We start from the raw sequence: 57,671 nt of genomic DNA, 5'->3' as shown, positions 1-57,671 counted from the left end.
TGACTACGATTTTGAAGAAATGGTGTTCAAAGGTGTATGTGCCACTAGACAGTTGGCAAAAAGACAGTTAACTTGGTTAAGAAACTGGCCTGGCATACAATGGTTAGATATGGAAGATACATCTAATCTTGCTAAGGTTATTTCTTGTGTAAGCAAACTTTAAACTTTGTTGTATAATTAGTTTGTTACTGATTATTAATTAGTTTTTACCTTAATTTTTCTAACAATAACAAAAGGGGCCAAAGAATGGCAAAGGGGCAGTCTTTACAAGACCCATTTTTGAATGCATTACGTCGTGATCGCATTCCTGTAGCAATTTATCTTGTCAATGGCATTAAATTACAAGGGCAGGTTGAATCGTTTGATCAATTTGTAATCTTATTAAAAAACACGGTCAGTCAAATGGTGTATAAGCATGCCATTTCAACTGTGGTACCTGCTCGTGCTGTAAACACTGCGCCGCAAGGACAACCCGACTTTAATCAGGACAGTTAATATACATGAACATAAACAGTATTGATCGGGGGCGCTCATTTGTTTGATCGTTATCAGGCAGGTGAGCAGGCAATACTTGTTCATGTAGATTTTCCAGACGAAAGCAGCAGAGAAGACTTACAAGAATTTAAAATGTTAGTTTCATCTGCTGGCGTTACCGCATTATCAGTGGTTACTGGTAAGCGTAATTCACCACATCCAAAATTTTTTGTAGGCAGCGGAAAAGCTGAAGAAATAGCAGATGCAGTTAAACTGTATGAAGCTAATGTTGTGCTTTTTAATCATGCGCTGTCACCGTCTCAAGAAAAAAATATTGAAGCGTTATGTCAATGCCGAGTTGTTGATCGCACAACCTTGATACTGGATATTTTCGCGCAACGCGCTCGAACGCACGAAGGTAAGTTACAGGTTGAGTTGGCGCAGTTACGTCATATTAGTACTCGATTGATTCGTGGCTGGACTCACCTTGAGCGCCAAAAAGGTGGTATTGGCTTACGTGGTCCAGGTGAAACTCAACTTGAAACGGACAGACGCTTGCTCCGTGAACGCATGAATAATATTCAAAAGCGTTTAGAAAAAGTAGAGAAACAACGCCAGCAAGGCCGACGCTCTAGGGTAAGAGCTGAAATTCCGACATTGTCACTTGTAGGTTACACCAATGCTGGTAAATCAACGTTATTTAATTTAATAACTCAAGCGGGGGTTTACGCTGCAGACCAATTGTTTGCCACGCTTGATCCTACGCTTCGTAAAATTGAAGTAGAGGATGTTGGTCGAGTAATTTTAGCTGACACTGTAGGCTTTATTCGGCATTTACCACATGACTTAGTAGCGGCTTTTAAGGCGACGTTAACCGAGACTCGTGAAGCGGAATTATTGCTGCACGTAATCGATATTGCTGATGAAAGGCGTAGTGAAAATATTGATCAAGTACAAAATGTGCTCGATGAAATTGATGCCGGTGAAGTGCCGCAGTTATTAGTTTGTAATAAAATTGATAAAATTCATGATTGTCAGCCACGTATTGATCGTGATGACAATGGCATGCCAATTAGAGTGTGGCTATCAGCGCAAGCTAATATTGGGCTTGATTTGCTGTTTGATGCCTTGACTGAGCGTATGGGTCGGCAAATTGTCAAACATCGTCTGAAGATTCCGCCAACAGCGGGTAAGTTTATAGGCGCTTTACATCAATTAAAATGTATCGCCAGTGAAGATTATGATGAGCAGGGGAACTTCTTGGTAAATATTAAATTACCGATTAGAGAATGGCATCGCCTGATCAAACAAGATAAAGCAAACGTAGAACGCTTTATTGAAAGTTAACGGGCTGATATATTATTGGCTTTTATATTGAATCTAAAATTGCAATGTAGCGGAGTGCGTCATGGCGTGGAATGAACCGGGGAATAATGATAAAGATCCCTGGAAAAATAAAGGTGGTAACAATCAAGGTCCACCAGATTTGGATGATTTATTTAAAGATTTAGGCAACAAGTTTAACGGCTTGTTTGGCGGTAAATCTGGCGGTTCATCAGGAGCAACAGGCTCGGGAGGCAGCTTTTCAGGCGTAGCAATCACTTTAGCTTTGGTTGTTGCCTTAGTTGCGTATTTATTTACGTGTGTTTACACCATCAAAGAAGCAGAGCGTGGCATTAAACTGCGTTTTGGTGAATATGTGGGTGTGGTCGAGCCAGGTTTAAGCTGGAAGTGGACATTTATTGAAACCATTATTCCGGTGGATGTACAAACCACGCGTGATTTACCAGCATCTGGGTTTATGTTGACTCAAGATGAAAACGTGGTTCGCGTTGAAATGCAAATTCAATATCGTGTGGTAAATCCGCGTGATTATGTCTTTAGTGTTACCAATGCAGATGACAGCCTAAGTCAATCTTTAGACAGTGCTTTACGCTATGTTGTTGGGCATTCTCGTATGGATGATGTACTAACCAGTGGTCGTGAACAAGTTCGCCAAGCGGTTTGGTCAGAGTTAGAAAAAATCATCGAACCATATAATTTAGGTTTGATTATTGTTGACGTTAACTTTAAAGATGCCCGTCCGCCTGAAGAAGTTAAAGATGCGTTTGATGATGCCATTGCTGCACAGGAAGATGAAGTACGTTTTATTCGTGAAGCTGAAGCTTATGCCCGTGGTATAGAGCCTCGTGCCCGCGGTCGTGTTAAGCGTATGGAGCAAGAAGCACTAGCGTATAAAGAACAAAAAGTGTTAGACGCCGAAGGTGAAGTTGCTCGTTTCAACAAGCTATTACCTGAATATAAAGCGCAACCTGAAGTAACCCGTCAACGCTTGTATATCGCGACAATGGAAAAAGTTTATAGCAACACCAGCAAAGTCATGGTGGATGTTGAAGGTGGTAATAATATTATGTACCTACCACTGGATAAAATTATGCAACAGCAAGCTCCTGCAACACGTGTAGTACCTCAATCAGTGCCAAGCGTATCAAGCTCAAATAATACGTCGATAAACAATGATTCTGGTCGTGCAGATCGTTTTAACGGTGGGAGAAATTAATCGATGAAAAATTTAATTATCACTGCTATTGCCCTGATCTTTATTATGGTCGTGTCATCTGTATTTGTTGTACCACAAGGTCAACGCGGTATCGTTTTCCAGTTTTCAAAAATTAAACGTGATAGTAATACGGGTGAAATGCGGATATACGAACCGGGCTTACATTTTAAAATTCCAATGATTGAAAATGTTCGCCGTATCGATGCTCGTATCCAAACACTTGATGAAGCGCCGGATCGTTTTGTTACCTCTGAGAAAAAAGATTTGATGGTCGATTCATATGCTAAATGGCGTATCGTTGACTTTTCAACTTATTACTTACGTACCACGGGCTCTATTGATAATGCTCGCGCGTTATTGAAGCAAAAAATTAATAATGGTTTACGAACTGAATTTGGTTCTCGTACCATTAAAGAAATTGTGTCAGGTGATCGCGATACCATTATGGTAAAAGCATTAGAAAGCGCGTCAAGTAGTAAAGAAGAACTCGGTATTGAAGTGATTGACGTTAGGGTTAAAGCGATTAACTTACCAACAGAAGTCAGTAATTCAATTTATGACCGTATGCGTGCTGAACGTACTGCAGTGGCTAAAGAGCATCGCTCAAAAGGTCAGGAGCAATCTGAGATCATCAAAGCAACCATTGATGCAAAAGTCACGGTAATGCTGGCCGATGCTCAGAAGAAAGCATTTGAAATTCGAGGTGAAGGTGAAGCACTAGCTGCGAAAATTTATTCTGATGCTTATAGCCAAGATCCAGAATTTTATAAGTTTTATCGCAGCCTAGAAGCTTACGAAAATAGCTTTAATGACAAGTCAGATATCATGGTAGTGAAACCTGACAGTGAGTTCTTTGATTACTTAAAGAACGGTTATAAAACCAAATAATTGCTCACTCAATAAAGGCCATTGCAAAATGGCCTTTTCTTTAGCTGGTGTACTTTTTTATCTGGTATAAAAGCAAATGACCTTAGATACATTACTAATAGCATTAGCCTTGGCATTTATTTTGGAAGGCATGATCCCTGCACTCTTCCCCAATAAATGGCGTGCCTATATTGAAAAATTATCCCAAGAATCGACTTCTAACATTCGTAATATCGGATTAACTATCATGGCTATTGGCGCTGTGATGTTATATCTATTAACTTAATAAATCTCGACACTGGTTGCTGCAAAAATCACCAATAGTACTTGGCCTTGTTTTTGAATTTTGGTAGAATCGCGGCCTAATTTTCTTACCAACATGTAATCATGGGCAAAAACGTTGTAGTTCTGGGCACCCAATGGGGTGACGAGGGTAAGGGTAAAGTTGTTGACTTACTCACAGACAAAGCAAAGTACGTAGTACGTTATCAAGGTGGCCACAATGCAGGTCACACACTCGTTATTAACGGTGAAAAAACCGTTCTTCATTTAATTCCATCTGGCGTTTTACGCGATAATGTAAAATGTTTAATTGGTAATGGTGTTGTGCTTTGTCCTAAAGCATTAATGACCGAAATAAAAATGTTAGAAGAACGTGGCGTACCAGTACGTGAACGCTTATTAATTAGTGACGCGTGTCCGTTAATTCTTCCTTATCATAATGCGTTAGATTTAGCGCGTGAAAAAGCACGTGGTAGTAAAGCGATTGGTACTACTGGTCGTGGTATTGGTCCAGCTTATGAAGATAAAGTAGCACGTCGTGGTTTACGTGTTGGCGATTTATTCTGTAAAGAGTCATTCGCAGCAAAATTAAAAGAAATTATCGAATATCACAACTTCTCATTAGTGAACTACTACAAAGCTGAGCCTGTAAACTTTGATGAAGTATTGGCTGATGCTATGGCGGTTGCTGATATCATTAAAGGCATGGTAGCTGATATTGCTGAATTACTCGATCAAGCGCGTAAGAATGGTGAGTCAATCATGTTTGAAGGTGCGCAAGGTACTTTGCTTGATATCGACCACGGTACATACCCTTATGTAACCTCGTCAAACACTACCGTTGGTGGTGTAGCAACTGGTTGTGGTTTTGGCCCTCGTTATTTAGATTACGTGTTAGGTATTACTAAAGCTTACACAACTCGTGTTGGCTCAGGCCCATTCCCAACGGAATTAAATGACGAAATCGGTAACCACTTAGGTACTGTTGGCCATGAATTTGGTGCGACTACGGGCCGTGAACGTCGTTGTGGCTGGTTTGACGCGGTTGCTATGCACCGTGCGGTACAAATTAACAGTATTAGCGGTTTCTGTTTAACTAAGTTAGACGTACTAGATGGCTTAAAAGAGCTAAAAATCTGTACTGGCTACAAAACAGAGTCAGGTGAAATTATTACTGTTCCACCAACGGCTGCTGAAGGTTACGAAAAAATTACGCCAGTATATGAAACTGTTCCAGGTTGGGATGAATCAACAGTTGGTGCCACTACTATTGATGAGTTACCAGCAAATGCAGTTGCTTATATTAAGCGTTTGGAAGAAGTTACTGGTGTACCAATTGATATTATTTCAACAGGACCAGATCGTAACGAAACCATGATTTTGGTTAACCCATTCGACGAATAACATTAGTTACGAATATCATAAAAAAAACCAGCCTATTGGCTGGTTTTTTATTGCTGCTAAATACTTGCTTTTTAACTTCAGTTTAAGCTATCGCAAAATTATTTCTACCCTCTGATTTAACTTGGTAAAGTGCTTGAACGGCCGCTTTAAATAATTGCTGAACGCTTGTAATTGAGTTGTGCTCATTGCTTGCAACACCAATAGATAGAAGCTCGCTTTTAGCGTGGTTAGCCACTTGTTTAACCAAGCGCTTGGCTATTGCCGCGCCATCTTCAATTTTTGTCCGTGGAAGTAACACAACAAACTCTTCGCCGCCATAGCGACAGCTTATTGCTGGAGCACGTACTTGCTTGCTTAAAATCTTTCTCTAAGTGCTCATCAAAATAATGTCGATTAAATAATTGCGTTAGGCTGTCGATGTCACCACGTTTGTTAATTGATTTAACACGCGTTCCTAATGCCATCGACAGCAACATCATTTCAATTAATGCGGCACCTTGAAACAAATTTTGAGTGATAGGGTTGTGCGGTAATCTCGTAGGTGACTATAAAACACATTAACGGGACGGGCAGTCTATTAAATGGCTAGTATTAGCAAATGCTAGTATTAATTATTCCAACTTTAGTGTTGATATTTAGCTAATAATTACGCATAAAAATTTAAAAAATAAATGGTCTAACCTCTTGTTTTTAATGCCTTGTAGCTATTTTTTATATAAAAATAGCCTTGTCAGGCTCAAGTGAGATCCAATACCATATAAATAATAACAATAATAAATATAACAATTGAGTGATTTACATTCGAAGTCACTTCCATAAAGCTAGATTAAGGGTCTTACCTTAGGAACAATAATGACAGATTTACGACAACAAGCACTGGATTATCACGCTTTTCCCACACCAGGCAAAATTAGTATCGAAATAACCACACCAGCTGAATCAAGTAAAGATTTAGCATTGGCATATAGCCCAGGCGTCGCTGAGCCTGTGCGCGAAATTGCCGACAACCCTGACAATGTTTACAAATATACTGCTAAGGGAAATACCGTTGCGGTAATTTCTAATGGTACAGCAATATTAGGTTTAGGTAATTTAGGCCCGTTAGCGTCGAAACCCGTGATGGAAGGTAAAGCGTTATTGTTTAAGCGTTTTGCGGGTATTGATTCATTTGATATTGAAGTTAAACACAGAACCGTTGAAGAATTTGTGACTACTGTCGCCAATATTGCCGACTCTTTTGGTGGTATTAACCTTGAAGATATCAAAGCGCCAGAATGTTTTGAGATTGAAAAAGCATTAATTGAGCGCTGCAAAGTGCCGGTATTTCATGATGACCAACATGGAACGGCGATAGTTACAGCTGCCGGCATGATTAACGCATTGGAAATTCAAGGTAAAGACATCAAGCAAGCCAATATTGTTTGTATGGGGGCAGGAGCTGCGGCAATCGCCTGTATGGAGCTATTAATTAAATGCGGTGCTCAGCGTGAAAAAATTTATATGCTTGATCGCAAAGGGGTAATTCATACTCGTCGTGATGATTTAAATGAATATAAAAAGCTATTTGCCAATAATACCGACAAACGTACGCTGGAAGATGTGATTGATGGCGCCGATGTGTTTGTCGGGGTTTCTGGCCCTAATTTGTTATCTGCGGACCAGCTTAAGTTAATGGCACCAAACCCTGTGGTGTTTGCCTGTTCAAACCCAGATCCTGAAATAAAACCAGAACTAGCGTTAGCAACAAGAGATGATCTTATTATTGCTACCGGTCGCTCTGACTACCCTAATCAAGTGAATAATGTGCTGTGTTTCCCGTTTATTTTTAGAGGTGCGTTAGATGTTCGTGCTCGTACAATCAATGACGAAATGAAAGTAGCTGCTGTTCATGCAATTCGTGCGTTAGCAAAAGAGCCAGTACCAGAGTCGGTATTAATTGCTTCAGGTGAAACAGCGCTCAGTTTTGGTCGAAATTACATAATTCCAAAGCCAATGGATACACGTTTGCGCACGCAAGTCGCGAAAGCGGTAGCTCAAGCAGCGATTGATTCAGGAGTGGCAGCATTAGAGTTGCCAGAAAATTACCAAGGTTAATTGGTTGCAAAAACAAAGGCGCTTAAAGCGCCTTTTTCTTAGATAATTTCTTTTGCATATGTAGCTTTAGTAACCAATTGCCATACCATCTTTTCGCATTTCACTAGCGCCGTAATAAACGCCTGTTTTTGGATCTCGCCAAATGGCTTGATAGCCACCAAATGGGCCGGTAGTGATATCGATTTTATGACCGCGCTGTTGAAGTTCTTTAACTACGGTCGCCGAAACACCACTCTCTAACTCAAGTACGCCACCATCTTGCATGCGACCTTGCCATGTTGGCTCTGTTGAGCCTCGGTGATGATATCGCGCGGCATCACCCGATTGCTGAACGCCCATGCCAAAGTCGATGATATTCGCCACCATTTGCACATGGCCTTGTGGTTGCATTGCTCCGCCCATCAAGCCGAAACTCATCAAGGGCTGGCCATTTTGCGTTAAAAATGCCGGGATAATCGTATGGAACGGTCGTTTGTTAGGTGCATAAACATTGGGGTGACCTTCCGTTAGTGAATATTGAGCGCCACGGTTTTGGAAAATAAACCCTAGGCCATCGGCAACTAAGCCAGAACCCATACCGCGATAATTACTTTGGATCAGCGACACCATCATGCCGTTTTTATCGGCAACGGTTAAATAAATGGTATCGCCATCAATCAGTTTCGGGTTACCGTGGTCAACATTATTTGCGGCTTTTTCCATATTGATAAGCTGGCGACGCTCATTGGCATAGTCTTTAGACAATAAGCCGGCCAATGGAATGTCGAAATAATCGGGATCGGCATAGAAGCGTGCACGGTCTTCAAATGCTAATTTTTTCGCTTCAGTCATGACATGCAAATAATCAGCACTGTTATGACCCATGGCTTTGAGATCATAACCTTCTAAAATGTTTAACATTTGCAGTGCGGCAATGCCTTGACCGTTCGGTGGTAATTCCCAAACATCATAACCGCGATAGTTGACTGAAACGGGCTCAATCCAGGTGCTGGTGTGATCGGCAAAGTCTTGCTTGGTTAAAGCGCCGCCAATACGCTTGAAGTAGGCATCAATAGTGTCGGCAATTTCGCCTTGATAAAATGCTTCACGACCGCCTTGGGCGATTTTACTTAAGGTATTGGCTAGATCTGGGTTTTTAAAAATTTGCCCTTCTTTAATGAATTCGCCACTTTCAAGATAAGTAGCTTGGTAATTGGCAATTTCTTCAATCTCACCAGCTTGGTATAAACGCTCATAGCGCTCTTGATAAATCCCCATATAGTAGGAAACCACTTCGGTAACGGGAAAGCCGTTATTCGCGTAATCTATCGCTGGTTGTAGGTTTTTGGCCATCGCTAACTGGCCAAATTTGCCGTGTAACTCGTACCAGGCGTCTACTGTGCCCGGCACAGTAACAGGTGCGCTGCCCCAGTTTGGAATTTCACTGACATCACCTATTTTTGCTTTTAATTGCGCCAGGGTTTGCCCTTTCGGAGAGCGTCCAGAGCCGTTTAATCCATAAAGCTTTTGGGTTTTCGGATCCCAGACAATAGCAAATAAATCACCACCAATGCCGTTACCTGTTGGCTCCATAAGCCCAATTGCAGCATTAGCGGCTATCGCTGCATCAACGGCACTGCCACCTTTTTTTAATATATCGATAGCGACTTGACTAGCAAGCGGGTGGGAAGTGGCCGCCATACCATTGGTACCTAACACCGCTGAACGTGTTGCCCATGGCGCGCTGGTTACCCTATCTCCTCGATTATCTTCTCTAAGCGTTACCGCACGGTTATCGTCGCCGACATAGACAACGCTTGAATTCGTTGGCTTATTATCTGTGCTTGTACATGCTGTGATTAACATGATGGTAGTTGCTGATAGCAGTAATGATGAAATTTTCATATAAGTATATAGCTTTAAGTGTTTAGTGAAACTTTTGCAAAAATTTTCTGGCAGGTAAAGCAGAACGAGGGGGAATTAGACGAGTAGATAAAAATATACGCTCAATGTCGAGTGTCAGTAGCGCGCGAGTAATAAAGCTAATAAAAAAGCCGCGTAAAGCGGCTTTAAAATAAGAAATGTCTGTTAATTAAACATTAATCTTCGTCGTCAGATTCAAACTGTGAAAAGTCGGTAATGCCTTTTTCTTCCAATGCTTTACGCACGCTGGCAGGTAATTTATGTTCATTATCTTTTGCTAAATCAACATCGTCTGGCAGTGGTTGCCCAGTAAAGGCATGCAAAAATGCTTCACAAAGCAATTCGCTATTGGTGGCGTGGCGTAAATTATTTACTTGGCGACGTGTACGTTCATCGGTTAATACTTTTAACACTCTTAACGGAATCGATACGGTAATTTTTTTTACTTGTTCACTCTTTTTTCCGTGCTCGGCATAAGGGTTGATGTATTCGCCATTCCAGTCAGCCATAGATTACCTCATTGCATTTTTATTCACTGGGCGATGCTCAACTAATCAAAGATTTTGGCAGGTTCATTAATTAGTAACACCCGTTTTTGATAGTGAATTGTACTAGTTGGCATTTTTCAGTCAACCTATATGTGTAGAAGTTTAGATGTCTAAAATAACTTGACCGTCAAAAGCAAAACGTTTAGATTTATAGACGTCTAAACATCTGAAATGAATTGGTGAGCAAAATGAGTGATAAAAAAGCGACAACCATCGCGGTAAGAGCGGGTATTAATAGTGATCAGCATCATGGTGCTGTCGTTGCACCTATTCATTTATCAAGCACATACTCATTAAAAGGCTTTAATCAAAAACGTGATTTTGATTATTCACGTACTGGCAATCCAACCAGAGCGTTATTTGGTCAAGCAATTGCTGATTTAGAAGGTGGCGCTACTGGTATCGTCACCAGTACTGGTATGGCGGCAGTTCATTTAATTTGCCAGTTATTATCAGCGGGCGATAAAGTGGTAATACCGCACGACTGCTATGGCGGCAGCTATCGTTTATTTGTGCATCTAGCCAAGCGTGGTCAGTTTGAATTAATCGTTATTGATCAATCAGATGAGCAAGCATTAGCCGATGCCTTAGCGCAATCTCCTAAATTAGTGTTAATTGAAACCCCTAGTAACCCATTATTGCGCATCGTTAATATTGCTGATATTGCCAAGCAAAGTAAGGCAGTCGGGGCGATAGTGGCCGTAGATAACACTTTTTTATCGCCAATTCTTCAGCAGCCGTTGGCACTAGGTGCAGATATCGTGTTCCACTCAACAACCAAATACATTAATGGTCATAGTGATGTAGTCGGTGGTGTGCTAGTAACTAAAACGGCTGAGCTTGGTGAAGAACTGGCGTGGTGGGCAAACTGTATCGGCATTACCGGCCCTGCATTCGACAGCTTTTTAGCGCTACGTGGATTAAAAACGCTGCCGCTGAGAATGAAAGCACACCAAGAAAATGCCAATGCTGTTGCCGAGTTTCTGAATAATCACCCGGCAGTTGAACAAGTATACTTCCCTGGTCTTAGTTCTCATCCGCAACACCAATTGGCAAAAACGCAGCAGAAAGACTTTGGCGCTATGTTAAGTTTTGAACTTAAAGGCGGTGTAGAAGCCGTTAAAGTGCTATTTGATAATCTATCTTTATTTACACTGGCGCAATCATTAGGTGGCGTAGAAAGCTTGATTAGTCATCCATCGACTATGACTCATGCTGGCATGGATATCGAAGCACAAATTGCTGCCGGAATTAGCCAGTCTCTCGTGCGCATTTCGGTAGGTATTGAAGATATTGACGATATTTTAACTGACTTAACTCAGGGGTTAGCAGCTAGTCAGCAAGCTGAAAAGGTAAGTTCAATTGATAATAAAAAGCAGCCGAAATTTCGTGTCAGTGCGGCACAGGCAGCAGTTTGGTAATAGGCAAAAACGTGGAAAACAATAAATTAGGTAAACATGCGGTTCAGGTACATAAGTTTGGTGGTAGCTCGCTAGCGTCAATTGAATGTATTGAACGGGTTATTGCAATTATTCAACGTCATTGCCAAATAAACGACGTAGTTGTTGTGTCGGCAAGTGGTGATACCACTGATGATTTAATTGAAATATATCAACACGCTAAACACAATAGTGATCAGTTACATCAGGCAATTTCAACGCTTAAAAACAAGCAACAGGCGTTAATTGAAGGGTTGCTATCAACAGAATCAGCCACAAGATTATTGCAAAGACTGGAACAAGATTTCCAATTGCTGGCGAAATGGTTACAAATTGATATTGCTGCCCATGAAAGTGAATTATTAGCGTTTGGTGAAGTTTGGTCGGCAAATTTGTTGTCAGCAGTGCTTGCTGAAAAAGTGTGTCCAAGTCATGCCATTGATGCTCGCGAATTTTTGGTGATTGATAACGAGCAGAGCTGCCAGGTCGATTTCCCACTAAGTGAAAGCAATCTTGCTAAGCAGCGCGTACCCAATAAATTAGCCATTGTAACTGGCTTTATTGCTAAAAATAGCGATGGTATTCCTTGTACATTAGGCCGCAATGGCAGTGATTATTCTGCCACTATTTTAGCAGCACTGACTCAAGCGCAAGATGTGACTTTATGGACAGACGTTGATGGTATCTATAGTGCCGATCCGCGCGTAGTACCATTGGCGAGAAAATTACACCGCGTGCCACGTACCGTAGCGAAAGAGCTTGGCCGTTTAGGTAACCCAGTATTACATGCAAAAACGTTACTACCGCTTGAAATTGTTGGTAGTCATTTACATGTTGCCAGTAGTTTTGACCCAAAAACCGCAGGTACTGAAGTGGGTGACTTTGGTCAAATTGCTCAGCAAGAATTGTCGGTTACTTATCAAAACGACCTATTATTAGCTGAATCGGAAAGTTTTATTGGCGAACCTGGTACTTTAGCTTATGAAAAATTTACAGCATTAAGTGGTGATTTAACCCGTGGCCAAATAGTTATTCGTCTTGATCAACAACGAGCCGTTAGCGAGTGGCTGGCCAGCGATACCAATGAAGTTAAATTTACGCCTATCTCTATTATGGCAGTAGTAGGTGACAATGTCGCCAAGCGTGGCAACGTAAAAGCACGTTTTAAGCGTGCGTTGAAACATCAAATTCCATTAGCAATTTTTGATCAGCTTCATATTAATAGCTTAGTTGCGGCGCTACCGAATGCTTGTACTGGTGAAACATTAAATAATATTCACCACGATGTGACTAAAGACAGTCGCCATATTGGCGTTGTGGTTGCTGGCTTAGGAAATATAGGTCAACGTTTTATTGAGATGTTACCAAAGCAATTAGCGCGAGTTTCTACGCTAGAGAATACTCATTTGGTGGGCTTGGTAACGTCGAAAAAAATGTTAATTCAATCCGACGGTATTGATGCAGAACATGCGCTGGCTGAATTTGAACATTCAGCAACAGCTTACGAAGAGCAAGAGTTATTAACTTGGTTGGCCAATCATCCGTATGATGAACTAGTCATGATAGATATCACGCCTAGCGAAGCCTTTAGCCAGTTATATGAAAGATTCTTTAGTAAAGGCATTCACGTCATCAGCGCTAATAAATGGGCGGCATCAGCGTCTTTAGCTGAATATCGACATAATATTGCACTGGCGAATAAGCATGAAGCGTTATGGTTAGGTAGCACAACAGTTGGTGCTGGTTTACAGATAAATTATGCAATTAAAGATTTACGCCAAAGTGGTGATACCATTACTGAAATTTCGGGTATTTTTTCGGGCACCTTGTCTTGGTTGTTCCAAAAGTACAATGGTGAGGTTCCATTTAGTGAGTTACTGCGCCAAGCGTTAGCAGATGGTTTGACTGAGCCAGATCCAAGAGAAGATTTATCCGGCCGCGATGTCCAGCGAAAATTATTGATTTTAGCGCGCACCGCAGGCTTTGAATTATCGCTGGAAGATGTTGAAGTTGAAAATTTGGTGCCAGCGGAATTAGCGCAATTATCGCTGCCTGAGTTCTTAGCTCAAGCTGAGCAACTAAACCAGCCGTTTCTTGAACGCTTAAATGCTGCCAGAGAACAGCAGGCCTGTATTCGTTATGTTGCGCGCTTTTCAGCGCAGGATGACAAAATTGTGGCAAAAGTCAGTTTAGAAACATTACCACTGACTGATGCATTTGCAGCGTTAACACCGTGCGATAATATTTTTAAGATTGTCAGTCATTGGTATTTAGAAAATCCATTAATTATCAGAGGGCCAGGTGCAGGGCGAGATGTTACTGCTGGAGGGTTACACTCTGATCTGGTTAATATTTGTCAGCAATTAATGCATAAACAACATCAAGTTAAATTAAAGGGGATCAATTAATGAGCTATAGTCATGCAAGGCAAGTAGAGTCGCTCAATCAAAGTCTAAGCGAAATTGCTAGTGGCATTAATGTTTCATTTGAATTCTTTCCGCCAAATTCCCCTGAAATGGAAACCACGCTATGGAATTCGATCGAGCGTTTGGCACCACTAAAACCAAGTTTTGTTTCGGTAACTTATGGTGCCGGCAGTGGTACTCGTGATCGCACTCATGATGTGATTAAGCGTATTCAGCAAGATACCGCGTTAGTTGCTGCGCCGCATTTAACTTGCATTGATGCTAGCCGTGAAGAGCTGGTTAAAATTGCTAAAGATTATTGGGACAGCGGCGTTCGTCATATTGTTGCGTTGCGTGGTGATTTACCGAATAGCAGTGAAAAGCCGTCAATGTACGCATCAGACTTAGTCGAGCTATTAAAGTCAGTGGCTGATTTTGATATTTCCGTCGCGGCTTACCCAGAAGGTCATCCGGAAGCGCCGAATCCACAGTTTGATTTGTTGAACTTAAAACGTAAAGTTGATGCTGGTGCTTCTCGCGCTATCAGCCAATTCTTTTTCGATATTGAGTCATTTTTACGTTTTCGCGATCGTTGTGTTTCTGTGGGTATTGATGTGGAAATTATTCCGGGTATTTTGCCTGTGACTAATTACAACACGTTAAAGCGTTTTGCTGGCCTAACTAATGTCCATGTGCCAACTTGGATGACCAAAATGTACGAAGGGCTAGATGATGATGAAACAACTCGCCGCTTGGTTGGTGCTAATATTGCCATGGAGCAAGTAAAAGTGCTTAATAAAGAAGGGGTTAAAGACTTTCATTTCTACACATTAAATCGTGCAGAACTCAGTTATGCGATTTGCCACACATTAGGCATTCGCCCTTAATTTACTGCTTTCAAAGTAATATTGGTACGTATATTAATGAGTGTTAGTGTACGTACCAAAAATGTTCAAAAAGATTAATGTTTTTATATCTTATTGTTAATTTGAGTTTTTACCGCTTTTCCTTTATGTTTACGATGGAATGACAAATAAATTTTTGTAACGGCTTACAACATTAAATGAGCAAAGACTCTCACCAATCTATGTTTACTAAACAAGTGACCAATTTATTGGAACGCATGTTTATTAACAGCCCAATTAAAGACACAATTATTGACGGTGCTTGTGACTTTTTTGCCAACCAACCGCAAGTTGAAAAAATTACTACTGAGCTTAATGAAAAGCTCAAATCTAAGCCGAAGAATCAAGCAGAGTTAGAAACAGAATTAGCGAATTTTCAGCAGCAACTTCGCTCTGAGCGCATGGAAAGGCATGAGCGTTTAACTAATATTTGTTATGAAATTATTGAATTGTCTGAAGGGGAAACTTTTAACGAAACTGTTAAAAAGTCTTCTCAATTATTAGGGACAATTCAATTGCTAAGCCCCACAGAAGGGAGCCAAGTAGCAAAAACCAATGAATATCATAAGCCACTATATAAAGCAGTTCTTGTCTTAAGGTTATTAGATCAGCTGATATTAGATAATGCTATTAATAATACGTATATTCAGGATTTTTTAGGGGATATTACTCCTGATAAATACAAAGAATTTAAAGCACTCGATGAAGCTGGCTATCAGGTATTTGTTGATGAAGTTAAGGTCGCTTTAGTTAAAGCTGCATTAATTCAAGATATTGGTAATTTTCATCCTGATGCCCAATTGATTTTAGTGGGCGCTAATCAAAGCAAAGATCCATTTCGGACATTAGACGTTGATGAGCGTAAAGAGTTACTGCAAATTAATTATCGTGAAACCATTAAATACTTAGCTGATGGTATTGGGGCTGGTGATTATTTAGGTAATTCGAAAAAAGACCGCGACCTATTTAAAAAACAAGAGCTTAGAAAGCTTAAGTTTATTCGTGAGTTACTAAAAGGCGCAATTAATCCTAAACAAAGTTTGGCAAATGTGATTAAAGTGCCGCAGATATACTGCTCAATTGTCTTGTCTACCAAACCAAATTATAAATACAAGTTAATTCCTAAAGTTTATCAGGCGCTTAATCAAAATGCCGAGCGTGGCGCTTGTAGCCAGGATGTTGTTAACTGCTTGTATAAAGTCACCGGCATGTTCCCACAAGGGTTTGGTGTAACTTACCTCGCTTTAGATGCGGCTGGAAATTCATTACAGCGCTATGAATATGCCATCGTGAATCAGTTATATCCGAATAATCCTGAAGAGCCACACTGCCGCATTGCCACCAGACAACTAAGCTTTATTGGCTATGGCAGCGATATGATTGTTAAAAAAACCGAAAACCTGTACTTTGCTGAGTCAGCAAAACGCCTTGCCAGCATGAGTAAAAAGCGTTTACAGGAAATTCTAGAAAAGCTGGTATCTAATTACCAAGAGCGTGCCGAGCTAGATCTGATCCCACGCTGTTGGCATCCCAAAGATTTCTTTTCTTTAAAAGAAAATCAAAAGCTTTGGAACAGATCTTAACTTGCTAACAACAAGAGAATATTTCAATTACTTGAATTAATTATCGTCTGTTAAGCAGTAGCGAACGATTAATTTTGTCAGTACATCTAGTGTTTTATTTATCTGGTCAAAACCGAGAAACTCATTGGGCTGATGTGCCTGATTAATTGAGCCTGGGCCTAATACAATGGTTTGACAGCCTAGCGATTGAATATAAGGCGCTTCGGTACAGTAATTGACGGCACAGCATTTATGACCTGATATTTCCTCTGCAACCGTTAAAAATTCATGCTGATGTTCTTGGCCAAAGCTTGGGCAATGTGGGTGTAGCTCCTGCATGGTGATGCGACCTGGATACTTTTCGGCAATCGGTTTTAACGCTTCACTTAGCCAATGCACTAATTCCTCATCTTTAATCCCTGGCAGTGCTCGTAAATCAATATCTAAATCACAATGGCCGCAAATACGGTTGGCATTATCACCACCAGAAATAGCGCCTAAGTTAAGTGTTGGCATCGGCACATCAAAGGCATCATTGTGATATTGACTAGCTAATGTTTGCTTAAGAGTTAGTAATTGGCTAATGACCTGGTACATGATTTCAATAGCATTTACGCCCAGCTCAGGCTTACTGGAGTGGCCTGATTGTCCTAAGATTGAAATGCGGTGTGACATGTGGCCTTTATGCATAATTACCGGTACTAATTCGGTAGGCTCACCTATGACTGCAACATCGGGTTTAACTAATTGTTGCTGAGCAAAAAATCGGGCACCAGCCATGGTCGTTTCTTCATCGGCAGTGGCTAGAATATATAGCGGCTTTTTTAGTTGGCTTGGCTTTATGTCTTTCACCACTTGCAAAATAAATGCGAAGAAGCCTTTCATATCACAGGTGCCTAAGCCAAAAAATCTATCGTCTTTGTTAATAACTTTAAGCGGATCACTTTGCCAGCGATTTTCATCAAACGGCACGGTATCGCTGTGGCCTGCCAGCAATAACCCACCTTCACCGGTTCCAAGTTTTGCCAGTAAGTTAAATTTATTGTTGGTATCAGGTACAGGCATGATGCTAACGGTGAAGCCAAGTGTCTCAAACCAGCTAGCGAGTAAGTTAATGATATCGCGATTACCTTGATCCCATGAACTTAATGTCGAGCTAATCGATGGGCTGGCAATAAGTTGAGATAAAGCAGTTTCAAAGTTAGGTAATAAATTTTTCATAAAATATTTATGTTATTTTGTTGCATAAAAATTCATGCAATGTTATTTTTCACTCATCAGTGTAAATAACCTTGTTCAAGAACGCTACGGAAAAGTAAGCATGTATTCAAATATGAGACGACGATAGATTTAGATATTTTTTTTATCGGTTACTAAAATTAACTATTAGTAACTAAGTAGCACATAAATTGTTCATATTTTTATGTTATCAATTGAATACAATTGCAAAGTGGTGTTTTTATGAAAGTCGCGGTTATTGGCGCTAGTGGATACGTTGGCGCAGAGTTAGTTGGTTTATTGCTTCAACATGACAAAGTTTCGATCACGCATTTAGTTGTGTCGGAAAACAGTACTACTTCTGGATCATTATTCTCCGAGTTACATGCTCGCTGGCAGGGGATCTGTGATGTACCCCTACAGTCTTTTTCTCAAGAATGGTTCGATAGTGCTGTTGACGCACTAGATGCGGTTTTCTTCGCTACGCCCCACGAGTACAGTGCTCAGTGGGCGAGTGCCTTCTTAGCCAAAGGCGTTAAAGTTTTCGACCTATCTGGTGGCTTTCGTTTAAAGCAGCCGCAAGATTACCCAACTTATTATGGTTTTGAACACCAATCATTGGATGCGTTAGCGCAAGCCAAATACGGTTTGGCCGAATGGCTTGATGACGATTTCAATTCGACTAATTTAGTTGCTGTTCCTGGCTGTTACCCTACCGCAAGTTTATTGTCCCTTAAGCCGATAACCGTTAACGGTTTGCAACAAGATGGCTTGATTGTCATTAACGGCATAAGCGGTGTCAGCGGTGCAGGTAGAAAAGCATCACTGGCAACTAGCTTTAATGAAGTAAGCCTTAGACCATACAATATTTTACAGCATCGCCATCAGCCTGAGATTAGCCAAGAAGCTGATGCCGCGGTAATTTTTAATCCTCATTTAGCGCCTTATAAACGTGGTTTATTAGCTACGGTGACGCTGACATTAAAACCAAATGTAACAACAGCAGATGTCGCTCAAGCGTTTATCAGTGCTTATCAGCACCAGCCATTAGTCAGAATAAAAAATACTTGGCCACAAATTGATGATGTTGCTCATACACCATTTGCTGATATTCATTGGCAATATGATGAACAAAAACAAGTATTAGTGGTTTGTACCGCTATCGACAATTTACTCAAAGGCGCCGCCTCTCAGGCCGTGCAATGTTTAAATCAAGTACTTGGTTTGCCAACAGCTTATAGCTTGTTACCCCAAGTCAAAGGGGGAATGTTATGAAGCCGTTAGTGATAAAAATTGGTGGTGCCATTTTAGAAAAACCAGAAGCGCTTTCTGCTTTGCTTAAGGTGATTGCCACACTTGAAAACCAAGCGGTAGTGATTGTTCATGGTGGCGGCTGTGTTGTTGATGAAATGTTAGCGCAAGCCGGCTTTGTCACTGAAAAGCGCAATGGCTTAAGAGTTACACCGCCTGAGCAAATGCCTATTATTAGCGGTGCTTTAGCGGGTAATGTTAATAAGTCGATTGTAGCTTACGCTAATGAGTTAAATTTAAATGCCGTAGGCCTATCATTAGCTGATGGCAACATGGTTAAGTGTACGCTTAATGGTAATGATCTTGGCGCGGTAGGCGAGCCTAAAGCTCATCAAAGTAAATTACTTGACTCTTTACTTAAAGCACAGTTTTTACCGATTGTTTCATCTATTGGCGCGTTAGATTCTGGCGAACTTGTTAACGTTAATGCTGATGACGCGGCCGTAGTTATCTGCCAATTGTTAAATGCTGAATTACTCTTATTGACCGACGTTAACGGCGTAATGGATGGTAATGGCAATTACTTAAGCGACTTAACTGAGCAAGAGGCAAATCTATTAATTCAAAGTGGAGTTATCAGCGGTGGTATGACGGCAAAAATTAATGCTGCTTTTACCGCGGCTAATCAATTACGACGAAGTATCGCGGTTGCTAGCTGGCAAGCACCTGAGCAAATTTTGAATTTGCTAGCAGGCGTTAATGTAGGCACCCGCATTATTCCTAAACTTGTAGCCTAGCGCTAAATATCTGCGCTTTTTAGGCCTTCATTTTTAAAGCCTACTTTTTTAAGGCATTAAATAGATACTTTATTTATTGATTTTACTATTACTTTTTATGGATTAGCTTATGACTGTTTCACACTTTTTAGCGGATAACCAATTAACGCAGCAGCAGGCGTTGACCTTAATTAATTTAGCCACACAAATTAAACAATCACCAGAAGATTACAAAAACGCGCTTGCTGGCAAAGCCATTGCCATGATTTTCGAAAAGCCATCTTTGCGTACTCATGTCAGCTTTGATATTGGTATTGCTAAATTAGGTGGTCATGCCCTTTATCTTGGTCAACAAAATGGCAAATTAGGTGAGCGTGAACGGGTGAGCGATTATGCTAAAAACCTATCTTGTTATGCTGATGCCATTGTCGCTCGGGTATTTGATCATCAATCAATTCTAGGTTTGGCAGAACACGGTGCTGTACCGGTAGTTAATGCCTTATGTGATTTGTATCACCCTTGTCAGGCACTAGCCGATTTTGTGACTATTTCCGAACACTTTGCTGATTTAACGAAAGTGAAATTGGCTTATGTAGGTGATGGTAACAATGTCTCTAATTCGTTAATGACACTGGCGGCAATTTTAGGGGTCGATTTTACTTTAGTGTGTCCAGAGGGACATGGGCCAAAGGAAGCATTAATTGCTCAAACTCAAGCTTTAGCAACAGCTTCAGGCAGTCAATTACACATTAGTCATGACCTGAGCGATATTGGCCAGCAAGATGTCATCTATACTGATACTTGGATTTCAATGGGCGATAACACCAAAGTTGACGAAATTCTTGAAAAATTCATGCCTTATCAAGTTAATCATCAACTCATGCAAAGCGCTGGTGCGACTAAAGTGATGCATTGTCAGCCAGCCCATTTAGAACATGAAATTACCACAGCACTATTTGATGATGAGTCGTTATCTGTGGTGTTCCAGCAAGCAGAAAATCGGATGTGGGCACAAAGTGCAGTATTGGTGAGTTTACTAAGTTAGTAAAAAATAAGTTAGTAATAAATAGGTTAGCAATAAATCGCTTGGTAATTAATGAACTGGTAACGCTCAGGTAAATCGACAACATCTAAGATAGTCGCTGGCGTTAGAATTTTATCGAACAGCGATAAAATTGTATTGAATTTAAACGGTTAAGCAATTAACAATAGTGAATAAATATCAGCCGGTTAAATAGCGTAATCGGCTACGGAAAAAGTTAGGAAAGCAACATGGCATTAGCAGCGCAAAAACAAATTAAAAAAGTGGTATTGGCTTATTCAGGTGGTTTAGATACTTCGGCTATTATTCCGTGGTTAAAAGAAAATTATGATGGCTGTGAAGTTGTCGCATTTTGTGCCGATGTCGGTCAAGGAGATGAAGAACTTGAAGGCATTAAAGAAAAAGCGATTGCCTCAGGCGCATCAGAATGTCATGTGGTTGATCTTAAAGAAGAGTTTGTTAAAGACTATATTTACCCGATCATCAAAACCGGTGCGGTTTATGAAGGCCAGTACTTATTAGGTACATCAATGGCGCGTCCGGTAATTGCTAAGGCGCATGTTGAAGTGGCGCTGAAAGTGGGAGCCGATGCCGTATGTCATGGCTGTACCGGTAAAGGTAACGATCAGGTGCGTTTCGAGTCATGTTTTGCTGCGCTTGCGCCGCAATTAACCGTAATTGCACCGTGGCGTGAATGGGACATGGTTTCACGTGAAGACTTATTAGATTATTTAGCTGAACGTAATATTCCTTGTTCTGCATCATTAACCAAAATTTATAGCCGTGACGCTAATGCTTGGCATATTTCTCATGAAGGTGGTGAGTTAGAAGATCCGTGGTGTGAGCCTTCAAAAGAAGTATGGACGATGACAGTTGAGCCAATGGATGCTCCAGATACGCCAGAAACGGTCATGTTAAGCTTTGAGCAAGGTGAATTAGTTGCGGTTGATGGTCAGAAATTATCTGCATATCAATCTTTAGTTTATTTGAATAACAAAGCCGCTGCACATGGTGTTGGCCGTATTGATATTGTTGAAAACCGTTTAGTGGGTATGAAATCTCGTGGCTGTTATGAAACCCCAGGCGGTACGGTATTAATGGCGGCCTACAAAGGTTTAGAAACATTAATTTTAGATAAAGAGTCACTGAAGTTTAGAGAATCAGTGGGCTTAGAGTTTTCTCATGTAATTTACGATGGTCGTTGGTTTACGCCGCTGGCGAAAGCGCAATTGGCGGCAGCAGCTTCATTTGCTGAAAAAGTGACTGGCGATATCGTAGTGAAATTATATAAAGGCACGGCAACAGTTACTCAACGTCGCTCGCCAAATAGCTTATATTCAGAAGCATTTGCCACGTTTGGCGCTGATGAAGTTTATGACCAAAAACATGCAGAAGGCTTTATTCGTTTATTCAGTTTATCAAGCCGTATTACCGCGCTTAATGAACAGAGTAAAAAGTAACGAATCACTAAGGTAGGAGCAAACACCATGGCATTATGGGGTGGCCGGTTTAAAGAAAAAGCCAGCGTGCAATTTAAAAAATTTAACGATTCGTTGCCAGTTGATTACCGAATGGCAGTGCAAGATATTGTTGGTTCCATTGCTTGGGCTGGCGCGCTGAATCAAGTCGGTGTCTTATCAGATGATGAAGTGGCGCGATTAGAAGCAGCGTTATTAGAACTTAAAGCGTCGGTTGAAGAAGATCCGAAGCAAATTTTATTTTCCGACGCCGAAGATATTCACAGCTGGGTAGAAATTCAACTGATTGAAAAAACAGGTGATCTTGGTAAGAAATTACATACTGGTCGCAGTCGTAATGACCAAGTGGCGACTGACTTAAAACTTTGGTGTAAAGAAACTGGTGGTGAATTACTATTTGCCTTGGTGAATTTACAGCAAGCGTTGATGAATCTTGCTGAACGTGAAAGTAATACCGTTTTACCGGGCTATACCCATTTACAACGAGCGCAACCAGTCACGTTCGGTCATTGGTGTTTAGCTTATGTTGAAATGTTCAATCGTGATATTGGTCGGTTAAAAGATGCGTTATACCGTCTAGATGTTTCGCCGTTAGGCTCAGGCGCGTTAGCGGGTACAGCTTACCCGATAGACCGTGACTTATTAGCGCAAAACTTAGGTTTTCGCAGTGCCACCATTAATAGCTTAGATGCGGTTTCTGATCGTGATCATGTAATCGAGCTACTCTCAACAGCCAGTATCAGCATGATGCATTTATCACGCTTCGCTGAAGATTTAATTTTTTACAATTCAGGTGAAGCGGGTTTTGTTGAAATGAGCGACTTAGTGAGCTCAGGTTCATCATTGATGCCGCAAAAGAAAAACCCTGATGCATGTGAATTAATTCGTGGTAAAGCAGGTCGGGTATTTGGCTCACTCACGGGTATGTTAACGACCATGAAAGCGCTAGCGCTAGCATATAACAAAGATATGCAAGAGGACAAAGAAGGCCTGTTTGATGCGTTAGATACTTGGCAGGAATGTATGGAAATGGCGACGTTAGTGGTAGATGGCTTAAAAGTTAATTCTGCACGCACGCTTGCCGCTGCCCAGCAAGGTTATGCTAATGCTACTGAGCTTGCAGATTATTTGGTGAGTAAAGACATTCCATTTCGTGAAGCACACCATATTGTGGGTGAAGTGGTATTGGCTGCCATTGAAAAAGGCTGCCCATTAGAAGATTTAACCTTGACTCAGCTGCAAGCGTTCAGCCACAAAATTGGCCAAGATGTTTATCAACATTTATCAATAGAGTCGACGCTTGATAAGCGTGAAGCGCTAGGTGGCACTTCTCGTGCGCAGGTGCAAAAAGCGCTAGCCAATATTCAGCAAGATAATCGCAATATCTTAAATGAGCAAGTTGTTGGTGCGCCGGGTAAACATCAGGTGACATTGGCACTTAAGCAAGTTCAGCAGCGCCTTAACGCCCAGCGTGCCGCGGCAATGTCGGTGCGTCGTGCTCGAATGTCTGATGTTGATAAAATAAATCAACTTGTTGATTACTGGTCAGGTAAAGGCGAAATTTTACATCGCAGTCGTGACAATATCATTCATGATATTCAAAACTTTGTGGTGTCAGAAATTGATGGTGAAGTGGTAGGTTGCGCGTCACTTTATATTTATGAACCGAACCTTGCTGAAATTCGTTCGATAGTTGTTGATAGTGACCATCATGGCAAAGGGCAGGGCCAAGCACTTACTCAGTACTTGCTTGAATTTGCTCATAAAATGGAGCTAGAAACTATTATAGTGCTAACTTACATTCCAAATTATTTTGCCGAGTTAGGCTTTGAGCAAATTGATAAATCGAGCTTAGCGGATTACATCATTGAAGACAGTGAACCAAGTGTCCATAAAAATCCAGATGATGAAGTCGCGATGGCATATCAGGTCAGTCGTAGTAAGTAGGTAGCTCAGTGAAAAACGATAAAGACTACGTTAAGTGGTTTAGAAACGCTGCGCCTTATATCAATGCTCATCGCGGAAAAACCGTGGTCTTGATGTTTGGTGGTGAAGCGGTATTACACCCAAATTTCGCCAATATCATCCATGATATCGCGTTATTAAGAAGTTTGGGTGTTAAGTTGGTTATCGTTCATGGTGCGCGTCCACAAATTGCTGAGCGCGCCAGTTTGCTTGGCGTTGAGCAGCAGTTTGAACAGCACCTGCGTATTACCGATAAACAAACCTTGATGGCAGTTAAAGATGCTACCGGTTCTTTACGTGTACATATTGAAGCGCTGTTAACTACGGGCCTGTCAAATTCGCCAATGCATGGCTCGCATATTCGAGTGAGCACTGGAAATTTTGTTATCGCTCGACCAATTGGCGTTAAAGACGGCGTTGATTACCAGCATACCGGTTTAGTGCGCCGAATAGATAAAGTGGGCATTAATACGCAACTTGATTTTGGCTCCATTGTCTTGCTGTCTCCTGTTGGTTATTCCACGACCGGAGAGGTGTTTAACTTAGCGTTAGAAGATGTTGCTACTCAAACGGCTATTGCCTTACAAGCGGATAAGCTCATTACTTTTACCGAAGATGAAGGGCTGCTGGATCAAGATGGCAGCTTAATTCGCAGCTGCAGTGTCCATAAAGTCAAAGAGCTACTTGATGATTATGGCAATGAAGAGTCTGATCATGTTCGTCAGTTGCTGCTGCGTGCGATTATTCAAAGTGGAGAAAATGGTGTTGAGCGTTGCCATTGCGTGTCGTATAAAAGTGAAACTGCATTGTTGCAAGAGCTGTTTACCCGAGAAGGTGCTGGCACTTTAATCGCTAAAGATTATAAAGAACATATTGCTACGGCTTCAATTGATGATGTCGGTGGCATCTTAGAATTAATTCAGCCACTTGAAGAAGAAGGGGTGTTGGTGCGCCGCTCTCGTAAGTTGCTGGAAACGGAAATTGATCGCTTTATCGTGTTGAAAAAAGAAGATGCAATTATCGCTTGTGCCGCACTTTATCCTTACCCGGAAGCAAAAGTAGGTGAGTTGGCCTGTGTCGTTATTCACCCTGATTACCGTAAAGGTAACCGTGGTGAGCGATTAATTGCCGCAGTTGAATCTTTTGCTAAGCGCCAGAAACTAGAGCAATTATTTGTCCTAACCACTGTTAGTGCCCATTGGTTTAGGGAACAAGGCTTTGTTGAAACTACTGTTGATGCCTTACCAGACCAGAAAAAAGCACTTTATAACTTCCAACGTAAATCATTGGTATTAGTTAAACCAATTTAGCGAGCAGGATAAGCCAAAAGGAAATAAGGTGAATGTGAATATAGTAGCAGCATTGATTGATTGTGATGGCACCATAGTTGATTCTGAAACTCACCATTGGCGTGCGTGGCAAGCAATACTTGAACCTTGGAATATTGAGATCAGTTTTCAGCAATTTGCGGATAACTGGGTGGGTAAGCCAGAATCTGCACTCGCTGAACATATACTCACCAATTACACGCTTAATATTAGTCATGCCGAATTGGTGCAAAGCAAAAGTGAATATTTCGCTCAGTTATGTTTAACCGAACCTATGCCCTTACTGTTTGGTATTGTTGATACCTTGGAAGTATTTAAACAGCAAGGCATTAAAATGGCAGTAGTTTCTGGTGGCAAACGCGCCAATGTATTCGACGCCATTGAAGGCAATCATTTGCAGGGGTATTTTGATGCCATTATTACTGGTGACGATGTTAGCCGTAATAAACCTGACCCCGAAGGTTACTTAAAAGCCTGTCAGCTTTTGGGTGTGCAACCTGAGCAAGTAATTGCTTTAGAAGACTCTAAAAATGGTATTGCTGCTGCCAAAGCTGCAGGCTTATATTGCTATGCCATTCATCATGATTTTATTGCTAAAGAGCTACTCAATGCAGCAGATGAAATTCATACAAAACATGACGATATATTATCGGCAATTCAACTACGCGCTAACTGGTAGCACGTAGTTGAAGAATAGAATTACTGAGCCATATGATTACTGAACCGTATAATTACTGATCCATACGGTTTGGTATGGCTGTAAAAATATCGGTAAAGTTAAATCAGCAATTTCTTCACCTGAAATTAAATCTAACCAACGCTCAGTAAGCACTAAATTAAGTTCACTGATGGGTAACTCCATAACCTCATCGGTAACGTTTGTGATACAGAAAATGCTTTGTTTGCGATCTTGGCTTTGGCGCCAAAACCCAAATAAATTTAATCCTAAATGCAGAGTAAATTGAGTAGCATTGGGGTGAAGTGCTTTTTGCTTGATGCGAAGGTCAATCAGCGCCATCATTTTATTCAGCACTTTAGCATGTTGATTATCGCTATCTTCGAGTTGCTCAACTAATGATTGATAATCCCAGCGATGACGATTAATTGCACGGTTATGATGGGTATTTTTCAGCTTTTCATAGTCATTGCGTGTACCGAGCAAGCTATGAATATAAATGCCAGGAATACCTTCTAAGCCGAGCATAATGGTGTGGGCACAAATAAAGCGTTGCATGCCATATTTATCAGGGCCATGTACCGTTCCTTGAAGTGCGTCAAACAAAGCGATATTCATTTCATAAGCTTTTTGTTCACCCGTTTCACTGGTGCGCCATGAAATTGCGCCACCAAACTGCTTCATGGTGTTAATCAGCGTGCCAATTTCTTGATCTGTCATTAAACCTTCTACAGGTCTTAAGCCTATGCCGTCATGCGAAGCAATAAAATTAAAGTAAGTGGTGCCATTTTGTGCTGGCGGCATGCTCATTAACCAGCGCTTAAGGTATAAACAATTACCTGTGATCAGGGTGTTAATTAGCAGCGGTGGCAGAGAAAAGTTGTAGATACAGTGGGCTTCGTTAGCGTTACCAAAATAAGTGAGGTTTTGAGTGTTGGGAATGTTAGTTTCAGTAATGATCACTGCGTCATTCTGAGCGTGTTCAATTAACGTTCGTAACAAACGCACTACTTCATGAGTTTGTGGTAAATTAATGCTTGGGCTGCCGATGATTTTCCACAAAAAAGCGACGGCATCTAAGCGAAAAATCCTGACGCCATTGTCTAAGTATTGGCGAATAATTTTAACAAACTGGCTGAGGACTTCAGGGTTTCGAAAGTCGAAATCTACTTGGTCATGACTAAAAGTGCACCAAACATGTTGCTCACCTGTAGCGGTTTCCGTTGGTCGCAATAATGGCGAGGTTCTTGGCCTAACAACTTGTGACAAATCATCTTCTGGCTCAGCGGTGAAAAAATAATCGTGTCCTTGACCTTCTCCGTTAATAAAATTTTCAAACCACATACTGCGGCTAGAGCAATGGTTGATCACGAGATCTGCCATTAGTCGCTTTTTGCCAGCAATTGCTTGAATGTCTTGCCAATCACCTAAACCTTCATTCACTGATGAATAGTCAATGACCGAAAAGCCGTCGTCCGAGCTATAGGGGAAGAACGGTAGAATATGTACACTATTGATATGATTTTTCAGATAAGTTTCAACAAAGTGCTGCAAAGTCACTAGTGGCTTTTCGCCTGCTTGCATCAGACTGTCACCATAAGTGATCATGATAATATCGCGCTCTGACCAATGGTTACTGTATGGTTCAGGTGGTGTGCAATTATCATCAATGCGCATTTCGTTGATCAATCGCAGCGCTAATTCTTTTGTCGAGATGCTAAGGTCAACATCCTGATAAATCATGGTCAGTTGTTGTTCTACTTTTAGCGTTAATGCATCAAATTGCTCGGTCATGATTGTTGGCTATCCTTTTGAAAATTCTTCATTATCCAATTCAACAGCTTCTTTAAGTTCTTCTAAAATATGAGGTTCTGCGCTAATTACTCGGCTCCAAGTTGGAATAAACGGTGTTTCCATCGGGTTGTCTAAAAACGTTTGTCCAGCAATCATGATGTTCATGGCAAACATTTCTACGGCTTTTTCTTCAATATGAATGTCTAGATTAAGGCCATTCATTAATGCGTCATGACGATAGGTTTCAACATAATCGAGCGCAATACGAAAATAAGTCGCCTTAATTGATCGGAAAGTTTCGGTAGTAAAGGTTTTACCTTGTGTTGCCAATTTTCTAAAAAACGCTTTGGTAATATCCACCGACATTTTGGATAGGCCAGCTTCGGTATTGTCTAACGATAAGTCTTGATGCTTGTGATCATAAACCTGAGCAATATCTACTTGGCAAATACGATTGGTGGCATAGTTACGATGCATTTCACTTAATACGCCAATTTCTAAGCCCCAGTCACTTGGAATGCGTAAATCGTTTAATACATCGCGGCGGAATGAGAATTCGCCAGCTAATGGATAACGAAAAGAGTCCATGTAGTCGAGATATTCATTCGGACCAACCACGCGTTTTAATGCACGAATAAGTGGGGTAACAAGCAAGCGGGAAACACGACCATTAATTTTGCCGTCGGCAACGCGTGCATAAAAGCCTTTACTAAATTCATATTGAAATTGTGGGTGAGCAACAGGGTATAGCAGGCGAGCTAATAAGTCTTTTTCGTAAGTTAAAATATCACAGTCATGTAGGGCGATTGATTCAGCCTTATTTGATGCTAGGATATACCCCATGCAGTACCAAACATTTCGACCTTTGCCCATCTCGGTTGGTGCTAGGCCAAGTTTTTGAAGTTTAGCGTCTATTGCTTTGAGTCTTGTGCCATCATTCCATAACACACGATGGTGTTGAGGCAATTTACCAAAAAATTCGAGGGCATAGCGATATTGCGCTTCATCAGCGCGATCTAACCCTATGACGACTTCAGTTAAATAGGGCACTTCGGCAATTTTGTCGATAATTTTTGCCAGCGCTGGGCCTTCTAGTTCTGAGAATAACGATGGTAATAACAAACCTAACGGGCGCTTTTTATTGAAGGCAACCAATTCATTTTCTAAGTCTTGATAAGTTCGCTGGCCTAAATTGTGTAAAGTGGTAACGCTGCCATTTTGATAAAAATCAGCCATATGAGAACTCTCCTAATGTGTGATGAGTTGATGATGGAATACCATGATTGGGGGCTAGCCCTAGAATGAAAGTTAATGCTTCAGCCCAGCCAACGGGGCCAAAGCCTTGTGTTTGATAGATAAAATTAACAACTTCTTGATTAATTTGAGGGAATGCGTGCGTAGGGGATTTTATTTGTACGGCAATATCAGCTGCCTCCAGCATCGCAATATCATTACCACTGTCACCTAAGGCGATAGTGGTGACATTTGGTTGTTTAAATTGATGCTGATATTCACCCGCTAACCAGTTCATTGCTTGACCTTTATCACATGCATCGCAAATATGAATAAAGCGGCCGCCTTCCAGCACGTTTGCACCTAACGACTTTGCTTGATTGATAAAAGCACCTTTTTGTGAATGATTACCTTGCCAAAGTACAGGTTCGCCAAACTGTCGCTGATTGGCGAGCTTCGCTGCTGGCAAAGAAAGCCCTGTGATGTTAGCTATCGCTTGATCTGTCATATCACTAAAACAGGTAAAGTCTTTGCTAAAATCAGCTTTAAGTTGCTGGACTAAATCAATATAAACAGCACGTGGTTGGCTGAAAACTTTAAGCCAATAATCTTGGCGCTCAATTGTGTCTTGAGGTTGTGTTGCTATCGAGGATTTTGGTAGATAAACCGCGGCCCCATTTTCAACAATAAAAGGACTAATAATATCCAATTGTTGATAAAGTTTGGTGACTTCTTGCTCAGTTTTACTGGTATTAGCAATAATTGGAATGTTAAGAAATTTCAGTGCAGCTAATGTCGGAAGCGCTGCTTTAACACTGTAGTCATAGTGGTCAAGTAAAGTACCATCAAGGTCGGTAAAGACTAGGGGAAATTGCATGACATTTCTCCATTTTATATTAAAGTCGGCCAACAGCAGATTGCACTTTACGCTGCTGATCTAAGTAAAATACTAGATCGCAATCTTTCTCTAGCGTTGCTAAAGCATGTTCAGTTAAGCGCTGAAAATAAGCGATAAACTCGGTAACTTGCGCTTCAGTCATTATCTGGTTACTTGCACTTAAATCCGAATTTTCGGCAAGCCGTTGTTCTTGTTGCCAGCGCCATTGATGAACACAGGAAAAGCTTGGTGCTTTGAGCATAAGCCATTTATCGATAATCGAATATAATGGCTGGTAGGCACAGGCAAGTTGCTGATTAACATATTGACGCCACTTCCCCCCTGTATCTTGCAATTTTTCTAATTCATTAATTGGCTTATCAAGTGCCTTAATATTTTGCGGCTTGACGCCCCAGCACCAGCCTTCCATAAGTACAACATCTACTTTTGCTGGTGAGCTTTGCCATTGGCAGCTTGGCACAGGGTTATCTTGCGCTTTATCGAAACTCGGAATGGCTACAGTTTGATTTTGTTCTAAACAGGCTAATGTGTAGCCAAGAAGTTCAGTATTGTGGGTACCGGGAACTCCGCGGGTAGCCAGTAAAGGGTGAATGGTTTCAGCTAACTCAGCACGTTTTTCTCTAGAATAATAAAAGTCATCCAGTGATAAGTTGACCACTGATAAGCCATGTTCTTCGTTAAGCTGGTGACAGAGAAACGCTGCAAGTGTTGACTTACCTGAGCCTTGGCAGCCATTAATACCAATAAAAACAGGTGTGGTTTTGTTGGTGGTGAGTTTTGTGATTTGTGAAACTACAGGCACAAACCATTGACGAGCAGTGCTAGCAAAGGACGAAGGTAATTTCGTTTCGATAATAAACTGACTAAGCATCCACTACCTCAATTGAATTATTGATGAAGAAGTAGACAAACAAGGTTTATGCCAAAAGCTAGATGAATTAAAATTAAATAAATTAAAACAGTTACTTAACTTTAATTTGAAAAATAAACTAAGATGATGAACTTTAAATTTTGCATCATATTGGTGCAGCACTATTTCAGTGCTGCACTGTTATTTAAAGTAAGTCATTCAAGTGAGCCGAATTTTAAAAAATCTCGATATTGCTCTCACTTTCACCATCTAAAATAACACTACTTTCATCATTTTTAATGTATTCAGTTGGTGCTGTGCCAACTTTAAAATATTCAAAGATACTGCTTTTGTCAGTTTTAGAGGTTAGTTTGCCTGTGGCTTTATCAATGCGCACAGAGACTATGCCCTCAGGTGGAATAAATGGTTCAACAGGCAAGTTATCAAGCGCCGTTTTCATAAAACTGATCCAAGCAGGTTGGGCAGATTTAGCACCGAATTCTTTGCCTGTGATCTGATTTTTACCAAGGTTGCTGTTGTAAACAGTTTGGCCTAGGTTTCGAGTATGATCGTCAAAGCCTATCCAAGAAGTGGCGACTATTTTGCGGCTATAGCCTGAGAACCAAGCATCTTTGGCTTCATTGGTTGTGCCAGTTTTTCCTGCGATATCTCTACGTTTTAAGGTTCTTCCTCTAAAGCCTGTGCCTTGCCAACCTGGCGTGACTGACCAATCTGCTCCCCAGATAACACTATTAAGAGCTTCGGTAATTAAAAAGGCATTTTGTTTACTGATCGCACGCTGGGCAGTTTGAATTGCAGGCTGATTTAAATCACTATCTTCATTGTTAATTGCATTCAACGTTTCAGTGTTTTCAATATTGAATTCAGCGTCAGTATCATTAACAAAGTCAGTAATTTCATTTGCAGGTTCTGTTGTTATTAGTTCAGAGCACGGTAAATCGCATGCTAGTTTGGGATTGGCTTGGTATAAGACTTTGCCAAAAGAGTCCTCTATACGATCGATAAAATATGGCTCTACTAAATAGCCGCCATTTGCAAATGTGGCAAAGCCTGTCACTAGTTCTAAAGGCGTTAGTGACGCTGAGCCTAGTGCTATAGATTCATTTTCTGGCAAGTCGTTTGGCGCAAAGCCAAATGCTGTTAGGTGGTCAATAATATTGCCAAGCCCCACTGCGCGTAGCAAACGCACGGCAATCACATTTTTTGATTGTGCTAATGCTAATCTAACTCGAATAGGACCATCATAAGTTGGCGGTGAATTTTTTGGTCGCCAGACAATACCGGTGCTTTGATCCCATTGGTTAATTGGCGCATCGTTAACTAAGGTCGCTAAGGTATGGTCGTGTTCTAATGCTGCAGAATAGACAAAAGGTTTGATATTAGAGCCTACTTGCCTTTTGGCTTGAGTCACTCGATTAAACTGACTTTGTTTAAAACTAAAACCGCCAACAACCGCTTGAAGTGCGCCGTTACCTGGAGACATAGCAACTAATGCGCTACTCGCTTGTGGTAGCTGACTTAAATGATATTCATTAGCTTGCTTTATCACATAAATCACATCACCAATATGAAGTATGTCAGCTGCTGTTTGTGGAGCCGCCCCTTGTTTTTCATCACTGATAAATTCTCTAGCCCAAGACATGCCGTGCCATGGAATGTCAACAGATTCACCGTTGGCTAATACCGCTATTGCACTTTGCTCTAATACACCAATAACAACAGCTGGTTGCAACTGCTGGTAGTTCTGAACATCTGCCAATGCTTGTTGAACTTCAACTTCTGTTAAAGGTTTTACATCTTGAGTTAAAGCGATATTTTCATTAATGCCCTTGCTATCTATAGTTGGGCGTAATTGCTTGATTGGGCCGCGATAACCATGACGGCGATCATATGCCATTAAATTTTCAACTACAGATTGTTGTGCGGCTTTTTGCAGTTCAGAGCTAACGGTTAAATAAACTTTGTAGCCACCCGTATAAGCTTCCTCCGCACCATAGCGGCTAATCATCGCTTGATGTGCCATTTCGGCTATATAGGGGGCATTTAGCTCAATTTCCGCTCCATGTTTTTTACCTGTAATTGGTGCGTTCAATGCTTCTTGGTATTCGCTTTCGTTGATGTAATCACTTACTAACATACGTTGTAGCACAACGGCACGTCGTGCTTTTGCTCGCTCTGGAGAGCGAATAGGGTTTAGTGTAGATGGCGCTTTAGGTAAGCCAGCTAACACGGCAATTTGAGGGAGTGTAAGTTCTTTTACATCCTTTCCGTAATAAACTTGAGCGGCGGCACCAAAACCAAAAGCTCTATGCCCAAGCTCAATTTTATTCATGTAAAGTTCAAGAATTTCGTCTTTAGATAATAAGCTTTCAATGTGAAATGATAGGAATACTTCACGGATTTTTCGAGTGTATGTCACTTCTCGAGTTAAAAAGAAATTACGGGCAACCTGCATAGTTATAGTGCTGGCACCACCTTTATTTTGCCCAATTAGTTTATAAAAAACTGCACGTCCGACACCAATCGGGTCTACCCCAAAATGGTTATAAAATCGATCATCTTCGGTCGCTAAAATGGCATTAATTAGTTGCTGTGGGAACTCGTTGAGGCTCAACGGAATACGTTTTTTTTCACCAAATTGCGAAATAAGTTTGCCATCTTTGCTATAAATTTGCATAGGTGTTTGCCACTTCATGTCTTTAAGGGACTGAACACTTGGCAAATCTTTTCGCATGGTGAGATAAAGAATTGCTAAAGAAATAATACCTAATAGGATTAGTGCTACAGCAATTTTCACTAATTTTTTAATAGAAAACACAGAAAAAAGCTCTATTTATCGAAAAATTTTGTATGATAAGACTAGTATATCGTGTAAAACCATGTAATAAATGTATTTATGCGTATATTATATCTAAAATAATTAGAACTATAAGATTTAGTAGGAAGTTATGCTAAGCAAGTTATGGAAACAAAAAGCCTCCATGATGGTGGGAATCGATATAGGTTCTCATGCAGTCAAGGCTGTATTGCTCAGTCAGGGAGATAATGGCTACATCCTAGAAAGTTTTGCGATAGAGCCTATGCCTCGTGGCGCAATTATTGACCGCGAAATTCAAGATATTGAAGCGGTGGGAAAAGTTGTTGCCAAAATCCGTAAAAAAATTGCTTCCTCCGTAAAGCAAGCCGCCGTCGCTGTTTCCGGTCAAACGGTTATCACCAAAGTTATTTATATGGATGTTGCTTTAAGCGATGATGAACTTGCTGGGCAAATTGAAGTTGAAGCCGATAGCTTAATTCCTTACCCACTAGATGAAGTGAGTTTAGACTTTGAAAAACTTGCTGTAAATGAATCTGATCCTAGTAAAATTAATGTCTTACTTAGTGCTGCGCGTACTGAATCTGTTGAAGCTCGAGTAGCAACACTAGATGCTGGTGGCTTTGGTACTAAAGTGGTTGATGTAGAGTCTTATGCGGTTAGTAGAACGCTAGATTTATGTATGTCACAGTTACCTGAAGATGCCGCTGAAAAAATGGTCGCTATTGTTGATATTGGCGCTACCATGACTTTATTTTCAGCATCTAATCATGGTGAGCATGTTTACAGTCGAGATCAACTATTTGGCGGTGAGCAGTATACACGTTCAATTGTTTCATATTACAACCAATCGTTTGAAGAGGCGGAGAACTCTAAAGTAAATAATAAACTGCCGCCGAATTATCGCTTTGAGGTGCTTGCACCATTCCATACTATCCTAGTTCAGCAAATCCGCAGAGCTATTCAAATGTTTTTAACATCAAGCGGCTATGAAAAAGTGGATTACTTAGTAATTTCAGGTGGTACAGGGTTAGTAGAAGGTATTCAAGAGTTATTAACCGAGGAGCTCGGTATTTATACCGTTATTGCCAATCCATTTGAAAATATTGAAGTTGCTAGTGGCGTAGACCACACTGAGTTGAAGCAAGTTGCTCCACAATTAATGGTGGCATCAGGATTAGCGTTAAGGAGTTTTACGCCGTGGCATATATAAACCTGTTGCCTTGGCGCGAGGAAGCGCAAAAGGCCAGAAAAAAAGAATTTATTGGTATCTTGACCTTCGTAGCTTTGTTTGCGTTTTTGGTTGTGTTTGCTATCAGTGTGCTTTATCAAGCAAAAATTGATGGCCAACAAGCTCGAAATCAATTTTTAAAGAATGAAATTCAAATTCTAGATATCCGTATTGCAGAAATAAAAACATTGGAAGAAAAGAAAGCGGCACTGCAAAAACGTATGAATGTTATTGAGCAACTTCAACGTAGTCGAAATGTAGGTACGCAAGTGTTAGATGAAATAGCTAAGGTTATACCTACAGGCATATATCTGACGAAATTAGAAAAATTAGGCAATATTATTCACCTTGAAGGTAAGAGTGAATCAAATAACCATTTAGCCAACATGATCCGCGCTATTGAATTGTCAGATTTGTTTGTCGATGCAACGCCTGAGTCAATTACTACTGATGAAGAAGCGACTAAATTGCTCAGTGATTTTAAAATGCGCGTTAAAATCCAAGGGTTGGTAGGTAATTTAGATGGTGCAAATGAAGCATCAAAGGGAGGTAAATAATGGATATAGATCTTAATAAATTTACCGAACAATTTGATAACCTTGAACTCGATAATATTGGTGAGTGGCCAATAGCAGCCAAAGTAGTACTGGCCATCTTCACTGCAATTGTGATTGCTGGATTAACTTATGTTGGGTTAGTAAGTGATAAGTTAACTATGCTCGATAGAGTACGTGCTGAAGAAGTTACACTGAAACAAGAGTACCAAGCTAAATATCATGTTGCTGCTAATTTAGAACTATTTCAACAGCAAATGGCCGAAGCCGAGTCTATGTTTGCTAATCAACTTAGAAGTTTACCTGAAAGCCACGAAACGCCAGGTTTACTTGATGACATAACATTTATTGGCACCACAAGTGGTTTAGACTTTGTTAAGCTTAATTGGCAACCCGAAATCACTAAAGAAATTTATATTGAATTGCCGATCGATATTGAAGTTATTGGTGCTTATCACGAATTTGGTAACTTTGTTAGTAAGATTGCTGGACTGCCAAGAATCGTAACGCTTCATGATTTTACGATTAATATTACTCAACTGAAAAATGAAATGCTTGACCTGAAACTTCAAGCAAAAACTTATCGTTATCAGGAGGCTGGCCAATGATCAGAATAGCAGTATTGTTTTCTGTGGTGTTATTGTCTGGCTGTTTTGATGATACGAGTGATATACAAGCGCATATTGAAAAGGTTCAAGCAAATACAAAAAGCTATATAGAACCAATGCCGGAAGTGCCTGAATTTAATCATTACAAATATTCAGCCGCAGACTTGCGTAGCCCTTTTGTAGTGCCTCGTCCAGAAGCTATACAAGAAAAGCTACAGCAAATGTCGGGTTGTTTAAGTCCAGACCCAAGACGCAGAAAGCAACCATTAGAAAAATTTGCGATGGGCGACTTAGTGATGCGAGGCACCTTAGGTGAAGGTGGAGTAACTTGGGCATTGATAGAAGCGTCAGATAATACATTACACAGGGTATCAATTGGTAATTACGTTGGCTTATATAACGGTAGAATTACTGAAGTGGGTAATAATAGCGTGAAAGTAATTGAATTAACTCCAGATGGCGCGGGCTGTTGGGTTGAGCGAGAAACCGAAATTGATATGGTTGAATTGGATAGTCAAAGGTAAAGGAAGTAGTGATGCTATTTAATAATATAATGAGAAATAAAATTTTTACCTTCAGAAAACAGGTGAAAGTTATCATTGCTATGTGTTTTTACTTTGTTTATTCGACGGCAGCACATGCTTCGGATTTGATGGGTATTGCATATAACACGATACATAATGATCAAATAGAGTTGGTGTTTTCTTTTTCAGATGAAATCACTGGTCAACCTGCGGTGAAAACCACGGTAGATCCTGCTGTCATTGAAATAAATTTTGGTCCAGTTGCCTATAACGATGCCAATGTTGAAACACTAGTTCAGCATGCCGGTGTTGAATCTGTAATGCTATCTAAAGTTAATGGCGACATGATTGCCGCAATTAATCTAGAAAAATTAACAGTGTTTGATGTTGCAATTGAGGCGGATAAGTACGCCATTACATTAACTTATGGTAAGGCCGCTGAAATCGTTGAGCAAGTTGCCCCAGCAGGTGAAGCATTTATTAACAGCATTGACTCTATTGATTTTAGACGAGGTGAATTAGCAGCGGAAGGTCAGGTTATTATTAACTTAGGCGACAGTGTAGTTGCTGCAGACGTAAGTGATCAATTAGGTAAAGTAGTTGTTGAATTTTACAATACGCAAATAATTGATGACTTACTTTATAAGCTAGATGTTACTGATTTCTCAACGGTGGTTACTGGTATTGAAACATTTAGAGAAGGTCGTAATGCCAAGTTAGTGATTGATGTAGATGGTAATTTCACCTTTGAGCACGATCAACAAGGCAATGTCTTTTTGATTAATGTTCGTAAAGAAGAGAAAAAAGCAGGCTACTTAGGTGCTGCTGAAGATTTCAGTGGCCGTACAATATCATTAAACTTCCAAGACATTTCTATCCGTACCGTACTGCAAATTATTGCGGACTATAATGAATTTAATTTAATCACTAGTGACACAGTTACAGGTAACATTACCTTGCGTTTAGATGGTGTACCTTGGGATCAAGCGCTAGATATTATTCTGAAAGTAAAAGGCTTAGATAAGCGCATGCAGGGTAATATTTTAATGGTTGCCCCTAGTGATGAGTTAGCTGCACGTGAAGCAAAAAACCTTCAAGCACAACAACAAGTAGAAGAGTTAGCGCCGCTATATTCTGAGTATATTCAAATTAATTATGCTAAAGCCTCTGAGCTTGCTGCATTAATAAAGAATGACGATACCAGCATTTTATCTGCTAGAGGTTCAGTATCGGTAGATGAGCGTACTAATACCCTGCTCGTGCGTGATACATCAAAAAGCATTGAAGATATCAAACGCATGATTGATATCTTGGATATTCCAGTGCGTCAGGTAGTCATTGAAGCACGTATGGTGACAGTTAAAGATAATATCAATGAAGAGTTAGGTCTTCGTTGGGGGGTTACTGATACTGATGGCGAATATGCTACAGCTGGTCGCTTAGAGGGTGCTGATTCTGCTGCTGGCGGTGTAATTCCATCATTAAGTGATAGATTGAATGTTAACTTACCGGTAGCAAACCCTGCTGGTAGCATTGCCTTCCAAATTGCTCGATTAGCTGATGGTACCATTTTAGATTTAGAATTAAGCGCCTTAGAACAAGAAAATAAAGGTGAAATTATTGCTAGCCCGCGTATTACGACGGCTAACCAAAAAGAAGCCTTTATTGAACAAGGTGTTGAAATTCCATACCAAGAAGCTGCGTCAAGTGGTGCTACGGCAACTCAGTTTAAAAAAGCGGTATTAAGCTTAACTGTTACGCCTCATATTACGCCTGATAACAAAATTATTTTGGATTTAAGCGTAACGCAAGATACGGTTTCTGATATCACCAGTGGTCAAGCACCGGCCATTGACACCCAACGTATTGGCACCCAAGTGCTAGTTAGTAATGGTGAGACTATTGTTTTAGGTGGTATTTACCAGCAATCTATCATTAGTGCGGTTTCTAAAGTGCCAGTTTTAGGTGATATTCCGTATTTTGGTTGGATGTTTAGAAATACAAACAACTTTAATGAAAAGAAAGAGTTATTAATATTCGTCACACCTCGAATCGTAACCGAGCATTTCTAAACTCATTTAATTAACAAGTAAGTGGCGTAAATTTTGGTCACTTACTTGCATTCTACTCAAAACAATTGCGATAATTACGCCCTTGAAATTTTTGAGGGGAGTTTCCTCTTACCTATTTACACTATTTTTACGAGAATTAAGTAAGTCTAATGGCAGAAAAACGTAATATTTTCCTAGTTGGTCCGATGGGCGCAGGTAAAAGCACAATTGGTCGAGAATTAGCTGATAAGCTTCACTTAGAGTTTTTCGACTCGGATCAAGAAATTGAACGTCGCACTGGTGCTGACATTTCGTGGGTTTTCGATTTAGAAGGGGAAGAAGGCTTCCGTAAAAGAGAAGAAGACGTTATTGACGACTTAACTGAAAGACAAGGTATCGTACTTGCTACAGGTGGTGGTTCAGTGATTAGCCCTCAAGTACGTAATCGCTTATCTGCTCGTGGTATTGTGGTTTACTTAGAAACTACTATTGATAAGCAAGTTGCTCGTACACAGCGTGATCGTCGTCGTCCATTATTGCAAACATCTGAAGAGCCAAGATCGGTATTAGAAAAGTTAGCTGTAGAGCGTAATCCGTTATATGAAGAAATTGCTGACGTGATTGTGCAGACTGATGATCAAAGCGCTAAAGTTGTTGCTCATAAGATTGTCGAACGTCTAGATTTCTAATGAAACCACTTCTGGTTGATCTGGACGATCGCAGTTACCCAATTTATATAGCAACAGGGCTTTTGGACAACAATAGCCCTGTTTGCCAACACATCAAATCTAAACGTGTTTGTATTGTCTCAAACACTGTTGTCTTCCCGCTTTACGGCGAAAAGTTAATTACTGCACTTGATGGCTTTGACGTCGATTTTTTAGTTTTGCCTGATGGCGAACAACAAAAGAATTTAGCAAACTTTGATAAAATCATGGGGCATATGCTTGAGCATGGCCATGGTCGAGATTCAACGCTTATTGCCTTGGGTGGCGGTGTTATCGGCGATATAACTGGCTTTGCTGCAGCTTGTTATCAGCGCGGTATTGATTTTATCCAAGTGCCAACCACGCTTTTATCGCAAGTTGATTCTTCGGTAGGTGGTAAAACTGCAATAAATCACCCATTAGGCAAAAATATGGTGGGCGCATTCTATCAACCGAATGCCGTGATTATTGATATTAATACACTGTCAACGTTACCGAGTCGCGAATTTGCTGCAGGTATGGCAGAAGTTATCAAATACGGCATTTTAGGTGACAGTAAATTTTTTGACTGGTTAGTGCAAAATAAAGTAGCGATTAAAGCTCAAGATACTGAATTGCTACGTGAAGTTATTGCTCGTTGTTGTCAGTGTAAAGCGGAAATTGTTGCTGAAGATGAAAAAGAAGCTGGTCGACGTGCGCTGCTGAATTTAGGCCATACTTTTGGTCATGCTATTGAAGCTGAACAAGGCTATGGTGTTTGGCTTCATGGTGAAGCCGTTGCTGCTGGTATGGTTCTTGCTGCTAAACTATCAGTACAAAGAGGATTGCTTTTAGCGTCAGATCTTCGTCGCATTGAACAATTGATTGCTTATTTTGAGCTACCAACAACGTCCCCGGAAAATATGACTTTTGAACAGTATCTTAAGCATATGAAACGAGATAAAAAGAATGTTGCTGGTCAATTACGGTTCATTTTGCCAACAGCCATTGGCCAAAGTGAAATGTTCGGCGACGTCACTATCGAGGAGCTAAAGCAACTTCTAGATTAAATCGGAAGGTCAAATGACAGCTTTAGCCAACAAACAGCCAACAGCCTCAGAGCCAAATGTTATGTCAATTAGCACAAATGCCAGAATTGACTATATATTGAAATTTTCTCGACATACGGTTGTCGTCATTGATGAACAACAAGCTGGCTTTGGTTCAATTTCAGGCACTTTCTTAGCTTCTTTACCAGACACTACCAATGCTGCGTTAATCGCCGTATCGAGCAAACTGAATGACGTTCAGGTTCGTGCAAGAATTAATGAGCAACTTTTTCCCAACCAGCCTTTTGATCCAGAATTATCGCTGACTCAAAGCGTGATTGAATTTTACGGACAAGATAAATCGCCAATCGCAATTGTTATTGAGCAAGCTCATCATTTGTCATTGCAAATTATTCACGAGCTTACGTTGTTATCTGAGCTTGCCAAAAAATCTGGGCGCCAGATCAGTGTCGTGCTGCTAGGCGATATACCAATCGGTAAATTGATTGTTGATAATTACGCGTTATTTAGTAAAAAGTTATCACTGATATCGGCGCAAAATGGTCAATTAATTTCTCGAAATTCACCACTGTTTAAAGCAACCACAACTTGGTTTTCATTTACCCCATTTAACAAAATGGTGATGACCTTGATTGCGCTTCTACTACTAACGTTTGTTAGCTTATATGCAATGTATCAGCGCGATAGCTTTGGTTTTAGTCGACTAACAATTAACGATACAACGCAAATTGAAAAGCCTGTTACAGCTAACGGTAACAATGAACCGCTAACAGCTAACGCTTTAGCACCAATAAAGCAAAAAACTGCAGCCGCAGAGTCCTCAGATATAGTTCAGGCCTTATTGACACCAGAATATCACCCTCAGGCCGCTGAAAAAGCAGGTTCTTCGGAAGTATTTGCTGCAATTTTAGCTACTGAACAGGGCGGCCATGAAATAGCTACAGAAACTGAAATCCTAGTAGCGCAATCATCTCGTTTTGAAAACATAGAGCAACAGCCGATAGAGGCTTTGCCAAGCGAAGAAAAAGAAGTAGTTAGCGTCGTTAATAATAGTTCAATTCAACACTCGTTCAATATAGATGCTGAAGGTGTTGTTATTCAGTATTCTGCATTGGCTATTGCCGATGGAGGGCAAGCAAATGAAATTGCACAACAGTTTGCTCGACGTTATTTATTTGATAGCTATCAATATTATTCAAGAACAATTAATGCGAAGCCTTTTGTAGTGATTACTTCTCCAGCCTATGCTAATCGCGCCGCTGCGGTTGAAGCGATGGGGGCACTAAGTAACGAACTTAGAAATAGCGGAATATGGATTAAAGCTGTTGATACGGTTAAACGAGAACTGAATCAAGCACAGTAGACACGGATATTCACTTAAAAAAATTGTTGTTAGCATTGGTCTGTGATCAGAATCAGGCTACAATCCCCTGTCGTTAGATTAGTAGTATTGGAATTGTTGGCTAAATGACCAATAAAAACAGAGCGTTTCTTAAATGGGCGGGTGGAAAATATACGTTATGTGACGTAATTAACAAAATGCTGCCAAAGGGCGATTGCCTAATAGAACCTTTTGTTGGCGCTGGCTCTGTTTTTCTTAATAGTAATTACAAACGATATATTCTTAACGACATAAATCGCGATCTAATAAACCTTTATCAAATTCTTCAATTAACGCCTGAACGCTTTATTAGCGATGCCGCTAAGTTATTTTCAATGCAAAATAATCAGGCTGATGCGTATTATGAATTTAGGGCATTATTTAATGCCAGTGACGACTCATATCAAAGATCACTAATCTTCTTGTATCTAAATCGCCATGGCTTTAATGGTTTATGCCGCTATAACAAGTCTGGCGGTTACAATGTGCCTTTTGGTAAATATAAAAAGCCTTATTTTCCCGAAAAAGAACTGTGGTTTTTTGCGGAAAAATCACAAAAAGCAACGTTTGTTTGTGAAAGTTATCGAGACACTTTTGCACGAGCAAAAAATGGTGATGTAATTTATTGTGATCCTCCGTATGTTCCTTTAAGTAAAACCGCAAGCTTTACCAGTTATGCTGGTAACGGTTTTGGTCTAGATGAACAAGCAGACTTAGCCAATGCTGCAGAAGAAACCATTGCTCGCTTATCTAATACTTCTGTCTTGATTAGTAATCACGATACTATTTGGACGCGTAAAATTTATGAACATGCCAACAAAATTAGAAAGCTCAATGTTGCTCGTACAATTAGCCAAAAAGGCAGTGGCCGCAAAAAAGTAGGGGAATTAATGGCGTTATATAAGTAGCGCTGTGATAGCCTAAGTTGGTAACACTAAGTAGATAAAGCTTAAACCAATAATAATACCTAATAAAGCTAGGCAGGTAATACTAGCGACACGACTAATACTAGGCCGATAACAAATAAAATGGCGGCAATAGCGCCAGCAATAATAAAATGTATGGCTTTTCCTTCATTGAAATCTTTCTCGCGATTTTTATCACTTTGCACACCAAAAAACGCAGCAACAACACTTTTCAAAACTTCTGTTAACGTTGACTTAGCCATCGAATCCCTTTGTTTATTATTTAACCTTTAGCGACAGTATGCTTGTTTGGTGTAAATCAGACAAGTGTAGGCTTAGTCATAACGCCTGAATAAACTCAGCTAAATAAAAAGCCGCTTTGTTATTTCAACAAAGCGGCTTTTTAATCGTGATTATATTGCTAAGCTTAGAATGACGTGCCCCAGCTCACAACAAATTTAGTATCGTCGCTACCAGACTCTTCATCAGCTTGAGAAACACTGAATGTAAAGTCGCCTTTAGCAACGTCGACTTGGAAGTGACCGTAATCGTAGTCACTACTAGCGTCAAAGGTGTAATAGCCGTAAAGGAGGCTTAAACTAAACTCTTTAGGTAGATCAAAACCATAAGAAACATTGTAATAAATATCACCCGCATCGAAGGCTGAGCCTTTAGAAACTTGGCTGTTAGTGGTATAGGCAACACCAAAGCCTAAGCCGCCAAAGCTACCGTTAAAATAAACTTCACCGAAGTCAGAATCTTCAAAGCCTGACGCAGGGTAATTGTAGTAGATATAACCAACATCGTAACCGAAACCGTCAACTTCGCCACTATAACCTAGGTAATAATCGTTTTCTGTACCGTTACCAGTGCCCCAGTCAATTGAGCCAACCCAAGTTCCGGCATAGAAGCCACTTTCGTGGGCATAATCAATACCACCTGAAATAGAAGGACCGTCAGAGCTTTGAGTAACACCACGCCACAAATAGTTGCTGGTTACGCCAATATTTGCAGACCACTCTTCTGCCTGTACTGATGTCGTTGATAATACTGCTGTTGCTAACGAAGAGGCAATTACTATGCTTTTTAGTGCGTTTTTCATGTTTATTCTCTCTGTTTTTTTATTGTTGTTGTCAAAATTGCAAAGTCAGTGCCTATTAGGAAAATATCAGCAAAAAATTAATTAAATACATTAAATACAATAGGATACGTGTTAGTTGTGTTTTTCGGTAAATTGAATGAAACGAGAAAATGTTCAATTTTAGTGCAATATGTACAGGGTGATGTCCAATTAAGTGCGTGTTTTTTGAGCAAAAAAGCAGGCTTTTACTTCAATATTGCGCTGGGTTTAGGTAAAGTAGCGCTGATTTTTAATTAGGTGAAATTATGTCGTCATTTCTTATTGCTCCATCTATTTTATCTGCTGATTTTGCAAGGCTTGGCGAAGATGTCGCTAAGGTCGTTGCAGCGGGTGCAGATGTTATTCACTTTGATGTAATGGATAACCATTACGTACCAAACTTAACGTTTGGGCCTATGGTATGTAAGTCATTAAGAGATTACGGAATTACCGCGCCTATAGACGTCCATTTAATGGTTTCGCCAGTAGATGGTTTAATTCCGGCATTTGCCAATGCTGGCGCCAATATCATTACGTTTCATCCCGAAGCCAGTCAGCACGTGGATCGCAGTTTACAGTTGATTAAAGAACATGGCTGCCAAGCGGGCTTAGTGCTTAATCCTGCTACACCTTTGCACGTCTTAGATTTCGTCATGGATAAAGTAGACGTGATTTTATTAATGTCGGTTAACCCAGGGTTTGGTGGCCAATCGTTTATTCCATCAACAATTGACAAAATTAAGCAAGTCAAACAACGCATTATTGAAAGTGGCCGTGATATTCGCCTAGAAATTGATGGTGGTGTTAAGGTTGATAATATCGCAGAAATTGCTGCAGCTGGCGCCGATATGTTTGTCGCAGGCTCAGCAATATTTTCACAACCTGATTACCAGGCTGTTATTGATCAAATGCGCGCAGAGCTGGCGTCTATTAGCCAATAATCTTTGCCAGAATCAAAAGTAAGTAAAGTTTTTAATTAGAGAATACATTAATTATGAGTAAACCAATTGTATTAAGTGGCTGTCAGCCGTCAGGTGAATTAACTATTGGTAATTACCTCGGTGCGCTAAAGCAGTGGGTTAATATGCAAGATGATCATGAGTGTTATTATATGCTGGTTGATCAACATGCGATTACAGTAAGACCTGAGCCCGCTGCATTACGTAAAGCGACTTTAGATGGTTTAGCTTTATATTTGGCCTGTGGTGTTGATCCACAAAAATCGACGATTTTCATTCAGTCGCATGTGCCAGAGCATTCGCAGTTAAGCTGGGTATTAAACTGTTACACCCAAATGGGTGAATTAAACCGTATGACCCAGTTTAAAGATAAATCAACGCGAGCGGGTGCAGATATCAACTCAGGCCTATTTACTTATCCGGTATTAATGGCGGCAGACATTTTGCTTTATAACGCTGCGCGCGTGCCAGTTGGTGAAGATCAGAAACAACATTTAGAATTAGCCCGTGATATTGCTACCCGTTTTAATAATTTATACGGTGATATTTTTACTGTGCCAGATCCATATATCCCTGAATTTGGCGCGCGTATTATGAGTTTGCAAGATCCGACGAAGAAAATGTCGAAATCTGATGACAACACCAATAACTTTATTGGCTTGTTGGAAGATACTAAGAAAATCACCAAGAAAATTAAGCGTGCGGTTACAGATTCAGATGAACAAGCTCGTATTTATTACGATGTTGCTGAAAAGCCAGGTGTTTCAAATCTTCTCTCGTTATTATCGTGTGCTACAGGTAAGTCAATCGACAGCCTAATACCTGAGTATGAAGATAAAATGTATGGCCATTTAAAAGGTGATGTTGCAGAAGCGGTTGTCGCGCTGTTAGAGCCAATTCAACAACGTTTCCATCAGTACCGTGAAGATGAGGCTTTCTTAAATCAAGTTATGCGTGATGGCGCTGAAAAGGCCTCTGCTCATGCCAGCAAAATTTTAGCGAAAGTGTATGAGGCGATTGGCTTTGTCGCGAAGCCGTAACGTTAAGCCTTAATGTAACGCAAAGTAGCAAATTAAATCATCAAAAAAGCGAGCTTAATGCTCGCTTTTTTATTAGCTGAATTTATTTGAGAATAAATTAGATCAACACGCGCTAACCTTTGATTACTCTTTTTCTTCTGCTACCGCTTTTTGGGTTTTCTCAAATAGTTTTTCGGCATCGCCTAAAAAGCTATCCACATCGCTACTTGCCACCCATAGAAAACTTGGCGGCATAATGGTCGAGCTATATTGTGGGCGCGGATTAAAATCAGGCTGTTTACTAATTTGTACTAATGCACTACCACCAAAAAACACTAACGTTAGGCAAGCGGCAGTCACAAGGCGGCGTTTATCCGACATATGAAAACCGATATAGCAGTTAAGCCAAAACATGCAAAAAGCAATGGCAATTGGCAATAAGTTGATCAACCAGACAATTGGCCAGTTAGAGGAAGTGTTAAAGCCAACTAGGGATTGCACGATATCGCTTAACATTAAAATAATGAAAAAAACAAAACAGGTGCCTACCTGATGGAGAACGCGGGCATCGTTTTTAGTTAGGTGGGAAATCAGTGAAATAACTGCTGGCCACACGCCAAACATTAAGGTCATTCCCACAGCCGGTACTAACAATTGAGTAAAATTAACTTCTATTGCTTTATCTAAATAGGTTAACCAACCAGATGCAAGGGTAAATAAAATAATGCTGAAGGCAATGACGAACGGGTTCTTGGTTAAATCAATTAAGGTTTCAAACGGGCTAAATGCCACACTTGGCGCTACCGGGTGATCAGGAAACACTAATCTGATCTGGCTATTGCCAATTGAAATAACATCGCCTGACTGAACAATATGATGATTGGCATTTTTTTTAGAGTGACCTAGAAACGTGCCATTAATACTGTGTTGGTCGATAACCAGCCATTGTTCACCATCAAAGCATAACGAGACATGTTCAGGGCAAACATGGGGATCTGAAATAATAATGTCGTTGGTGTAAGCGCGGCCAATAGTGATTTGTGCCTGTGCGTATTTATGACGGCCAATTAATTTATGGTCTTTGCCAATATCTTCAATAATTATTTCCATTGCACCGACTCCATAAACTGCTTAGTAAAAGCAAGTGCCATTGGTTTTTCTACGCCGGATAGGGTGAAATGACTGATCAGTGCTTGAGTATCATGATCAATCGATAAACCCAGATATAAAACATCAAACAAGTTGGTGAATTTTTTGTAGTTGCGCACGCAAAGTATGCTCTTATTATTTATGTGCTGGCTCTCTGGCATCACAATGTCGTGATGGCACTGAAATTCAGAAACGTCATCCTTCGTCACTTTATTGCTAGCCGATGCACGAGCCACTTGGCGTTGGTATAGATGATAAAATTTCAAATTGCTAATTTTTTCGGTTTCCATGTACTGAAATTGCATTTCAATATTGCCGGTAAAGAAGTTGTGATCGATAAAGGTATCTTCATCCATCGAACAATTAGCCATTGCCGATAAAATTAATGCGTCTTTTTTATCAGAGTTTGAATCACCCCAGCAGCGAATAAACGGTACGTCGATGGTTGGAATAATCGCTTTACCCAATACCTTGCCGTGCCACTGACTTGCTAATAACGTTTCTACCATGGCTTTTTGATTGGCGCTTAATTGTGCAGACATTTGTTGCTCAATTGATTGCGGAGGGTTTTGCTGAAAATCAGCAAATAATGTTGCTAACTTATCATGTGGTACTAAAAAGCCTATTTGGTTGCCTGAAGTTGCGACATTGATGCCAACTACTTGAGTGTGCTTATTAACTACTGGACCACCACTCATGCCAGAGTTCACTGAGCCAGTAAAATGAATTTTATCAACAAAAGATTCTTTTTTTAGACCATTATAAGTGCCTGGTACCACAATCATCCCTAAGTCATGAGGGTTACCCAAAGAGTAAAGTTCTTCACCTTTTATCGGGGCGGCATTTGCGATACTAAAAAATGCCATGTCGGTGTCAGTTTGGCGCTGAACTAAGGCTAAGTCATTAATAACATCAACACTTTCCAGCGACAACTGACCTTTTTCACCTTGATGATCTAAATATTCAATTTGATATTTTTTCGGGTACTGAGCATAGCCAGCAATGACGTGATAATTAGTGGCGATTAAGCCATCTTTCGTAATTTGAAAACCTGAACCAATGGAAGACTTTTCACCACTGGCGGTATCAATTAAGCGAATTTGATAGAGCGAAGGCGCTAGTTGTTTAAATATCGTTTCCGCTTGTTCAGCCGCCTCAACGAATGGGCAGGCAATCATTAAAAGTAAGGCGAAGAAACCTTTCATTGATATTCCTGTTGTTTGCTATTCACTTCATTGTGCCAAGTTATTAGCATTATCAACAGCCCTAAAATTAAAAAAAGCCGCTAATGAGGCTTTTTTATGTAAATCGTTGTTAATACAGCAATCGCTTAAAATTATTAGCGTAATTCCTTACTTCCAACCAAGTTTTTCTTCAAAGTCAAAGTCCAGCTTTTTGGCAAACTCTTTTGCTTGCTCAGCAACTTTTTCTAACTGTTTATCTTCATCAGTTTCGGGGTGGTAAGTCGGCACTTTGATGGGGTAACCTGAATCATCGATCGCCATAAAAGTAATAAAGCAGCGATTGGTAATCACTGGTTTGCTGCCTTTAGGATCACCAGCGCGTACCACAACATAAATATGCATGCTGGATTTACCGGTATGAACAATACGAGCTTCAACGCTTATGAGTTGTCCGACTAAAATTGGCCGAATAAAGCGAATGGCATTGGCAGAAACCGTTACACAGTAATGCTTACTCCACTGCGCCGCACAAGCGTATGAGGCTTGGTCAATCCACTTCATGACCATGCCACCATGTACTTTACCGCCAAAATTGACATCGGTAGGCTCTGCTAAAAATCGAAACTCTACGGAATTATTTGTCGTCATGTGTTATCGCCATAGGGGGTTAAAATTTAAAAAAGATAACCTCACTATAGCGAAAAGGTCTGAACGAGAGAATTAAAAGTTCAACCCGCTCAGCGAATTACCGTAGTTAAGTAACGATCATAATCATCTTGTCGATTACGTTTAATATTGCCATCCGCATCAATAACAACAAAGTCAGGCTGATTAACGCCATTAAAATGATGGCACTGCACTAAGGTATAGGGGGTTTGGTCTAAAAAGGTAATGCAATCATCCAGTTCAAGTGGCTTAGCAAAACTGTATTGACCAATAACATCACCAGTTAAACAAGTATTACCGCCTAAAATATATGGGTGCTCTTCAACATCAAAACCAAAACTGCCTTCGTTAATATCAACGTTATAATCAGGACTTTCCATAATATCTGGCATATGGTTTTTTGCGCTGACGTTTAAAATAGCAATTGGCATTTCATTATGTACTAACGATAATACTCGTGCCTTTAATACGCCAACATTGGCATAAACGTGTTCACTTGGCTCAATATAAACGTCTAAGTTATATTCACTTTGTAAGTGGCGTACTACACTTGCAAGCGTGTCATAATCGTAATCTGGGCGACATACCATATGCCCACCGCCCATGTTGATGCGCTCAACTTGGTTTAGCAGGTTCGGAAATTTATTTTCTAATGCGGCAACACAGCCCTTTAAGTCGCTTGCACCTTGAGAGCATAACGCATGAAAGTGTACGCCAGTGACATTATAACGCTGAATATCTTCAGGCTTAAATTCAGCAGCGGTAATACCGAAACGTGAATAAGGTTTGTTTGGGTTATAACCGGCGAATACTTCGGTATCCATATCTTCATGTTGCAGATTCAGTCGAACATCAATTTTTACATGCGCTGGTACGCGCCCTGCAAACCTTGCTAAATCTTGATGCGAGTTAAACACTACATGGCTGCTATAACGTATTAACTCATCAAAAGTGTCTTCATCATACGCAGGGCAGTAGGTGTGTATTTCGCCTTGGTAATGTTCAGCAGATGAGCGCGCTTCATTTAATGATGAAGCGGCAACACCATCTAAATAATCGCTAACTAACTCAGCAGAATGCAAAGGATTATAGCCTTTAAGCGCTAGCAAAATTTTTAGGCCACAGCTGTCTTTAAACTGTTTTAATTGCGCTAAATTTTTTTCAAACTGCCCTTCGTCAAAAATATGAGTAGGGCGACGTGGTGCCGATAGCTCCATTACAGAGCTACCTTTTGACCAGTTGCGTCATAAGAATCTACTTCTAAGCCATAAATAGTTGATAATTTTTCAAATAATTCAGTGCTTAGGTTCGGTAAATTTTCTGGTACAAATACACCTGCACCGTCATATTGCATTAACGCGTCTAAGAATAAACAGGCTGGTACCCCGGTACTCCAGGCAACGGCACCCGTTTTTGTATCTGCCCAACAATCTTCATGACGCATACGCCAAACACTGACTAAATCCATTTCTGTAGAACCTACTCCCGCAGATTCAACACGCATGCCTGCAGGACCTGTAACTAAAGGTGCAACATCGCGTGGGTGTGGCATTAATGACGCTAAGAAACGAATTGGAATAATTTCACCACCTTGACCATCAGAAACTGGCTCTGTGCCAAGTAAACCCAGATCACGGAAAAGCTTGAAGTATTTAATATAATCTTCACCAAAACTCATATAGTTATAAATATTGCTGATATGAGGGAACACCATATTAATGGTTTCTTGTTCTTCATGATAAATGGTGTTGAAACCTACTTCAGTGTTATCACCAATATTGAGTGGATCAACCATATGAAAACGTTCAGCAAATGCCGGTGCTTCTGTCCACTCACCATTTTTTAAGAACTTAGCAGGGTTATCTAATTCTTTTAAATTGTCTTCGGCAGCAAAGTTGGTTGCCCAAGGGTATTTATTCTGTGAACCACCGTTGTAGTCAAAAATTTTCACACTTTCACAAGTGCGTTTGCCGTCATGTAAGCGGGTTAATACATTGGTAATACCTGGTGAACCACCGCCACCTAACAAGGCTTTTAACCCACGCTTTTCAAACTCTGGCGCTAGCGTTAATTGCTGCTTGTAACTAAAACCTTTAGTGTCAAACTCTTCATAGCAGGCAGTATCAACATAATGACAATTGGTTTCTAATGCTAAATGCATTAGTTTCATGTCTAAGTATGGAGAGCCTAAATTAAAGATAATTTGTGGCTCTACACTAGCAGTTGAATTAATTAATGCAGCTAAATCTTCAGTACGATTAAATACATCGATTTGGTGGAATGAAATATGGCTTGCAGATAAATCATTCTTTGCATTCTCAGCCAATAAATCCAAACCGCCTGAACGGTTTGCAGCTACAACGGCAATTTTTTGTTCAGGGTAAAGTGTTACCAATTTATATAAGGCAGCTTTGGCAACTTCGCCAGTACCAATAAGATAAACAGTGTTTGGTGTTAATTGAGTTTGTGACATAACGGTAAAAACCTTTCCAAAACCAGACGATAAATTTGTCTGAAGTCAAACTAATAGCTTGGCATCAAGCTAAGGGCGCGGTAATTATAACTGTTTTTTTCAGTGGTAACATATTTTCATGTAATGCTATTAAGTTAATCCGCGGTAGATGAGGTTAATATTTTTGTCTTGTTAGGGGGCTAAACCGCAGCACGGCTGATTGTTGGTTTCTTAGTGGTGGTTAGGGGTTATGTCTATTTTACGCTATGGTTTGAGTAATGTGAGCGCAATTTACTCATGTCATTGACTACGAAGTACTCGGAGTGCAAATGCCGGAAAAACATCAACCTAATGCGAAAAGCTCGGATATTGAGCCGCTTAAACTTTATAGCGAAGAAACCCAGAAAGCCCTTCATAACTTTCAATTGAGCCAGCTAACCATGCCGAGCCGATTTATTCAGGCCTTGGGACAAATTAAGTCAGCTTGCGCATTGGCAAATGCCGACTTACAGGTGCTTGATAAATCGCTAGCTAGCTATATTCAGCAAGCAGCAGATGAAGTTGCTCAAGGTTTACATAATGACCAGTTTCCGGTGGATGTTATGCAAACTGGCTCAGGTACCAGTACTAACATGAATGCCAATGAAGTGATTGCCACGCTTGTTAAGATGAAAAGTGCTGGTAACTTAGTTGCCCACCCTAACGATGATGTCAACATGGGACAAAGCTCAAATGATGTAATCCCTACGGCTATTCATCTTAGCGCAGCTATCGCCGTTCATAACGAATTGTTGCCAGCGCTTGAACAGTTAATTGCAGCATTAAATTACAAAGCGAATAGCGCACAAACGCTGATAAAAACTGGTCGCACTCATTTGATGGATGCTATGCCACTGAGTGTTGCGCAAGAAATGAGTGGTTGGAGTGCACAAATTAGCACGGCCAAGCAGCAATTATCTTTAGGTGTTAATCGTTTATGTGACTTAGCCATTGGTGGTACAGCTGTTGGTACTGGCGTAAATACATTACCGACATTTGCCGATAAAGTTTGTCATAGGTTATCTCAACAAACCGGTATTGCATTTAAGCCTGCGGATAATTATTTTCGGGCAATTAGTAGTCAAGATTCCGCTGTTTTCTTTAGTGGATTATTGAAAAATTTAGCCATCAGTTTATCTAAAATTACTAATGATATTCGGTGGTATAGCAGCGGGCCCGAAACGGGATTAAATGAAATTCAATTGGCAGAAATGCAAAAGGGCAGCAGCATTATGCCAGGTAAAGTGAATCCCGTTATTCCCGAGTCTATTTTAATGGCATGTACACAGGTTATTGGTAACGACACGACTATTTCGCTGGCAGGACATTCGGGTAACTTTCAGTTAAATACCATGCTGCCACTTATCGCTTACAACTTGCTACAAAGTATTACCTTAGTTGCCTCCAGTTCGTTAGCACTTGCCGATAAAGTGATTGCCACTATGCAGTTTAATAAGCAGGTATTAGCTGACAATCTTGAGCGTAACCCAATCTTAGCAACCGCTCTGAATAGGATTGTTGGCTACGACAAAGCGGCTGAAATAGCAAAAAAAGCCTATGCCGAGCATCGTCCTGTGCTTGATGTTGCCGCCGAATTGACGGAGTTATCGCCTCAAGAGTTAGCGCAGTTATTATCACCAGCAGCATTGATAACTAATCAAAAAGATTAAGCTTTTTATTTGTTTGTAGTCAGTCGATATTGTTTTCAAGTTTGTAGGCAATTCATATGGCAGCATAGCTGCTATGCTTAAAGAGGTACTGGTTCGTTTTTAGCCGTTTGGCAATAAACCGTACTGGTTATTGGTAATAGTCTACGAAGGTGTTAGTATTAACCAAGGGTTGTTAAGGAAAACTCGATAACCCGAAGATTGATAAATTGCGAAACTGTAGCGATTTCAAGTGTAATCGTGCGGAATAGCAATCGTGAAGTAAGGCCTAGTTACTTCATTTTTTTACGAAAAAGTCTATCAATCTGGAGCTACTTAGCTTTTATTCTTCAGATTTATCAGCGACAGCTGTTGACCTAAGCTTTTTCATTGAATACAAGCGAGAAATTTATGTTAAAACCAACGTTTAAACTAAAACAGGTTCTTTCACTTACTTTACCCGTGGTACTGCTTTCAGCGTGCGGCGGCGGCTCAAGTTCAGACTCAAAGCCTGAAACCCCAGATCCTACTCCAACAACATCAACCTTTTCATTAGCGGTAAGTGATGCGCCCGTTGATGCCTTAAGCGAAGTGGTGGTGTGTTTTAACCAAATTGAACTGAAATCCTCTGGCGATGATGTGGTATTTACCGTTGGCGAAGAAGAGGGCATGCTTGAAGCAAATGAACTTTGCTTAGATGACAATGATCAAGTGATTGCAAATACCGTTGGTATTAATTTATTAGATTACCAAGGTAGTGAGTCAATCAATCTTGTGCAAGGTATGACTATTCCTGCGGGCAGCTACAGCCAAATGCGTTTAATTATGGCGGAAGGCTCATATGGTATCGATCAGGAAACTGGCGAAAAAATTGCTGTGAGTGTTCCATCAAATGAGCTGAAACTTGACGGCTTTACAGCAGCAGCTGGAGGGGCAGTTGATTTTACCTTAGAGTTTGATTTACGAAAATCAATGACCAATCCTAAAGGCCAATCAGACTACTTTTTAAAACCGCGTGGTGTGCGTTTAGTCAATAATATTGATGCAGGTCACATCCAAGGCACAATTACAGAAACGGTATTATTAAACAATTTATGTGAGCCGCTGTCTGATTCAACGACTAGTCCGGCAACAGCATATTTGTATCAAGGGTTCGATCTACCGTTAGAGAGTTTGGCTGACAATGGCGGCAGTGAAGAAAATCAACCGCTGGCAAGCGCTAGCGTGAAGTTTGATGCAGAACAAATCACTTATCAATTTGCTATCGGTTTTGTTAATGCAGGTGATTATACCGTGGCATTAACTTGCGAAACCTTTGACGACCCAGAAGTGGATGATGAAATTGTTTTCTTCCAAGGCCAAAATGTTACGGTTGAAGCGGGTAATCAAGCCACTGTAGTGAATTTTGATGTAGAATAAATTCACCAAAACGTTGTAAGCCTCTTCTAATGAAGGGGCTTTTTTTGCCTGTTTTTTAATGAATCACAAAGATTTACCTGAAATTAACAGGTGAGAACAATGTATGAACTCTTGTATTTTCTCGACAATATTTTGTGTTTTGTGCAGAAACGCCAGCTAATAAATCGCATAGGCTAATTCCTTTATTACAACAATTAGAGCAAATAAATGAAAAAATTTAGTATGAAAGCCGTTGCTTGTGCAATTGGTTTAGCCGCTTTAAGCGTTTCAGCAAAAGGGATTTTACCGGGCGATGAAGCAGCGTATGTTATTTCAAAGTTAGGTGGTCATAACTACAGCGAGCCTCAAATTGTCCCCAAAGCGCAGCGCCGTGCTTATAAAGGGGTAAAGATTACTAATGTTTCAATCATTGATGGCACAGGCTCACCAGCATACGGTCCAGTTAATATCACTATTGAACAAGACCGAATTACTGCAATTGCAGCGGCTCATGCAGGAGCCGGTGTCGGTGTCTCGCTAGGTGGTCAAAAAAATGAAGAGGGTTACCAAGTTATAGATGGTACCGGTAAATTTGTTATGCCGGGCCTTATTGATGCTCATGCGCATACTGATGTTCAGCAACACAGCCTGTTTGGTGAAGTGCCGTCAGTCGATTACGTATTTAAGCTTTGGCTAGGTCATGGCATTACCACCATTCGTGATGCGGGCTCATTAGGGGGGTTAACGAAAAACCTGAAATATAAAGAGTTGAGCTCAGAAAACGCCATTGTTGCACCACGTATGGTGGTATTTGCCACTTACCCTATGGGCATGTTGCCAGATGAGGCTGCGGTGAAAAAATGGATTAACGCCGTACATAAACGTGGCGCTGACGGTATTAAATTATTAGGCGGTAAACCGCATATGGTGAAAGCGGCAATAGAGCAAGCTAACGCGTTAGGTATGAAAACCGCATTCCATCACCCACAATTAGGCGTTGCTCAGGCCAATGCGTTAGATTCAGCGAAATGGGGCAATACCAGTATTGAACACTGGTACGGCATTCCTGAAGCTATGTTTGAAGATAAGCTAGTTCAACATTTCTCACCAAGTTATGACTATTCAAATGAGCAAGACCGCTTTGGTGAAGCAGGGGTGTTATGGGCGCAATCTGCTGAGCCGGGATCAGATAAATGGCAGTCAATGATCAGTCAATTAATTGATTTAAAAGTGACGCTAGACCCTACTTTCTCGATTTATGAAGCGAATCGCGATTTAATGGCAGTTAGTCGTCGCGAATGGTTTGATGAGTTTGCCATTCCCGCCACTCAAAAAGCGTTCCAGCCAAATTATAAAATTCATGGCTCTTACTTCTTTGATTGGACCACACAGCATGAAATTAATTGGAAAGAAAACTTTCGTTTATGGATGAAGTTTGTCAATGATTATAAAAACCAAGGTGGTAAAGTCACCGTTGGTAGTGATTCAGGCTATATCTATAACTTGTTTGGTTTTGGTTACATTCGTGGCTTAGAAATGTTGCAAGAAGCAGGCTTCCATCCGCTTGAAGTATTGCAAGCTGCGACAATGAACGGTGCTGAATTATTATCGGTTGATAACGAAGTAGGTACGCTAGCGGTCGGTAAAAAAGCTGACTTGCTGTTAGTTGATGAAAATCCACTAAAGAACTTTAAACTGCTTTATGGTACTCAGCACACTAGGCTAAATATTGAAACTAATGAAGCTGAAAAAGTAGGCGGCGTGGTTTATACCATTAAAGATGGCATTGTATATGATGCGAAAAAACTGCTAGCTGAAGTTAAAGAGACAGTGGCCGAATTAAAAGCTGCCGAGACAAAGCTGCTGAGTAGCCAGCAAAAGCTAAGTAGTTTGAGTAAGTATTAAAGCTAAATATTAACGCTTAGGTAAATCCATTTTGGGCGAATGATTAAAGTAACTGCGATATGTTCGCCCAAAACTGGATTGGTTTTGATAACTCACTTCTAATGCCACTTGCAAAATAGTGTACTTTCCTGATGTTAGTAATGCTCGGCTGATCTCCATTTTTCGATTACGAATATAATCAGAAATTGTTAAGCCACAGGCTGATTTAAAACTATTACATAAGTTAGTACGACTTAAACCCACTTGTTTGGCTAATTGATTAAGGCTAGGTGGAGCGCGATATTGTTCATTAAGCACGGCAATCACTTGAGTTAGCGCTGATACTTTCATTTTCGGTAAAGCAGTATCTTGAATAAATAAATTATCGGTGGAGTACAGGCGTTCAATGGTATGGCACATCAGCTCAATTAATTTGCTTTGAATGTAAACATCTTGCGTCGCACCGGTAAATTTAGAATTTAGCACCTGATTGATAATAGTTTTTACCGACATAGATAACGGTAAAATTTCTGTTTTCCCCTTGGTATGATTCAACAGCTTATATATAGCTGGAGGAACTCTATCCATGTCCAACCCTAGTTCATCGACTAAGGTGTCAAGATCAAGCCAAAGACAAATCGCTCTGAGTTTATTACCTTTACTAAATATGCGTTGCTGAAATTGACTATCACCAAATTTACTTAAATAAAGCCCAGCACTGTTAATATTGGTTATAGTTTGTGTGCCGTAAAGGCGGTCATAGCCGCCTTCAATAATGAATTCGAAACATAAATGATTTTGCAGGCGCGCTTCTAACAGACAGTCACTTTGAAATTCTGCGTCCCAAATCCCCACCATAAACATTGATGAAAAACTAATGCGATGATAGCTACCTGAAATTAGCTGGCGAATATTGGCAGGAAGTAACGATTCTGCTGACTTAAGTCGGGATTTATATAGATTTAGATTATCAGAAGCGCCAAGTAGCACTTTGTCGATATGTCGTTTGTCACCACCTTGGTTAACGCTATCTTTCGTAACCGAATGCCCCTGTGTTGACGGTGAATCATTCACATTCAAGGCATATACTTTAGTAACGTGGCTAAACACGAATGAAAAACTCCCTTGATACTTGCGGCACAAAAAATGGTACTTTGTGCATAGTATATTTAGTGGTCGATGACTTAAGTTAAATTGTGCTTAATTAAAACATAAAAAAGGCACAATCGATCTAATGCCGTTCACTTAAGGTGAGCGGCATTTCTTTTTATAGGGTACCGAGCGGGTCGTTTCTTCACACATCGAGGAAATATTCTTTGCCGCCGGGGCTCTAAGATAAGGCTTTCAGCCATACCGTA

General features: G+C 40.5%; 50 protein-coding genes (1 of these 50 running past the window's edge). 33 read left to right on the top strand and 17 right to left on the bottom strand.

Annotated features, from left to right (window positions below; genetic code table 11):
* From miaA to ACOB82_RS08920, 7 genes are all read left to right on the top strand, one after another.
* A protein-coding gene (gene miaA / locus ACOB82_RS08950; RefSeq protein WP_448212639.1) for a tRNA (adenosine(37)-N6)-dimethylallyltransferase MiaA crosses the window boundary here: on the top strand, positions 1 to 163 show its end. Its footprint begins 773 nt before the window's first position; 163 of the gene's 936 nt are visible here — the last part of the coding sequence; its start codon lies beyond the left edge, outside the window; it ends in the stop codon at positions 161 to 163.
* A gap of 83 nt (positions 164 to 246) precedes the next feature.
* Positions 247 to 495 carry an RNA chaperone Hfq gene (gene hfq / locus ACOB82_RS08945; protein WP_116002023.1) on the top strand — a complete coding sequence of 83 codons (249 nt, stop codon included), beginning with the start codon at positions 247 to 249 and terminating at the stop codon, positions 493 to 495.
* A 39-nt stretch (positions 496 to 534) separates the two neighbouring features.
* A complete protein-coding gene (gene hflX / locus ACOB82_RS08940; RefSeq protein ID WP_448212638.1) occupies positions 535 to 1,821 on the top strand; it encodes a ribosome rescue GTPase HflX in 1,287 nt (428 codons plus the stop codon).
* Positions 1,822 to 1,882: 61 nt separating this feature from the next.
* Positions 1,883 to 3,034 carry an FtsH protease activity modulator HflK gene (gene hflK, locus ACOB82_RS08935; protein ID WP_448212637.1) on the top strand — a complete coding sequence of 384 codons (1,152 nt, stop codon included), beginning with the start codon at positions 1,883 to 1,885 and terminating at the stop codon, positions 3,032 to 3,034.
* Positions 3,035 to 3,037: 3 nt separating this feature from the next.
* On the top strand, positions 3,038 to 3,922 hold the full coding sequence (hflC, locus tag ACOB82_RS08930) for a protease modulator HflC (RefSeq protein WP_448212636.1): 885 nt from the start codon (positions 3,038 to 3,040) through the stop codon (positions 3,920 to 3,922).
* 76 nt (positions 3,923 to 3,998) lie between these two features.
* Positions 3,999 to 4,187, top strand: a complete 189-nt coding sequence (locus ACOB82_RS08925; RefSeq protein WP_448212635.1) for a DUF2065 domain-containing protein — start codon at positions 3,999 to 4,001, stop codon at positions 4,185 to 4,187.
* A gap of 101 nt (positions 4,188 to 4,288) precedes the next feature.
* Entirely contained in the window at positions 4,289 to 5,587 is a 1,299-nt protein-coding gene (locus tag ACOB82_RS08920; RefSeq protein WP_448212634.1) for an adenylosuccinate synthase, read from the top strand.
* 82 nt (positions 5,588 to 5,669) lie between these two features.
* Here ACOB82_RS08920 and ACOB82_RS08915 read toward each other — a convergent pair whose 3' ends face one another.
* Complete coding sequence (locus ACOB82_RS08915) at positions 5,670 to 5,948, bottom strand: GGDEF domain-containing protein (RefSeq protein WP_448212706.1); 279 nt, start codon at positions 5,946 to 5,948, stop codon at positions 5,670 to 5,672.
* A gap of 491 nt (positions 5,949 to 6,439) precedes the next feature.
* Between ACOB82_RS08915 and ACOB82_RS08910 the strand changes: the two genes are divergently transcribed.
* Positions 6,440 to 7,681, top strand: a complete 1,242-nt coding sequence (locus tag ACOB82_RS08910) for a malic enzyme-like NAD(P)-binding protein (RefSeq protein WP_448212633.1) — start codon at positions 6,440 to 6,442, stop codon at positions 7,679 to 7,681.
* A 66-nt stretch (positions 7,682 to 7,747) separates the two neighbouring features.
* Here the strand turns inward: ACOB82_RS08910 and ggt are convergent, their stop codons facing one another.
* The gene (gene ggt, locus ACOB82_RS08905; protein WP_448212632.1) at positions 7,748 to 9,565 is read right to left on the bottom strand and encodes a gamma-glutamyltransferase; all 1,818 of its coding nucleotides are present in this window, start codon (positions 9,563 to 9,565) and stop codon (positions 7,748 to 7,750) included.
* Between the two features lie 194 nt (positions 9,566 to 9,759).
* Positions 9,760 to 10,092, bottom strand: a complete 333-nt coding sequence (gene metJ, locus ACOB82_RS08900) for a met regulon transcriptional regulator MetJ (protein WP_448212631.1) — start codon at positions 10,090 to 10,092, stop codon at positions 9,760 to 9,762.
* Positions 10,093 to 10,319: 227 nt separating this feature from the next.
* Here metJ and metB point away from each other — a divergent pair, with 227 nt between their 5' ends.
* The 4 genes from metB to ACOB82_RS08880 all read left to right on the top strand — a co-directional run bounded on the left by metB (position 10,320) and on the right by ACOB82_RS08880 (position 16,463).
* Positions 10,320 to 11,552, top strand: a complete 1,233-nt coding sequence (gene metB, locus ACOB82_RS08895; RefSeq protein ID WP_448212630.1) for a cystathionine gamma-synthase — start codon at positions 10,320 to 10,322, stop codon at positions 11,550 to 11,552.
* An 11-nt stretch (positions 11,553 to 11,563) separates the two neighbouring features.
* Positions 11,564 to 13,978: a bifunctional aspartate kinase/homoserine dehydrogenase II gene (gene metL, locus ACOB82_RS08890; protein WP_448212629.1), complete on the top strand. Its 2,415-nt coding sequence runs from the start codon at positions 11,564 to 11,566 to the stop codon at positions 13,976 to 13,978.
* Entirely contained in the window at positions 13,978 to 14,862 is an 885-nt protein-coding gene (gene metF, locus ACOB82_RS08885; RefSeq protein ID WP_448212628.1) for a methylenetetrahydrofolate reductase, read from the top strand. The genes metL and metF overlap by 1 nt, the downstream gene beginning before the upstream one ends.
* A gap of 176 nt (positions 14,863 to 15,038) precedes the next feature.
* Positions 15,039 to 16,463, top strand: a complete 1,425-nt coding sequence (locus tag ACOB82_RS08880; RefSeq protein ID WP_448212627.1) for a hypothetical protein — start codon at positions 15,039 to 15,041, stop codon at positions 16,461 to 16,463.
* Between the two features lie 36 nt (positions 16,464 to 16,499).
* Here the strand turns inward: ACOB82_RS08880 and argE are convergent, their stop codons facing one another.
* Complete coding sequence (argE, locus tag ACOB82_RS08875; RefSeq protein WP_448212626.1) at positions 16,500 to 17,663, bottom strand: acetylornithine deacetylase; 1,164 nt, start codon at positions 17,661 to 17,663, stop codon at positions 16,500 to 16,502.
* Positions 17,664 to 17,903: 240 nt separating this feature from the next.
* Between argE and argC the strand changes: the two genes are divergently transcribed.
* The 7 genes from argC to ACOB82_RS08840 all read left to right on the top strand — a co-directional run bounded on the left by argC (position 17,904) and on the right by ACOB82_RS08840 (position 26,179).
* Positions 17,904 to 18,935, top strand: a complete 1,032-nt coding sequence (gene argC, locus ACOB82_RS08870) for an N-acetyl-gamma-glutamyl-phosphate reductase (RefSeq protein WP_448212625.1) — start codon at positions 17,904 to 17,906, stop codon at positions 18,933 to 18,935.
* Positions 18,932 to 19,708 (top strand): acetylglutamate kinase, encoded by a 777-nt coding sequence (gene argB / locus ACOB82_RS08865; RefSeq protein WP_448212624.1) that lies wholly within the window; start codon positions 18,932 to 18,934, stop codon positions 19,706 to 19,708. The genes argC and argB overlap by 4 nt, the downstream gene beginning before the upstream one ends.
* Positions 19,709 to 19,817: 109 nt before the next feature.
* Positions 19,818 to 20,732 (top strand): ornithine carbamoyltransferase, encoded by a 915-nt coding sequence (locus ACOB82_RS08860; protein ID WP_448212623.1) that lies wholly within the window; start codon positions 19,818 to 19,820, stop codon positions 20,730 to 20,732.
* Between the two features lie 227 nt (positions 20,733 to 20,959).
* Positions 20,960 to 22,189 carry an argininosuccinate synthase gene (locus tag ACOB82_RS08855; RefSeq protein WP_448212622.1) on the top strand — a complete coding sequence of 410 codons (1,230 nt, stop codon included), beginning with the start codon at positions 20,960 to 20,962 and terminating at the stop codon, positions 22,187 to 22,189.
* A gap of 27 nt (positions 22,190 to 22,216) precedes the next feature.
* A complete protein-coding gene (argH, locus tag ACOB82_RS08850) occupies positions 22,217 to 24,154 on the top strand; it encodes an argininosuccinate lyase (RefSeq protein ID WP_448212621.1) in 1,938 nt (645 codons plus the stop codon).
* Positions 24,155 to 24,162: 8 nt separating this feature from the next.
* The gene (gene argA / locus ACOB82_RS08845) at positions 24,163 to 25,482 is read left to right on the top strand and encodes an amino-acid N-acetyltransferase (RefSeq protein ID WP_448212620.1); all 1,320 of its coding nucleotides are present in this window, start codon (positions 24,163 to 24,165) and stop codon (positions 25,480 to 25,482) included.
* 34 nt (positions 25,483 to 25,516) lie between these two features.
* A complete protein-coding gene (locus ACOB82_RS08840; protein WP_448212619.1) occupies positions 25,517 to 26,179 on the top strand; it encodes an HAD family hydrolase in 663 nt (220 codons plus the stop codon).
* A gap of 36 nt (positions 26,180 to 26,215) precedes the next feature.
* Here the strand turns inward: ACOB82_RS08840 and ACOB82_RS08835 are convergent, their stop codons facing one another.
* The 5 genes from ACOB82_RS08835 to ACOB82_RS08815 all read right to left on the bottom strand — a co-directional run bounded on the left by ACOB82_RS08835 (position 26,216) and on the right by ACOB82_RS08815 (position 33,790).
* The gene (locus tag ACOB82_RS08835; RefSeq protein ID WP_448212618.1) at positions 26,216 to 27,970 is read right to left on the bottom strand and encodes a sugar phosphorylase; all 1,755 of its coding nucleotides are present in this window, start codon (positions 27,968 to 27,970) and stop codon (positions 26,216 to 26,218) included.
* Between the two features lie 9 nt (positions 27,971 to 27,979).
* A complete protein-coding gene (locus ACOB82_RS08830; RefSeq protein WP_448212617.1) occupies positions 27,980 to 29,206 on the bottom strand; it encodes a glycosyl transferase in 1,227 nt (408 codons plus the stop codon).
* Complete coding sequence (locus ACOB82_RS08825) at positions 29,199 to 30,080, bottom strand: HAD-IIB family hydrolase (RefSeq protein WP_448212616.1); 882 nt, start codon at positions 30,078 to 30,080, stop codon at positions 29,199 to 29,201. The genes ACOB82_RS08830 and ACOB82_RS08825 overlap by 8 nt, the downstream gene beginning before the upstream one ends.
* A gap of 19 nt (positions 30,081 to 30,099) precedes the next feature.
* Positions 30,100 to 30,972: a kinase gene (locus ACOB82_RS08820; protein WP_448212615.1), complete on the bottom strand. Its 873-nt coding sequence runs from the start codon at positions 30,970 to 30,972 to the stop codon at positions 30,100 to 30,102.
* A gap of 214 nt (positions 30,973 to 31,186) precedes the next feature.
* Positions 31,187 to 33,790: a penicillin-binding protein 1A gene (locus ACOB82_RS08815; RefSeq protein WP_448212614.1), complete on the bottom strand. Its 2,604-nt coding sequence runs from the start codon at positions 33,788 to 33,790 to the stop codon at positions 31,187 to 31,189.
* Positions 33,791 to 33,920: 130 nt separating this feature from the next.
* Here ACOB82_RS08815 and ACOB82_RS08810 point away from each other — a divergent pair, with 130 nt between their 5' ends.
* The 9 genes from ACOB82_RS08810 (at position 33,921) to ACOB82_RS08770 (ending at position 42,800) form a co-directional block, all read left to right on the top strand.
* Positions 33,921 to 35,000, top strand: a complete 1,080-nt coding sequence (locus ACOB82_RS08810; protein WP_448212613.1) for a pilus assembly protein PilM — start codon at positions 33,921 to 33,923, stop codon at positions 34,998 to 35,000.
* Entirely contained in the window at positions 34,988 to 35,575 is a 588-nt protein-coding gene (locus ACOB82_RS08805; protein ID WP_448212612.1) for a PilN domain-containing protein, read from the top strand. The genes ACOB82_RS08810 and ACOB82_RS08805 overlap by 13 nt, the downstream gene beginning before the upstream one ends.
* Positions 35,575 to 36,180, top strand: a complete 606-nt coding sequence (locus tag ACOB82_RS08800) for a type 4a pilus biogenesis protein PilO (protein WP_448212611.1) — start codon at positions 35,575 to 35,577, stop codon at positions 36,178 to 36,180. Before ACOB82_RS08805 ends, ACOB82_RS08800 begins: the two co-directional genes overlap by 1 nt.
* Positions 36,177 to 36,704 (top strand): pilus assembly protein PilP, encoded by a 528-nt coding sequence (locus ACOB82_RS08795; RefSeq protein WP_448212610.1) that lies wholly within the window; start codon positions 36,177 to 36,179, stop codon positions 36,702 to 36,704. Before ACOB82_RS08800 ends, ACOB82_RS08795 begins: the two co-directional genes overlap by 4 nt.
* 11 nt (positions 36,705 to 36,715) lie before the next feature.
* Entirely contained in the window at positions 36,716 to 38,776 is a 2,061-nt protein-coding gene (locus ACOB82_RS08790; protein WP_448212609.1) for a type IV pilus secretin PilQ, read from the top strand.
* Positions 38,777 to 38,925: 149 nt separating this feature from the next.
* Complete coding sequence (gene aroK, locus ACOB82_RS08785) at positions 38,926 to 39,444, top strand: shikimate kinase AroK (RefSeq protein WP_448212608.1); 519 nt, start codon at positions 38,926 to 38,928, stop codon at positions 39,442 to 39,444.
* Positions 39,444 to 40,511 (top strand): 3-dehydroquinate synthase, encoded by a 1,068-nt coding sequence (aroB, locus tag ACOB82_RS08780; RefSeq protein ID WP_448212607.1) that lies wholly within the window; start codon positions 39,444 to 39,446, stop codon positions 40,509 to 40,511. Before aroK ends, aroB begins: the two co-directional genes overlap by 1 nt.
* Positions 40,512 to 40,524: 13 nt before the next feature.
* Positions 40,525 to 41,874 carry a hypothetical protein gene (locus ACOB82_RS08775; RefSeq protein ID WP_448212606.1) on the top strand — a complete coding sequence of 450 codons (1,350 nt, stop codon included), beginning with the start codon at positions 40,525 to 40,527 and terminating at the stop codon, positions 41,872 to 41,874.
* Between the two features lie 104 nt (positions 41,875 to 41,978).
* A complete protein-coding gene (locus ACOB82_RS08770) occupies positions 41,979 to 42,800 on the top strand; it encodes a Dam family site-specific DNA-(adenine-N6)-methyltransferase (RefSeq protein ID WP_448212605.1) in 822 nt (273 codons plus the stop codon).
* Between the two features lie 68 nt (positions 42,801 to 42,868).
* Here the strand turns inward: ACOB82_RS08770 and ACOB82_RS08765 are convergent, their stop codons facing one another.
* Positions 42,869 to 43,060: a DUF2970 domain-containing protein gene (locus ACOB82_RS08765; RefSeq protein ID WP_448212604.1), complete on the bottom strand. Its 192-nt coding sequence runs from the start codon at positions 43,058 to 43,060 to the stop codon at positions 42,869 to 42,871.
* Positions 43,061 to 43,224: 164 nt separating this feature from the next.
* Positions 43,225 to 43,899: a TorF family putative porin gene (locus ACOB82_RS08760; protein ID WP_448212603.1), complete on the bottom strand. Its 675-nt coding sequence runs from the start codon at positions 43,897 to 43,899 to the stop codon at positions 43,225 to 43,227.
* Between the two features lie 284 nt (positions 43,900 to 44,183).
* Between ACOB82_RS08760 and rpe the strand changes: the two genes are divergently transcribed.
* Both rpe and trpS read left to right on the top strand, forming a co-directional pair.
* Entirely contained in the window at positions 44,184 to 44,858 is a 675-nt protein-coding gene (rpe, locus tag ACOB82_RS08755) for a ribulose-phosphate 3-epimerase (RefSeq protein ID WP_448212602.1), read from the top strand.
* Between the two features lie 53 nt (positions 44,859 to 44,911).
* On the top strand, positions 44,912 to 45,916 hold the full coding sequence (gene trpS / locus ACOB82_RS08750) for a tryptophan--tRNA ligase (RefSeq protein WP_448212601.1): 1,005 nt from the start codon (positions 44,912 to 44,914) through the stop codon (positions 45,914 to 45,916).
* 123 nt (positions 45,917 to 46,039) lie between these two features.
* Here trpS and ACOB82_RS08745 read toward each other — a convergent pair whose 3' ends face one another.
* The 5 genes from ACOB82_RS08745 to ACOB82_RS08725 form a co-directional block, all read right to left on the bottom strand.
* Positions 46,040 to 47,005, bottom strand: coding sequence for an FHA domain-containing protein (locus ACOB82_RS08745; protein ID WP_448212600.1), 966 nt, complete (start codon positions 47,003 to 47,005; stop codon positions 46,040 to 46,042).
* Positions 46,996 to 48,249 carry a S1 family peptidase gene (locus ACOB82_RS08740; protein WP_448212599.1) on the bottom strand — a complete coding sequence of 418 codons (1,254 nt, stop codon included), beginning with the start codon at positions 48,247 to 48,249 and terminating at the stop codon, positions 46,996 to 46,998. Before ACOB82_RS08740 ends, ACOB82_RS08745 begins: the two co-directional genes overlap by 10 nt.
* Positions 48,250 to 48,396: 147 nt before the next feature.
* Positions 48,397 to 48,876: an acyl-CoA thioesterase gene (locus ACOB82_RS08735; RefSeq protein ID WP_448212598.1), complete on the bottom strand. Its 480-nt coding sequence runs from the start codon at positions 48,874 to 48,876 to the stop codon at positions 48,397 to 48,399.
* Positions 48,877 to 48,965: 89 nt separating this feature from the next.
* Positions 48,966 to 50,111 carry a hypothetical protein gene (locus ACOB82_RS08730; RefSeq protein ID WP_448212597.1) on the bottom strand — a complete coding sequence of 382 codons (1,146 nt, stop codon included), beginning with the start codon at positions 50,109 to 50,111 and terminating at the stop codon, positions 48,966 to 48,968.
* Positions 50,111 to 51,367, bottom strand: a complete 1,257-nt coding sequence (locus ACOB82_RS08725) for a saccharopine dehydrogenase family protein (RefSeq protein ID WP_448212596.1) — start codon at positions 51,365 to 51,367, stop codon at positions 50,111 to 50,113. The genes ACOB82_RS08730 and ACOB82_RS08725 overlap by 1 nt, the downstream gene beginning before the upstream one ends.
* A gap of 308 nt (positions 51,368 to 51,675) precedes the next feature.
* On the opposite strand from ACOB82_RS08725, the gene ACOB82_RS08720 reads away from it, so the two are divergent.
* The 3 genes from ACOB82_RS08720 to ACOB82_RS08710 all read left to right on the top strand — a co-directional run bounded on the left by ACOB82_RS08720 (position 51,676) and on the right by ACOB82_RS08710 (position 56,334).
* On the top strand, positions 51,676 to 53,055 hold the full coding sequence (locus ACOB82_RS08720) for a class II fumarate hydratase (RefSeq protein ID WP_448212595.1): 1,380 nt from the start codon (positions 51,676 to 51,678) through the stop codon (positions 53,053 to 53,055).
* A 387-nt stretch (positions 53,056 to 53,442) separates the two neighbouring features.
* Positions 53,443 to 54,450: a DUF4382 domain-containing protein gene (locus ACOB82_RS08715; RefSeq protein ID WP_448212594.1), complete on the top strand. Its 1,008-nt coding sequence runs from the start codon at positions 53,443 to 53,445 to the stop codon at positions 54,448 to 54,450.
* Between the two features lie 207 nt (positions 54,451 to 54,657).
* Positions 54,658 to 56,334 (top strand): amidohydrolase family protein, encoded by a 1,677-nt coding sequence (locus ACOB82_RS08710; RefSeq protein ID WP_448212593.1) that lies wholly within the window; start codon positions 54,658 to 54,660, stop codon positions 56,332 to 56,334.
* 9 nt (positions 56,335 to 56,343) lie between these two features.
* Here the strand turns inward: ACOB82_RS08710 and ACOB82_RS08705 are convergent, their stop codons facing one another.
* A complete protein-coding gene (locus ACOB82_RS08705; RefSeq protein WP_448212592.1) occupies positions 56,344 to 57,423 on the bottom strand; it encodes a helix-turn-helix transcriptional regulator in 1,080 nt (359 codons plus the stop codon).
* Positions 57,424 to 57,671 lie beyond the last annotated feature (248 nt).

The sequence above is a fragment of the Colwellia sp. MEBiC06753 genome, assembly GCF_053470325.1.
This window is presented reverse-complemented; position numbering and strand designations above follow the sequence as displayed.

What these genes read in the sequence shown, in the direction of transcription:
- aroK (WP_448212608.1), top strand. Translation starts at nt 38,926, where the DNA reads ATGGCAGAAAAACGTAATATTTTCCTAGTTGGTCCGATGGGCGCAGGT.
- ACOB82_RS08795 (WP_448212610.1), top strand. Translation starts at nt 36,177, where the DNA reads ATGATCAGAATAGCAGTATTGTTTTCTGTGGTGTTATTGTCTGGCTGT.
- ACOB82_RS08920 (WP_448212634.1), top strand. Translation starts at nt 4,289, where the DNA reads ATGGGCAAAAACGTTGTAGTTCTGGGCACCCAATGGGGTGACGAGGGT.
- rpe (WP_448212602.1), top strand. Translation starts at nt 44,184, where the DNA reads ATGTCGTCATTTCTTATTGCTCCATCTATTTTATCTGCTGATTTTGCA.
- ACOB82_RS08720 (WP_448212595.1), top strand. Translation starts at nt 51,676, where the DNA reads ATGCCGGAAAAACATCAACCTAATGCGAAAAGCTCGGATATTGAGCCG.
- argE (WP_448212626.1), bottom strand. Translation starts at nt 17,663, where the DNA reads ATGAAAAATTTATTACCTAACTTTGAAACTGCTTTATCTCAACTTATT.
- ACOB82_RS08745 (WP_448212600.1), bottom strand. Translation starts at nt 47,005, where the DNA reads ATGGAAATAATTATTGAAGATATTGGCAAAGACCATAAATTAATTGGC.
- trpS (WP_448212601.1), top strand. Translation starts at nt 44,912, where the DNA reads ATGAGTAAACCAATTGTATTAAGTGGCTGTCAGCCGTCAGGTGAATTA.
- ACOB82_RS08825 (WP_448212616.1), bottom strand. Translation starts at nt 30,080, where the DNA reads ATGCAATTTCCCCTAGTCTTTACCGACCTTGATGGTACTTTACTTGAC.
- ggt (WP_448212632.1), bottom strand. Translation starts at nt 9,565, where the DNA reads ATGAAAATTTCATCATTACTGCTATCAGCAACTACCATCATGTTAATC.
- ACOB82_RS08775 (WP_448212606.1), top strand. Translation starts at nt 40,525, where the DNA reads ATGACAGCTTTAGCCAACAAACAGCCAACAGCCTCAGAGCCAAATGTT.
- ACOB82_RS08910 (WP_448212633.1), top strand. Translation starts at nt 6,440, where the DNA reads ATGACAGATTTACGACAACAAGCACTGGATTATCACGCTTTTCCCACA.
- ACOB82_RS08855 (WP_448212622.1), top strand. Translation starts at nt 20,960, where the DNA reads ATGGCATTAGCAGCGCAAAAACAAATTAAAAAAGTGGTATTGGCTTAT.
- metB (WP_448212630.1), top strand. Translation starts at nt 10,320, where the DNA reads ATGAGTGATAAAAAAGCGACAACCATCGCGGTAAGAGCGGGTATTAAT.
- hflC (WP_448212636.1), top strand. Translation starts at nt 3,038, where the DNA reads ATGAAAAATTTAATTATCACTGCTATTGCCCTGATCTTTATTATGGTC.
- ACOB82_RS08830 (WP_448212617.1), bottom strand. Translation starts at nt 29,206, where the DNA reads ATGGCTGATTTTTATCAAAATGGCAGCGTTACCACTTTACACAATTTA.
- ACOB82_RS08820 (WP_448212615.1), bottom strand. Translation starts at nt 30,972, where the DNA reads ATGCTTAGTCAGTTTATTATCGAAACGAAATTACCTTCGTCCTTTGCT.
- ACOB82_RS08860 (WP_448212623.1), top strand. Translation starts at nt 19,818, where the DNA reads ATGACTGTTTCACACTTTTTAGCGGATAACCAATTAACGCAGCAGCAG.
- argH (WP_448212621.1), top strand. Translation starts at nt 22,217, where the DNA reads ATGGCATTATGGGGTGGCCGGTTTAAAGAAAAAGCCAGCGTGCAATTT.
- ACOB82_RS08810 (WP_448212613.1), top strand. Translation starts at nt 33,921, where the DNA reads ATGCTAAGCAAGTTATGGAAACAAAAAGCCTCCATGATGGTGGGAATC.
- ACOB82_RS08735 (WP_448212598.1), bottom strand. Translation starts at nt 48,876, where the DNA reads ATGACGACAAATAATTCCGTAGAGTTTCGATTTTTAGCAGAGCCTACC.
- hfq (WP_116002023.1), top strand. Translation starts at nt 247, where the DNA reads ATGGCAAAGGGGCAGTCTTTACAAGACCCATTTTTGAATGCATTACGT.
- ACOB82_RS08925 (WP_448212635.1), top strand. Translation starts at nt 3,999, where the DNA reads ATGACCTTAGATACATTACTAATAGCATTAGCCTTGGCATTTATTTTG.
- metJ (WP_448212631.1), bottom strand. Translation starts at nt 10,092, where the DNA reads ATGGCTGACTGGAATGGCGAATACATCAACCCTTATGCCGAGCACGGA.
- ACOB82_RS08835 (WP_448212618.1), bottom strand. Translation starts at nt 27,970, where the DNA reads ATGACCGAGCAATTTGATGCATTAACGCTAAAAGTAGAACAACAACTG.
- ACOB82_RS08730 (WP_448212597.1), bottom strand. Translation starts at nt 50,111, where the DNA reads ATGGAGCTATCGGCACCACGTCGCCCTACTCATATTTTTGACGAAGGG.
- aroB (WP_448212607.1), top strand. Translation starts at nt 39,444, where the DNA reads ATGAAACCACTTCTGGTTGATCTGGACGATCGCAGTTACCCAATTTAT.
- ACOB82_RS08880 (WP_448212627.1), top strand. Translation starts at nt 15,039, where the DNA reads ATGAGCAAAGACTCTCACCAATCTATGTTTACTAAACAAGTGACCAAT.
- metF (WP_448212628.1), top strand. Translation starts at nt 13,978, where the DNA reads ATGAGCTATAGTCATGCAAGGCAAGTAGAGTCGCTCAATCAAAGTCTA.
- hflK (WP_448212637.1), top strand. Translation starts at nt 1,883, where the DNA reads ATGGCGTGGAATGAACCGGGGAATAATGATAAAGATCCCTGGAAAAAT.
- ACOB82_RS08790 (WP_448212609.1), top strand. Translation starts at nt 36,716, where the DNA reads ATGCTATTTAATAATATAATGAGAAATAAAATTTTTACCTTCAGAAAA.
- ACOB82_RS08710 (WP_448212593.1), top strand. Translation starts at nt 54,658, where the DNA reads ATGAAAAAATTTAGTATGAAAGCCGTTGCTTGTGCAATTGGTTTAGCC.
- ACOB82_RS08760 (WP_448212603.1), bottom strand. Translation starts at nt 43,899, where the DNA reads ATGAAAAACGCACTAAAAAGCATAGTAATTGCCTCTTCGTTAGCAACA.
- ACOB82_RS08770 (WP_448212605.1), top strand. Translation starts at nt 41,979, where the DNA reads ATGACCAATAAAAACAGAGCGTTTCTTAAATGGGCGGGTGGAAAATAT.
- argC (WP_448212625.1), top strand. Translation starts at nt 17,904, where the DNA reads ATGAAAGTCGCGGTTATTGGCGCTAGTGGATACGTTGGCGCAGAGTTA.
- ACOB82_RS08765 (WP_448212604.1), bottom strand. Translation starts at nt 43,060, where the DNA reads ATGGCTAAGTCAACGTTAACAGAAGTTTTGAAAAGTGTTGTTGCTGCG.
- ACOB82_RS08725 (WP_448212596.1), bottom strand. Translation starts at nt 51,367, where the DNA reads ATGTCACAAACTCAATTAACACCAAACACTGTTTATCTTATTGGTACT.
- ACOB82_RS08715 (WP_448212594.1), top strand. Translation starts at nt 53,443, where the DNA reads ATGTTAAAACCAACGTTTAAACTAAAACAGGTTCTTTCACTTACTTTA.
- ACOB82_RS08740 (WP_448212599.1), bottom strand. Translation starts at nt 48,249, where the DNA reads ATGAAAGGTTTCTTCGCCTTACTTTTAATGATTGCCTGCCCATTCGTT.
- ACOB82_RS08800 (WP_448212611.1), top strand. Translation starts at nt 35,575, where the DNA reads ATGGATATAGATCTTAATAAATTTACCGAACAATTTGATAACCTTGAA.
- argB (WP_448212624.1), top strand. Translation starts at nt 18,932, where the DNA reads ATGAAGCCGTTAGTGATAAAAATTGGTGGTGCCATTTTAGAAAAACCA.